Source organism: Myxococcus sp. CA056, assembly GCF_013336715.1.
Lineage (GTDB): Bacteria > Myxococcota > Myxococcia > Myxococcales > Myxococcaceae > Myxococcus > Myxococcus llanfairpwllgwyngyllgogerychwyrndrobwllllantysiliogogogochensis.
Genome location: NZ_JABUMT010000016.1, coordinates 172535 through 230205 on the forward strand (window position 1 = coordinate 172535; position 57671 = coordinate 230205).

Annotated in this window: 41 protein-coding genes (1 of these 41 cut by a window edge); 17 read left to right on the forward strand and 24 right to left on the reverse strand. The window is 69.7% G+C overall.

Features of this window, described 5'->3' with window-relative positions; all coding sequences use genetic code 11:
- Positions 1–41: 41 nt before the first annotated feature.
- Positions 42–905 (forward strand): hypothetical protein, encoded by an 864-nt coding sequence (locus HUA76_RS38350; RefSeq protein ID WP_254614759.1) that lies wholly within the window; start codon positions 42–44, stop codon positions 903–905.
- A 12-nt stretch (positions 906–917) separates the two neighbouring features.
- Here HUA76_RS38350 and HUA76_RS38355 read toward each other — a convergent pair whose 3' ends face one another.
- Complete coding sequence (locus HUA76_RS38355; protein WP_174463683.1) at positions 918–1382, reverse strand: universal stress protein; 465 nt, start codon at positions 1380–1382, stop codon at positions 918–920.
- Between the two features lie 191 nt (positions 1383–1573).
- Here HUA76_RS38355 and HUA76_RS38360 point away from each other — a divergent pair, with 191 nt between their 5' ends.
- Positions 1574–2443, forward strand: coding sequence for an SDR family oxidoreductase (locus tag HUA76_RS38360; RefSeq protein ID WP_174459275.1), 870 nt, complete (start codon positions 1574–1576; stop codon positions 2441–2443).
- 9 nt (positions 2444–2452) lie between these two features.
- On the opposite strand, the gene HUA76_RS38365 is transcribed toward HUA76_RS38360, so the two are convergent.
- From HUA76_RS38365 to truD, 7 genes are all read right to left on the reverse strand, one after another.
- A complete protein-coding gene (locus HUA76_RS38365; RefSeq protein WP_141645162.1) occupies positions 2453–3247 on the reverse strand; it encodes a serine protease in 795 nt (264 codons plus the stop codon).
- Between the two features lie 354 nt (positions 3248–3601).
- The gene (locus HUA76_RS38370) at positions 3602–5089 is read right to left on the reverse strand and encodes an FAD-dependent oxidoreductase (protein WP_141645163.1); all 1488 of its coding nucleotides are present in this window, start codon (positions 5087–5089) and stop codon (positions 3602–3604) included.
- Entirely contained in the window at positions 5086–6432 is a 1347-nt protein-coding gene (locus HUA76_RS38375) for a 2Fe-2S iron-sulfur cluster-binding protein (protein WP_174459276.1), read from the reverse strand. Before HUA76_RS38375 ends, HUA76_RS38370 begins: the two co-directional genes overlap by 4 nt.
- Positions 6433–6687: 255 nt before the next feature.
- Positions 6688–8205, reverse strand: a complete 1518-nt coding sequence (locus HUA76_RS38380; RefSeq protein WP_174463684.1) for a polymer-forming cytoskeletal protein — start codon at positions 8203–8205, stop codon at positions 6688–6690.
- A 7-nt stretch (positions 8206–8212) separates the two neighbouring features.
- Positions 8213–8716, reverse strand: a complete 504-nt coding sequence (locus HUA76_RS38385; protein WP_174463685.1) for a hypothetical protein — start codon at positions 8714–8716, stop codon at positions 8213–8215.
- Positions 8713–9282 carry an RNA polymerase sigma factor gene (locus tag HUA76_RS38390; RefSeq protein ID WP_174459296.1) on the reverse strand — a complete coding sequence of 190 codons (570 nt, stop codon included), beginning with the start codon at positions 9280–9282 and terminating at the stop codon, positions 8713–8715. The genes HUA76_RS38385 and HUA76_RS38390 overlap by 4 nt, the downstream gene beginning before the upstream one ends.
- Before the next feature lie 122 nt (positions 9283–9404).
- Complete coding sequence (gene truD, locus HUA76_RS38395; protein WP_174463686.1) at positions 9405–11267, reverse strand: tRNA pseudouridine(13) synthase TruD; 1863 nt, start codon at positions 11265–11267, stop codon at positions 9405–9407.
- 208 nt (positions 11268–11475) lie between these two features.
- On the opposite strand from truD, the gene HUA76_RS38400 reads away from it, so the two are divergent.
- The 3 genes from HUA76_RS38400 (at position 11476) to HUA76_RS38410 (ending at position 16732) form a co-directional block, all read left to right on the forward strand.
- The gene (locus HUA76_RS38400) at positions 11476–13137 is read left to right on the forward strand and encodes an adenylate/guanylate cyclase domain-containing protein (protein WP_141646233.1); all 1662 of its coding nucleotides are present in this window, start codon (positions 11476–11478) and stop codon (positions 13135–13137) included.
- Positions 13134–15551 (forward strand): serine/threonine-protein kinase, encoded by a 2418-nt coding sequence (locus HUA76_RS38405; RefSeq protein WP_174463687.1) that lies wholly within the window; start codon positions 13134–13136, stop codon positions 15549–15551. The genes HUA76_RS38400 and HUA76_RS38405 overlap by 4 nt, the downstream gene beginning before the upstream one ends.
- 230 nt (positions 15552–15781) lie before the next feature.
- Positions 15782–16732, forward strand: a complete 951-nt coding sequence (locus tag HUA76_RS38410) for a hypothetical protein (RefSeq protein WP_174463688.1) — start codon at positions 15782–15784, stop codon at positions 16730–16732.
- Positions 16733–16738: 6 nt separating this feature from the next.
- Here HUA76_RS38410 and HUA76_RS38415 read toward each other — a convergent pair whose 3' ends face one another.
- From HUA76_RS38415 to HUA76_RS38425, 3 genes are all read right to left on the reverse strand, one after another.
- A complete protein-coding gene (locus tag HUA76_RS38415) occupies positions 16739–19066 on the reverse strand; it encodes a hypothetical protein (protein WP_174463689.1) in 2328 nt (775 codons plus the stop codon).
- Positions 19067–19213: 147 nt separating this feature from the next.
- The gene (locus tag HUA76_RS38420) at positions 19214–20809 is read right to left on the reverse strand and encodes a sigma 54-interacting transcriptional regulator (RefSeq protein WP_174459282.1); all 1596 of its coding nucleotides are present in this window, start codon (positions 20807–20809) and stop codon (positions 19214–19216) included.
- 15 nt (positions 20810–20824) lie between these two features.
- Positions 20825–21658 carry an MBL fold metallo-hydrolase gene (locus HUA76_RS38425; protein WP_141646228.1) on the reverse strand — a complete coding sequence of 278 codons (834 nt, stop codon included), beginning with the start codon at positions 21656–21658 and terminating at the stop codon, positions 20825–20827.
- 266 nt (positions 21659–21924) lie between these two features.
- Between HUA76_RS38425 and HUA76_RS38430 the strand changes: the two genes are divergently transcribed.
- Positions 21925–22689, forward strand: a complete 765-nt coding sequence (locus HUA76_RS38430; RefSeq protein WP_174459284.1) for a ParA family protein — start codon at positions 21925–21927, stop codon at positions 22687–22689.
- Positions 22690–22746: 57 nt separating this feature from the next.
- Here HUA76_RS38430 and rnk read toward each other — a convergent pair whose 3' ends face one another.
- Both rnk and HUA76_RS38440 read right to left on the reverse strand, forming a co-directional pair.
- On the reverse strand, positions 22747–23163 hold the full coding sequence (gene rnk, locus HUA76_RS38435; protein WP_141646227.1) for a nucleoside diphosphate kinase regulator: 417 nt from the start codon (positions 23161–23163) through the stop codon (positions 22747–22749).
- Between the two features lie 105 nt (positions 23164–23268).
- A complete protein-coding gene (locus tag HUA76_RS38440) occupies positions 23269–26076 on the reverse strand; it encodes an ELWxxDGT repeat protein (RefSeq protein WP_174463690.1) in 2808 nt (935 codons plus the stop codon).
- 383 nt (positions 26077–26459) lie between these two features.
- Between HUA76_RS38440 and HUA76_RS38445 the strand changes: the two genes are divergently transcribed.
- A complete protein-coding gene (locus tag HUA76_RS38445) occupies positions 26460–26639 on the forward strand; it encodes a hypothetical protein (protein WP_174463691.1) in 180 nt (59 codons plus the stop codon).
- A gap of 3 nt (positions 26640–26642) precedes the next feature.
- On the opposite strand, the gene HUA76_RS38450 is transcribed toward HUA76_RS38445, so the two are convergent.
- Together HUA76_RS38450 and gltB are read right to left on the reverse strand one after the other, a co-directional pair.
- Positions 26643–28103: a glutamate synthase subunit beta gene (locus HUA76_RS38450; protein ID WP_174459287.1), complete on the reverse strand. Its 1461-nt coding sequence runs from the start codon at positions 28101–28103 to the stop codon at positions 26643–26645.
- 3 nt (positions 28104–28106) lie between these two features.
- Positions 28107–32663, reverse strand: coding sequence for a glutamate synthase large subunit (gene gltB / locus HUA76_RS38455; RefSeq protein ID WP_174463692.1), 4557 nt, complete (start codon positions 32661–32663; stop codon positions 28107–28109).
- Positions 32664–32977: 314 nt separating this feature from the next.
- On the opposite strand from gltB, the gene HUA76_RS38460 reads away from it, so the two are divergent.
- From HUA76_RS38460 to HUA76_RS38480, 5 genes are all read left to right on the forward strand, one after another.
- On the forward strand, positions 32978–33466 hold the full coding sequence (locus HUA76_RS38460; protein ID WP_174463693.1) for an 8-oxo-dGTP diphosphatase: 489 nt from the start codon (positions 32978–32980) through the stop codon (positions 33464–33466).
- A 163-nt stretch (positions 33467–33629) separates the two neighbouring features.
- On the forward strand, positions 33630–34460 hold the full coding sequence (locus HUA76_RS38465) for an energy transducer TonB (protein ID WP_174463694.1): 831 nt from the start codon (positions 33630–33632) through the stop codon (positions 34458–34460).
- Positions 34461–34468: 8 nt separating this feature from the next.
- Entirely contained in the window at positions 34469–36046 is a 1578-nt protein-coding gene (locus tag HUA76_RS38470) for a PepSY domain-containing protein (protein ID WP_174463695.1), read from the forward strand.
- A 221-nt stretch (positions 36047–36267) separates the two neighbouring features.
- On the forward strand, positions 36268–38472 hold the full coding sequence (locus HUA76_RS38475; protein WP_254614760.1) for a TonB-dependent siderophore receptor: 2205 nt from the start codon (positions 36268–36270) through the stop codon (positions 38470–38472).
- Positions 38473–38489: 17 nt separating this feature from the next.
- On the forward strand, positions 38490–39170 hold the full coding sequence (locus HUA76_RS38480) for a Fe2+-dependent dioxygenase (RefSeq protein WP_174463697.1): 681 nt from the start codon (positions 38490–38492) through the stop codon (positions 39168–39170).
- 6 nt (positions 39171–39176) lie between these two features.
- Here HUA76_RS38480 and HUA76_RS38485 read toward each other — a convergent pair whose 3' ends face one another.
- Positions 39177–40895: a DEAD/DEAH box helicase gene (locus tag HUA76_RS38485; RefSeq protein ID WP_174459292.1), complete on the reverse strand. Its 1719-nt coding sequence runs from the start codon at positions 40893–40895 to the stop codon at positions 39177–39179.
- A gap of 128 nt (positions 40896–41023) precedes the next feature.
- Positions 41024–41872 carry a metallophosphoesterase gene (locus HUA76_RS38490; RefSeq protein ID WP_174463698.1) on the reverse strand — a complete coding sequence of 283 codons (849 nt, stop codon included), beginning with the start codon at positions 41870–41872 and terminating at the stop codon, positions 41024–41026.
- Positions 41873–42068: 196 nt separating this feature from the next.
- On the opposite strand from HUA76_RS38490, the gene HUA76_RS38495 reads away from it, so the two are divergent.
- A complete protein-coding gene (locus tag HUA76_RS38495; protein WP_174463699.1) occupies positions 42069–43523 on the forward strand; it encodes a hypothetical protein in 1455 nt (484 codons plus the stop codon).
- A 15-nt stretch (positions 43524–43538) separates the two neighbouring features.
- On the opposite strand, the gene HUA76_RS38500 is transcribed toward HUA76_RS38495, so the two are convergent.
- A complete protein-coding gene (locus tag HUA76_RS38500) occupies positions 43539–46295 on the reverse strand; it encodes a phosphatidylserine/phosphatidylglycerophosphate/cardiolipin synthase family protein (protein ID WP_174463700.1) in 2757 nt (918 codons plus the stop codon).
- A gap of 265 nt (positions 46296–46560) precedes the next feature.
- Here HUA76_RS38500 and HUA76_RS38505 point away from each other — a divergent pair, with 265 nt between their 5' ends.
- The 3 genes from HUA76_RS38505 to HUA76_RS38515 all read left to right on the forward strand — a co-directional run bounded on the left by HUA76_RS38505 (position 46561) and on the right by HUA76_RS38515 (position 50340).
- Positions 46561–47685 carry a hypothetical protein gene (locus tag HUA76_RS38505; protein WP_174463701.1) on the forward strand — a complete coding sequence of 375 codons (1125 nt, stop codon included), beginning with the start codon at positions 46561–46563 and terminating at the stop codon, positions 47683–47685.
- Between the two features lie 84 nt (positions 47686–47769).
- A complete protein-coding gene (locus HUA76_RS38510; RefSeq protein ID WP_174463702.1) occupies positions 47770–49476 on the forward strand; it encodes a glycoside hydrolase family 71/99-like protein in 1707 nt (568 codons plus the stop codon).
- Positions 49477–49587: 111 nt separating this feature from the next.
- Positions 49588–50340 (forward strand): dienelactone hydrolase family protein, encoded by a 753-nt coding sequence (locus HUA76_RS38515; protein WP_174463703.1) that lies wholly within the window; start codon positions 49588–49590, stop codon positions 50338–50340.
- A gap of 31 nt (positions 50341–50371) precedes the next feature.
- On the opposite strand, the gene HUA76_RS38520 is transcribed toward HUA76_RS38515, so the two are convergent.
- The 6 genes from HUA76_RS38520 to HUA76_RS38545 are packed head-to-tail and all read right to left on the reverse strand — an operon-like array spanning position 50372 to position 56417.
- A complete protein-coding gene (locus HUA76_RS38520; RefSeq protein ID WP_174458275.1) occupies positions 50372–51382 on the reverse strand; it encodes an MCE family protein in 1011 nt (336 codons plus the stop codon).
- Positions 51375–52133 carry an ATP-binding cassette domain-containing protein gene (locus HUA76_RS38525; protein ID WP_141646128.1) on the reverse strand — a complete coding sequence of 253 codons (759 nt, stop codon included), beginning with the start codon at positions 52131–52133 and terminating at the stop codon, positions 51375–51377. Before HUA76_RS38525 ends, HUA76_RS38520 begins: the two co-directional genes overlap by 8 nt.
- Entirely contained in the window at positions 52130–52876 is a 747-nt protein-coding gene (locus tag HUA76_RS38530) for an ABC transporter permease (RefSeq protein ID WP_141646129.1), read from the reverse strand. The genes HUA76_RS38525 and HUA76_RS38530 overlap by 4 nt, the downstream gene beginning before the upstream one ends.
- Positions 52873–53679 (reverse strand): MlaE family ABC transporter permease, encoded by an 807-nt coding sequence (locus HUA76_RS38535; RefSeq protein ID WP_371823582.1) that lies wholly within the window; start codon positions 53677–53679, stop codon positions 52873–52875. The genes HUA76_RS38530 and HUA76_RS38535 overlap by 4 nt, the downstream gene beginning before the upstream one ends.
- Positions 53676–54374 (reverse strand): ABC transporter ATP-binding protein, encoded by a 699-nt coding sequence (locus tag HUA76_RS38540; protein WP_174458276.1) that lies wholly within the window; start codon positions 54372–54374, stop codon positions 53676–53678. The genes HUA76_RS38535 and HUA76_RS38540 overlap by 4 nt, the downstream gene beginning before the upstream one ends.
- A 12-nt stretch (positions 54375–54386) precedes the next feature.
- Entirely contained in the window at positions 54387–56417 is a 2031-nt protein-coding gene (locus HUA76_RS38545; protein ID WP_174463704.1) for a putative metal-binding motif-containing protein, read from the reverse strand.
- 133 nt (positions 56418–56550) lie between these two features.
- Here HUA76_RS38545 and HUA76_RS38550 point away from each other — a divergent pair, with 133 nt between their 5' ends.
- On the forward strand, positions 56551–57671 hold the 5' portion of the coding sequence (locus HUA76_RS38550) for a TolC family protein (protein WP_174463705.1). The gene runs 337 nt beyond the window's last position; only the first 1121 of its 1458 coding nucleotides appear in the window; the start codon lies at positions 56551–56553; its stop codon lies off the right edge, out of view.

The window sequence follows — 57671 nt, forward strand, 5'->3', positions numbered from 1 at the left end:
TCACGTTGCTTCCGGTGAGCGCGGCGACGTCGATGGTGGGCATGTTCGTCTTCCTCACGCTCAAGCGCTGGTGGCGCTTCGCGGGGCACCGGAAGGTGCTGGGCCTGCGGGTGCCCTCGCCGGGGCCGTGGACCTTCCTGTCCGGGATGTGCTCGGCGGCCATCATCGGCACCACGACGCTGGCGTACACGCTGGAGGGCACCTCCATCGTCTTCATGATGCTGCTGATGCGCGGCGGCGTGCTGGTGCTGGCGCCCGTGGTGGACGTCCTGAGCCGCAGGCGTGTGCGCTGGCCCTCGTGGGTGGCGCTGGGCTTGAGCTTTTCGGCGGTGGTCGTCGCGTCGGGAACGGATGCGCGGGCCACCATGACGGTGGTGGCCATGGTGGATGTGGGCGTGTACCTGCTCAGCTACTTCATCCGGCTGCGCGCCATGAGCCGGCTGGCCAAGTCCGAGGACAAGTCGCTGTCCACGCGCTACTTCGTGGAGGAGCAGATGGTGGCCACGCCCTTCCTCGTGCTCGTGCTCGCCGGGGTGGCGCTCTGGGGTGGCTCCGCCGCGGCGCAGGACATCCGCGAGGGCTTCACCGGCATGTTCGCCCGGGGGCGGCTGCTGGAGGAGGTGCTGGTGGGCCTGCTGTCCCAGGGGACCGGCATCTTCGGCGGGCTCATCCTCCTGGACGCGAGGGAGAATGCCTTCTCCGTGCCGGTGAATCGCGCGTCCAGCGTGCTCTCTGGCGTGGTGGCCACGGTGGGGCTGTCGCTGTTCCTGGGACTGCCCGGCGTGGGGACGCGCGAATTGCTCGGCGCCGCGCTCGTCATGGTGGCCATGTCGGTGCTCGCGGTGCCCACGGTGCTCGCGGCCCGACGGCGGGAGGCCGCCACGCGGGCGGCGCTCGGGCGCTAGAGGCGGTGCTCGCTACTTCTTGTCCGGCGCGACGTGCAGCGTGAGCACCGGACAGGGCGCGCGGGAGACGATCTTCTGCGCCACGCTGCCCAGCAGGAGTCGGGGGAGCCCCCGGCGGCCGTGGGTGCCCATGATGATGAGGTCGAAGCGCTCCTGCTCCGCGAGTTCGAGGATGGTGGAGGCCGCCTCGCCCACCAGCACCCGGTGCTTCAGCGTCACCTGTGGGGGCTCCATCTGCTGGAGGAGGGTCGCCAGTTCCTTGCGCGCCGTGTCCATGGCGACCTGCTCCAGCGAGAGGGCATTCCAGCCCGGCGCGGCCACCAGCAGGTCCGGCGCGACGTATTGAGGGGGCTCCCAGGCGTGGACCACCTCCACGGAGGCGTTGAAGGGCCGCGCCAGGTGCAGGGCGTAGTCGATGATGGTGCGAGAGCCCTCGCTCAAATCGATGGGAACGAGAATGCGGGACGGTGCGGCCATCGGCGGCTCCTCGGTGGTTGGAAAGGCCCCTGCTAGGGGAATGGGGCCGGAAGACGCTCAGTGGAAGTTCCATGCCAGGGCTTGCCCGCCTGCTCGTACCCGTGCGCGCGCAGAGCTTGCGGGGAGGCGAGCGCGCTCCGCGATTCGTGCGCAGGATGGGCACCTGAACGAAGACGAGGTGCCTCTCTCCCATGCGTCCTCCCATTGACCAGGGCACGGTCCTCATCACCGGAGCGTCCGAGGGCATCGGCCGGGAGCTTGCCCGGCTGCTGTCGCGGCGCGTTCGCACGTTGGTCCTCGTGGACCGAGACGTGGCGCGGCTGAAGCCGCTGCGCGAGGAGCTGCTGTCCCTCTATCCCACCCTGGGCGTGCTGCTCGAGCAGTGCGACGTCTGCGAGTCGCGCGACATCGACGCGCTCGTCGCCTCGCTGGAGTCGCACTTCGTCCGGGTGGATGTGCTGGTGAACACCGCCGCCCTGGGGCGCCAGGGCTTGTACGCCGAAGCGCGCTGGGGTGGGCTCGAGGAGCTGCTGCGCGCGAATGTCTGGGTGCCCGCGCTGCTGACCCACCGGCTGCTCGCCCCCATGCTGGAGCGGGGGAGGGGCGGGGTGCTGAACATCGGCTCGGGCGCCGCGCAGCTCTTCCTGCCCGGCTCGACGATGTTCGCCGCCACGCAGCGCTTCCTCGACGGCTTCACGGAGTCGCTGCGGTTGGAGGTGGAGGGGCGCGGCGTGGTCATCACCCGCGTGGCGCCGGGGCCGCTGGGAGACGCGGGCGCCCAGGCCGTGGGCGCGGGCGTGGCGCCCTTCTTCCAGATTTCGCTGGAGCACTGCGCGCGCGTCGCGCTGGCGGCCTTCGAGCGGGGTGAGGCCCTGGTGTATCCAGGCTGGGGCCACCGGTGGGTGATGCGGTTGTTGCCCCTGCTGCCGCGCATGGTGAAGCGGGCCCTGGGTCGGCTGGCGCTGCGGGGCGTGCGGCGCGAGGCGTTGGCCGCGCCCGAGGCGCTGCCGGTGGGGCTCGCGTCACCGGTGCTGCTGGCGCGCGAGCCCACTCCGGCATGACGTGACGGACTAGAGGCCGATCTCCGTCAGGCGCGCCTTCACGCGGGTGGCCTTCACGCCGGTGTTGGCCGTGCCGCGGCCGGACGAGTTGCCGCCCAGGCCGATGTGGTGCAGGCCGACCACCTGGTGCGTGGAGGACGAGAACACCGGCGAGCCCGAGGAGCCGCCCAGCGTGTCCGCGTCATAGGACAGGTCCGTGGTGGAGTAGTTCGCGTTCTTCACCACGCCCGGCGAGGACTTCTTCGTCGGGGCGCAGCCGGACGTCGTGTAGTAGTCGCAGTTCTGGTGCACGACGTAGACGCTCGCGTTGGTGGCGGCGTTGGTGGTGGACACCGTCAGCCAGCCGTACACGTTGCCGGGCAGCTGGCCGTTCGTGGCCGAGCAACGCACCGCCGTCATGTCATCACCGGACCACGTCTTGATGAACGTGGCGCAGTTGTACCAGATGCGATCCGCCGAGGCGACGCCGTCCTCGTAGTTGAAGGACACGCGCGCGCCCACGGCCTGGGACGCGCTGCCGATGCAGTGGTTGTTGGTGATGATGACGTCGGCGGAGACGAGCCACGCCGTGCAGCGGCTGCCCACCGCGGGGATGGACAGGTAGCCCACCGCCTTCGAGCGCGTGCGCTGCGTGCCCGTCAGCGTGGTGGCGCCCACCCAGTTCACCGAGCCGACGATGACCGTGGACTCCTGGGACTGGAGCGGCTCGTTCGCCTCCACATCGGGAACGTCGGGAGCCTGCTCGGTACCGCATGCCGACAGGGCACCCACCAGGAACAACGCACGCATGCTCTTCGCGATCATCGGGGGACTCCTCCACCACGCGCGGGATTGCGCGCCGCGTGGGCCCTGGCACACCCCGTGCCACCGTCATCCACGGGACACGCTCACTCGGGAGTCACTCACCCGCGCGCGCCCAGGTGGTGCGCGCGTGCTCCGGTTTGACGAGAGGCCATGTAAAGGCCCTTCGCGCCCCTCGGGACAAACCTCAGTGATTGTCGTGATTTACTTGTTTTTCTGGAAGTGTCGTTTTTGTGGGCAGTCGCGGGGCCCGGTGTCCCGTGCCAGGACAGCGACGGAAAAATCCACGGGCCGCGCTCCGCTCCACGCAGGAGGGGACGCGGCCCGTCGACGAAGCAAGGCGGAGGCCTGGGGCGCTCAGCCGATGATCATGTCCTCTCGCTCCAGGCTGCCTTCGGCGAAGCGGCGCAGGTTGAAGCGGGTGAAGAGTTCGTCGGACTCACCGGTGACCATCCACTTCGCCATCCGCTCGGCGACGGCGGGGGCCATCATGAAGCCGTGGCCGACGAAGCCGGACATCTGGAGGAGGTTGTCCAGGCCGGGGGTGCGGCCGAGGATGGGGTTGTTGTCCGGCGTCACGTCGTAGCAGCCGGCCCACTGGCGCAGCACCTTGACGTGGCCCACGTGGGGCATCTGCTCCATCAGCGCGCGGGCGAAGCGGGACACGAAGCGCAGGGTGCTGCCCATGTTGAGCCCCGCGGGCTCCTTCGGGTCTCCCATTCCGCCCACGATTTCGCCGCGCATGGACTGGCTGAAGTACAGGCCCGAGTCGAGCACGGACACCAGCGGCCCCAGGAAGGGCTTGAGGGGCTCGGTGCTGAGGATTTCGTGGCGGTGCGGCTCGTTGGGGAGCTGCACGTCGACGAGCTTCGCGACCTCGGGGCTCCACGCACCCGACGCGAGGACGACGGTGTCACAGGCGATGTCGCCCCGGTCCGTCTTCACCTTGCGCACCTGTCCCCCGCTGACCTCGAAGCCGGTGACGTCCGTGTACGTCTCCACGCGGACGCCCTTCTTCTTGCAGCCCTGCGCGTAGCCCCACAGGAAGGGCCAGGGGAAGATGACGCCGTCCTCGGGATTGAAGGAGGCCGCCACGCAGCCCTTCATCGTCAGGCCGGGGACGATGTCACGCGCCGCGTCCGGGGTGACGAGCCGCGTGGGCACGCCGTAGCGATTGTGCAGCGTGACGTTGCGCTCCAGCCGCTTGGCCACCGCGTCCGTCCGGGCCAGGAACAGGTAGCCGCCCTGGCGCAGCCAGACGTTGATGCCCAGATCCCGGGCGAAGCCCTTCATCAGGTCGATGGAGCGCTTGGCCAACTCCACCAGCGCCGGAGTGCCCCACTGCATGCGCACGCCGCCGCCGTTGCGGCCGGACGCGCCCGCGCACAGGTAGCCGCGCTCCAGCACGACGACGTCCGTCTCACCCTCGCGCGCCAGGTTGTACGCGAGCGCGAGCCCCATGATGCCGCCGCCGATGATGACCACCTTGGCCTTGGCGGGCAGGGGCCCCTCGGGCCGCAGCGCGCTGGCGAAGGCGTCCACGTCCTGGGGCAGGCCGCCCACGGGAGGTTGGGACTCGTCCACCGGAGCGGAAGCCAAGAGGCGCAGCTCGGTGGGGAACAGGGGAGGGCGCGGCGTGAAGGGCACCACCGCGTCGGGCTTGAGGGCCTTCTCCTTCTCCAGCAGCGCGGCCACCGCCGACAGGCAACTCTTGCCCTGGCAGATGCCGGTGCCAAAGCCGGTGTAGCGCTTCACCGACTCCACGTCGCAATAGCCGCGCGAGACAGCGTGCCGCACGTCATCCGCGGTGACGTCCTCGCACGAGCAGATCATCGACTTGCTCATGACAGTCCTCCCACCAGCGTCTGTGCCGCGCGGCGTCCCGCGGCAGCGGCGTCCTTCGCGCTGCCTCCACCGGTGAGGTCGCCCGCCGCGAAGATGTCCGGGGCCTCGGTGCGTCCATCCGCGTCCGCCTCCACCCGGAACAGCCCGCGTCCGGCGTCGAACGACACCTTCGCGCCGCCCTGTCGCGCCAGCTCGAAGCTGGGGCTCACCGGCACGGACACCAGCACCGCGTCACAGTGCACCTTGCGCCTGCGGCCATCGCGAGGCGTGAAGCTGAACGCGCTCACGGAGCGCATACCGTGGGCCTTGGGCTCGGAGCCTTCCACCGCCAGCGCGTGGGCCCCCGAGGGCGGCGGGCCCTTCAGGTCCACCACCGCGGAGAGCTTCACGCCGCGCTCCTCCAGGAGCCTGGCCAGGCCGTACAGCTCGTCACCCCAGCCCACCAGCGCGGCGACCTTGGGCGCCACGTCGTGTCGGCGCAGCAACAGACTGGCCGCGCGCCCCGCGTAGACGCCGGGCAGGTCGTTGTTCTCGAAAGGCACCATGGGCGGGTGGCCGCCGGGCGTCAGCAGGAAGCGCTCCGCGTAGACCTTCAGGAGCCGCGTGCCCGTGGGCTCCCAGACGCCCACCGCGAGGAAGCGCCCCGCCTCGTCGTCATACAGGCCCAGCACGGTGGCGCGCGTGGTGAGGCTTGCCGGCGCGAGCGTGGCCACGTCCGTGATTTCGGGCGCGTCCCGCTCGGGCGCGCCGTGCGCGAGCCGTCCACCCACGTGGTCTTCGCGCTCGAAGAGGAGGAAGGGGATGCCACGCTCGGTCAGCTCCCGAGCGGCGGCGAGGCCCGCGGCGCCAGCGCCCACTATGGCCACGCGGGTGCGCACCGTGCGCGACTCGGGCGGCGTGGGGGCGGCCTCCTTGGGCAACAGGCCCAGGCCGGCGAGCTGGCGGGCGACCTTGGCCATCACCTGCTCGGCGACGGGCACGCCGGCGAACATCTCGTGGTGGTCCAGGCCCTTGGGAAAGAACCAGTCGATGGTCTCGAACACGTCCACCTTCGCGGAGGGGTACGCGTTCTGCCGCTCCAGCTTCATGCCCTCCCTGGCGGGCGTGCGGCACGTGTAGACGTTGGGCAGGCCATCCACGCGCATCAGGCAGTGCGAGCACGCGGCGGCGAAGCAGTAGGGCCCGCGAGGGCGGTGGTACTTCACGGAGCGGGCAAGCATGGGCTCGCCGGCGGCGACCAGGGAGCACGCCACCGGCTCGCCTTCGATGGCGGGGATGCTCTCGCCCTCGAGGTCCACGGTGATGGCCCTGCCGCGCAACGAGGCGTCTGGGAGGCGTCGCATGGGTGCCGCGCAAAATGGCGTACCCGGACCGGGTGGTCAAAGCCTGTCGAGGCATGACGCACCCCGGTCATGGGGGCCATCCGACAGTCGCGGTGATGGCGCGATGGAACTTCTCTAAGACTGCCGCTGAAACGACACCGGGGACCGTCACGGGCCGTCTGGGCTCGTGGCGATCCCCGGTGGGTGCTCTCGGGAGAGCGGACGGTGCGCTGTCCGCCTCCTTTGACGCGCCGGGCAATCCCCGGCGGCGGTGCGTTAGACCGGCTGCTCGGTGTGCGGGTGGATGGGCTCCGGCATCCCACTGCCACGCGGCCGGTAGCCGAAGCGGGTGCGGATGACCGCGCCCAGGGCGACCAGGACGACCAGGGTGGAGACGATGGCCCCGAGCACCGGGATTGCGCCCACCACCATCAACACCAACAACCCCAGCGCCAGCACCACCGCCTGCGTCTTGCGACCGCGCATCACCGGCAGCCGCGTGCCCAGCTCGCTCGCCACCGCCGCGAAGCCGAGCGCCGCGGCCAGCGGGGCCGCCATCCAGAGCACCAGCGCGGCGGGGATTCCGATGATGGTGATGGCCAGCACCACCGTGAGGGGAATCATCGCCACGACTCCGAAGAGGCCGGTGAGTCCGCTCTGCACCGGACGGGCGCGAATCTCGTCACCCACCTGCTTCATCCGCGCCGGGAAGAACATCTGTCCCAGGAAGCCCAGTCCGAAGAGCACCGCGAAGGTCAGGATGAAGGTGGCCAGCCCGCCCTCGTTGTTGTTGTCGTCGTCGGAGTCTCGCTCCTCGTGCTCGTGGCGCGGGTTGCGCGACTCCTTGAGGCCTTCCTTGAGCTCGCCGGCGACGATGCGGCCGATGTTCGCGCCGCCGAAGGTGTTGATGCTTCCCTCCACGTCCGCGCCGTCCTCGCGCTCCACGTTGCCGCCGAAGGAGGACACGTCGCCTTCCACCTTGGCGCCGGGCTTGAGGACGACGTTGCCGCCGAAGGCGTGCGCGTCTCCCTCCACGTGGCCGTGGATGACCAGGTTGCCGCCGAAGGCGACCGCGTCGTTCTCCACGTGGCCCTTCACGACGAGGTTGCCGCCGTACACCACCGCGCTCTGGACGTTCTGGGCTTCCTTCACCTCGAGCGACTGTCCGCGCGCCACGACATTGCGGCCCCCGGAGCGGCGCGAGCGCTTCAGCTCGTCCCGCGTGCGGTGGATCTGCTCGCGGATCTGATCCCGCACCTCTTCCATCCCCTCCGCGTCGGAGCCGATGCCCTCCTCGGAGTGTCCCGACTCCGTGTCCATCTCCGGAGCCGGGGGCGCCGGAGGAGTCGCGGGCGTCGCCGCCACGGCGGGCGCGGGAGGCGCGGCGGGGACGGGAGGCGCGGCGGAGACGGGCGGCGCGGGGACGGCGGGCAGCGCGTGGCCCTGCGCGGCGGCCTCCTTCTCATGCGGCGTCATGGGCCGCAGGGTGATGATGGAGCCGTCCTGCTCCATGCGCAGTGAGTAGGCGCGAGAGACGGTGCGCAGCGCCTGGTCGGCGGTGACGTGGCGCAGGTGCACCTCGGCGGGGACATCCAGGTCGCCGGTGACGACCAGGTTGAGGCCGCCCTTGTCGGCGATGGTCTTCAGCGCGTCGCGCAGGCTGCCACGGAAGCTGACGTCGATGCTCCTGGCGGCCGGCGCGGACGCCGCGCTGGGGGCCGGGGCGGACTCGGCGAGCGCGAGGGGGGCGCCCATGAGCAACGCGGGGAGAAGGAATCGAGGGGAGATCTTCATGGGTCGCTCAGGCTTCCGAGGGGGTGGGGGCGCTGCCTGCGAGCCGCTTGAGGCCTGCCAGGGACGTGAGGAGGAGGAAGGCGAGGATGGCCGCCACGGCCAGACCCTCGGTGGACCACAGCGCGCGGGCGCCACTCAGCACGCCCTCGGCGAACAGCCGTCCCTCCACGAGGAAGGACGCGACGCCCGTTCCCAGCCGACCGAGCGCCTGGTCGCTCATCACCAGGTAACCCAGCCCACCGAGCAGCGAGGTCATGAGGATGGCGAGCCCGGACCACACCTCGCGACGCTGCGGCACGGGCTCGGCCGCGACCCTCGCCATGACACTGGCGACCAGGGTGGGTGGCGGAAGGGGGTCCGCCAGTCGGTACAGGTCCTGCTCCATCAGCCGGTGTTCTTCGAGGACGGCGGAGCACGCTTCACAGTCGGAGGCGTGGTCCAGCGCGGGGCCTTCTCCTTCTTCCAGCTCCGCGAAGAGGACCTCGAGGTCGGGACAAAGGTGCGCGCTCATCGGGTGGCCTCCTCGGTGGTCATCTTCTTGCGCAGCTTCTCTCGGGCCCTGAAGAGGCGGGCCATGATGGTGCCAGGGGCGCACCCGAGGATCTGCGCGATCTCCTTCGTCGTGCGCTTCTGGACGTAGTAGAGCGCGAGGACTTCACGGTCGTCGACGGAGAGGGTGGCCATGGCGTCCTCAAGCGACTGACGCTCCTCGCGGGCGATGGCGCCTTCCTCCTGCGACGCCTCGCCGCTGGGGAGGACCTCCTTCATGGGCTCCAGCTCCTCGGTGCGCACCTTGGTGCGGCGCCGGAGCAGGTCCAGGCAGAGGTTGCGGGTGATGGCCAGCACCCACAAATCGAAGGGGCGCGCGTCGTCGTACCGGTGAAGGTTCTGGTACGCGCGCAGCAAGGCCTCCTGGGACACCTCGGCGGCCTCCGCCTCGCTCTGCAGGAGCCGGAGGGCCAGGCCGTACACCTGGCGCTGGACGCTGCGCACCAGGGACTCGAAGGCGGACGGATCTCCCCGGCGGGCCGCCTGCACGTCGGCCTTCCAGGGGAGCGGGACGGCGTCGTCAGCCATCAGCATCCCGATGGCGTGGGCGAGCGTCCCGGGGGCGTCGTCGAGGGCAAGAGCGTTCACGTCCTGGTCTACGACGTGCGCGCTCCCCCATTGCGTTCAAACGGTTCATCCCCGTTGAAGTCTTATTTCTTTCGTGATTTCGGGCGCTTGGCCGCCGTCTCGGCGCGCGCGATTTCCTTGTTCGCCTTGCGCTGGCGCGCCTTCTCGCGGAATCCGAGCGGGGCAGGGGGCGCTTCCTTGGGGGCCTTCGGGGCGTTTGCCTGGTCGGCGAGCGACCGGCCCCTGGAGGGGGACGCCGAGACGTCATCCTCGCTCGAAGCGGACCGGCTCCGGGCGGGGGCCGCCGCCCATTCAGACGGGGAGCGACGGGTCGAGGGCCCTTCATCGCGGGATGACCCACGGCGGGCGGGAGCCTCGCTCCGGGAAGAGGAGGCGCGGCGGGTGGACGAAGGCTCGTCCTCGCGAGCGGCCCCGGCTCCACGGCGAGCGGGAGCCTCGCTCCGGGAGGAGGCGCGGCGGGTGGACGAAGCCTCGTCCTCGCGAGCAGCCCCGGCTCCACGGCGAGCGGGAGCCTCGCTCCGGGAGGAGGACGCACGGCGGCTGGAGGGGAACTCCGTCCGCGGGGAGCGGGCTCGCTCCTCGTCACGGGTCTGCGGGCGGCGTGAAGACGTGGCGCCAGGCCGCTCCGAGCCTCGCTCACCGTCGCGGACGGGAGGACCGCGGCGGCTGGACGGCGCGCCCTCGGCTTGACTCTCCTCGATGATGCGCGCGGTGCGCTCGCGCTGGGCGCGAATGTCGTCGGCGGTCTCTTCAGTGTACGCGAAGTGGAACAGGCGCTTGACGACGAGGGTGGCGTACGCGCCCGGCGGCAGGGTGAAGGCGACGTTGACCTTGATGTCCCCGCGGTTGATCTCATCCGGCTGGGTGCGGCCGACGACGAGCTTGTGCGGGAAGGAGAGCAGGGGCCGCTCCTCGTGCTTGAAGTAAAGCAGGCGCTCGGCGTCGGGGATGCGCAGGTCCGCCAGCGTCAGCTTCTCCCGGCTCAGCACCCAGTTGACGGCCTCTTCCACCTTGGGGTCCTTGAAGGTGGTGTCGGGGGCGAGCAGGGGGAAGGTGGCCTCGCGCAGCACGCGCAGCGTGTTCGCGTCCGCGTCGCGGTGGAACAGCAGCGTGCCGGCCTGGTAGCGCATGGGGAACAGCGACTCGCGCGGCAGCATCAACTGGAGGTAGCGCCGCACGCCCTCGTTCCAGAGGAAGCTCTGGAAGGTGAAGAGCTGCATCGCCCGGTAGTCCGAGTCGATCTGCAGGAAGGCCTTCATGAAGTCCTTGGGGTGGTCCCTCAAGGAGCGCAGCACGCGGTGGTACTTCCGGGTGCCCTCGAAGGGGACACGCGCGTCCCACTGGCCCCAATTGTCGCGCCAGAAGGCCTTCACCTTGGCGTCCTCGGTGAAATCCAGCTCCGAGGGTTTGGCCAGGAAGTTGTGCAGCGCGGCCTCGAAGTCGCCCCGGATGAGGTCCTTGGCGATGAAGCCCTGGCCGTGCTTGAGCGAGCCGAAGCGCTGGCTGTCGAAGTAGTTGACCACGCCCAGGCGGTTGACCTCGGCGGCGGCCGAGTTGAGGGGGCCCACGGACTCCGGGCCCAGCGCTCGCACCGTGACGGAGAAGCGGTTGGAGGTGATGTTGGCCGAGGACAGGGCCTTGTTCGTCCGGCCCAGGAACTTCAGGCGCAGGTCGGGCTCCTGCATGTCCACGTCGGCGCCGTCCACCGCGATGATCTGCTCGGTGCGCCCCTGCTTGTCCTTCAGACCGCAATAGCTGATGGCGCCCGGCTTCAGGCCGAACGCGTCCCGCAGGCGGGTGACGGCGTCGAACGTGGACAGCTTCTGCTTGTCCATCAGGTAGACGCGGAAACGCCCTCCATCGACTTCATCGAAGCGGTATGATTCCTTGACGCTGAAGTCTTCGGGCTTCTGTTTGATTCTCACGGGCCCCCCTTACCAGTGTGGGACCCAGGAGAGAAGCGGGGCGGAGGGGCGGCTGGGGGGTGGACTCCCCCGGGTGACGCGCCGTCCCAGGAACTGGACGCTGACCAGCCGTGCAGCCCTTCGGAGGCCCTTCGGGTCGGACAGCCGCACCAGACGTTCCCTGTGAGGGAGAGGCTCTGGTAGTGTCCGCGCCGGTGAGGATTCGCGCGTGAGCCAGGTTCCCGCCCCATTCGCTCCGAAATCCGGGCAGCTTCGCGGCCCCCGGCTGACCGGGCGCTTCGCGGACGGCACTCTGGGGGAATTTCCCCTGGGGCCGCTGACGTCGCTCGGCCGTCATCCGTCCAACACGTTGCGCCTGGTCGACCGGGAGGTCTCCAAGGAGCACGCGACGATTGAGCGGCAGGGCAAGGACTTCGTCCTGAAGGACCTGGGGTCCTCGAACGGGACGTTCGTCAACGGCAAGCGGGTGAAGGAGCTGCGGCTGAAGGACGGGGACGAGATAGCCCTGGGCTCCTCGCGCCTCATCTTCCACAGCGGCGAGCCGGCGGTGAACCACACCGCGCCCACCGCGCCGGGCGTGACGGTGGTGGCCCAGTCGGTGTCCATGCCCGCCTTCCTGGCGCAGATGGACCAGGTGCCTCAGAACTTCCGTCCCGTGGAGCTGATGACGGACGTGGAGGCGCTGCGCCGCGACTACGAGAAGCTGCGCATCGCCCACGAGTTCCACCGGCAGGTGGGCCTGCAGGGCAGCCAGACGGCCCTGTTCGAGCAGATCCTCAAGGTCGCCTTCCAGCTCCTCGCGGCGGACCACGGCGTCATCCTGAAGGTCGCCGGGGACGGGGAGTTCATCCCGGCGGCGGTGCACCACCGCACGGGCAAGCCCGTCAACGTGATGCTCTCCGACACCGTGCTGAAGCGCGTGGTGGAGACGGGCAAGGCGGTGCTGACGGCGGACGCCATCATCGACGAGCGCTTCTCCGCGGCCGAGAGCATCGTCGCGCAGGGCATCCGTTCAGCCATGGCGGTGCCGCTGATGGTGAACACGAAGATCCAGGCGGTGCTCTTCCTGGACAGCCGGCAGCAGATCAACGCCTTCTCGGAGAAGGACCTGAACATCCTCTCCGGCATCGCCTCGCAGGCGAGCATCGCGCTGGAGAACTCGGCGCTGGGCGAGCAGATCCGCGCGGAGGCGGTGACACGCGCGGAGCTCAGTCGCTTCCTGTCCAAGGCGGTGGCCGACGCGGTGATCTCCGGCGAGACGGAGGACTTGAGACAGAGCCGGCTGGCGGAAGTCAGCTGCCTGTTCGCGGACATCCGGGGCTTCACCACCATCTCCGAGAACGAGTCGCCCCAGGAAGTGGTGTCGATGCTGAACAGTTTCTTCTCGGCGATGGCGGACGTGGTGTTCCGCTACGAGGGGAACCTGGACAAGTTCATTGGCGACTGCGTCATGGCGGTGTGGGGTCCGCCGCTCTCGCATCCGGACGATGCGGCGCGAGCGCTGCGGGCGGCGCTGGAGATGCAGGACGCGGTGGAGGAGATCAACCGTCAGCGCGTCGCGATGGGGAAGGCGCCCATCGAGGTGGGCATCGGCATCAACACCGGTCAGGCCGTCGTGGGCTACATGGGCAGCGCGGAGCGGCATGAGTTCACTGCCATCGGGGACACGGTGAACACGGCTTCTCGACTGTGCGGCATGGCGAAGAGTGGCGAGGTGCTCGCGTCGGAGTCGACGGTCCGCAAGTCCGGGCCTGGCTTCGACGTGGAGGAGCTGAAGGCGCTGCAGGTGAAGGGCAAGGAGAAGGCCGTTCCCACGTATCGTGTCCACGGCGTGGAACACACGACCGCTGCTTCCCCGCGCCGCGCATGACGACGACCCAGGAGTGTCCCAACTGCGGGATCCAGCACGATACCCGGGTCTATGTCAGTGGGCAGAAGGTGGCGTGCCGCTGCGGCATCCGCTTCGAGGTGCGGCGTCAGGACGCGAGCGGCGCTCGCGCGACGTCCCACATCACCGTTGCCCCGCACCGCGCGCAGGGGGCTCCGGAAAACACCCGCGACACCGTGGTGCCGGGGCTTGGCCCCGACGAGCGCGCCCCCCGGAGCACGACGAGCTACGCGAACGGCGGGGCCCTCCGGGACGCCTCGCTGCTGGAGGAGCGCGAGCCCCCGCGTGACGAGCCCGGCTCGGTCCATGGGCGCGTGACGCTGGTGGGCGGGACGGCGGCGAGCAGGGGCCCGCTGGCGAGTGGCATCGAGGTGCTGGGCGTGAATGCCGGCGCGGCGCCCTCGTCGAGCACGGGTGCTTCTCCGAGCGACATGGCGCTTCCCGGGGTCCCACTTCCGGGCGCGGACGTGGCCCCTCCCCTCAATGCCAGCATCGGGCCGAGCGGTGTGGCCATGCCGTCCGCCACACCGGGCCTGGAGGTTCCCGTGGGCGCGACGGTGGTTCGCTCGTCGACGCCGACGGGCCGTGGCAACGCGGACTCCGACTTGAACGTCCACGAGGTGGACACCTTCGTGGCGGCGTCGCGGGTGGCTCTGCCGGGGTTCGAGCTGCTGGAGTTGCTCGGTCGCGGCGGCATGGGCGAGGTGTGGCTCGCGCGGCAGACGTCGCTGGGGCGCACGGTGGCGGTGAAGCTGTTGCCGCCGAAGCTGGCGAAGGACCCGGAGTTCGTGGCGCGGTTCGAGAAGGAGGCCACCGCGCTGGCCGCCCTCAACCACCCGAACATCGTGCAGATCATCGACCGGGGCGTCGCGGGCGAGCACTACTACTTCGTCATGGAGTTCGTGGAGGGGCGCTCGCTGAGAGAGGCCATCTCCGCTGGCGCGTTGTCGCCGCAGCAGAGCCTGAGGCTGATGCTCCAGGTGGCGCGCGCCGTCGAGTGCGCGCACGACAAGGACATCATCCACCGCGACCTCAAGCCGGAGAACATCCTGCTGGACGGGCGGGGCAACGTGAAGGTGGCGGACTTCGGGCTGGCGGGCATCCGTCAGTCGGAGTCCCGGTTGCAGCTCACCGCGACGGCGGTGGCCATGGGCACGCTGAACTACATGGCCCCGGAGCAGCGGCGCGACGCGAAGAACGTGGACGGTCGCGCCGACCTGTTCTCGCTGGGCGTGGTCCTCTACGAACTGCTCACCGGGGACGTGCCCCTGGGGCGCTTCAAGCTGCCGTCCCAGCGCGTGGCGGGGTTGGATTCGCGCGTGGACCTGGTGGTGGAGCGCCTGCTGGAGACGGACCCGGAAGCCCGCTACGAAAAGGCGGGGGAGTTGTGCGCGGCGCTGGAGACGATGATCTCCACCTCGTCCGCGCCGGGCCTGATGACGGGCATCCAGCCGGCACGCCAACTGGCGACCGCGCGCGCCCCGACGACGAGCCAGATTACCCGTCGCCTGCGCATGGGCTGGCGCCAGGTGCGCAGCGGGCTGTCCATCGTGGGCGGGCTCGCGGTGATTGGCCTGGCGGCACGGGTGTTCATGGACGCGTCGGGCCAGAACGGTTCCGAGCGGACCTCCTCCGAGCAGGGCAGGAAGGTGCGCACGCCCACCCGGCCGTTTCCGCCGAACACGTACGGCGAGGCCTTCACCTCGTCGAGCGTGGCGTTGGCCCAGAAGCCCGGCGGGGAGACCCGGTTCGGCGTCACCTTCGAGGGCCAGGGCACCGAGGAACTCAACCTCCACAGCGGGCGGTGGGTGATCGAGGAGGGTGAGCTCAGGGCGTGGCAGGGCGGCCTGGATGCCTCGGGACGGAGGCTGGTGCCGCGCGCGTACGTGGCGCACCGCTACTTCGCGGCCGACGACTTCGACGCCCAGGTGTTGATGGACGTCAAGCCGCTCGGGGACGAGTACCCCGAGGAGCCGGACGCCCAGCACTACGGCGAGCTGTCCTTCCGCATCAAGGACCTCCAGGTGTCGGCCTTCGCCATTCCGGGCGTGGGGATGCGCCTGGCGTGGCGCTACTTCACCGAGGATGGCCACGAGGTGGTGGGCAACAGCGCGCAGGACACGGATGGGCTCGTCGAGGACGAGATGCCGCTGCCCGCGACAGGGCCCTACTTCGTGCGGCTGAAGCTGAGCCCGAAGGCGGAAGGCGTCGTGCTCGCGGAGGGCTTTCTCGGCAAGCAGCGCTTCGCCCGGAAGCTGCTTCCGGGCCTGAAGAACCGCGTCGGCAAGGTGGCGGTGGGGTGCCGCAACCTGGCCTGCACCTTCGACGACCTGTCGGTGAAGGGACAGTTGAAGGAGCGTCCTCCCCGCCAGGCGGTCGCGGGCCAGGAGCAGTAGTCCCCCGGGGCCAGCTCCGCCCCGCGCGCCGGTCTCCTGTTTCCGACACTCCTCGCGCATCGCGCCTCGCCTTGGGGACTGGCGAAGCCGGGCAAGTGTTCTCCTGACGAGGGCTGTCCTCGGGGAGACGGGTTCTCGCCCTGGACGACCTTGCGCGAGCTTCGCGGGCGTCCCACTTTCTTCCGGTGTTCGGGGCCCTGGGGGCTCCGGTCGAGCTGCCGGGGGACGGGATGGAATTCTGGCGCGTCGTGTTGGCGCCCATCTATGCGGCGTTCCTGGCGGCGCTCGTCGTCGCGGCGTTCACGTTTGGACGGCGAGGCGCGCGAGCCCGCATCCCGCGACTTCCGCTGGTCTGGTTCGGAATGCTGGCCCTGGGCGCGCTCGCGCTGGTGTTGCGCTTGGGGGAAGGCGGTGGGCCGACGCTCCTGTCGGACGAGGCCGTTGGCAAGTCCCTGGCGCTCGCGCTGCTGGTGGTGGCGGCCCTCCTGGCGGTGCGTGGCACGCGGGTGCGCTCGGGCGCGGACCTGCTGCGCGGCACGGTGCCCCAATCGCTGGATGAGGCCGTGGCGACGCTGCGCTCCGGTGAGGCGCCGCGCTGGGGCGTCTACCAGGGCACGCTCGATGCCGAGGAGGTGCTCACGTCACCGGGCGGCGTTCCCTGCGCCTTCTTCGAAGCCGAACTGCGCGAGGTGGCGGCGGACGGTCGGAAGGGCGCGCTCCTGTCGCGAGAGCGGGCCTATTCGCCCGCGCTGACGTTGCGAGGCGCACAGGTCCGAGCTCACGTGAGGTTCTCTCCCGCGTCGTTGATGGCGCCGATGCGGCCTCGTCGCTGTCGGACGCTGTCGGTGACGCCGCCCTCGTCCTGGTACGAAGAGGTGCCCGTGAGTCCGGAGGGGCGCGGGCTGTCGGGCGCGAGCGAGGCCGACGATGAGGCTCGGGCACTGTCCTGGGAGCGCGTGGGGAGCGCGGGCGACACCTGCTTCGTGGTGGGCGAGCTGCGGCGCGGCGCTCGCGAGGGCACCTACGAGCTGAGGGGCCGGCGGGGCGGGGCGGCGATGGTGGTGCTGGGCTCGGACGCCGACGTCACGAGGGGCACCCTGGCACGCCTGGCCTGGAGGCACTTCGCGGCGGCCGGAGCGATGTCCATGGCCGCCGCGTTCATGCTGTCGCGCTCGATGTGAGCCGCGCTACGGCGTGGACGGACCCCACGCCGTGGAGAACACGAGCTGCTCCTGGCTGTCGGCGAGCCGCACGGTGAAGGTCCGCTCGATTCCGCCCAGCCCCCGAGGCGTGCTCTTCGCCAGCTCCGCCAGCACCGCGCCGGCCGTGCGCAGGTGGAAGCCCGTGTTCCACAAGCCCTCCAGGTCGCCGTGCACCGTGCGCAGCTCCTCGCCGCTGCGGCGCTCCTCGATGGAGCGGCGCAGGCGCACCAGGCCGTCCACGAAGCGGCGGCACTTGGCCAGCGTGTTGCGGTTCTTGTCCGTGACTTCGGCGAAGCTGAAGTTGCCACCGGGCGGCTGCCACGTCTTCTCGCGCAGGAGCAGGCCCGAGGCGAGCTGCTTCACCGTGGAGTCCCGCTCGATGAACCACGCGGCGATTTGCGCGGCGCGGGTGGGGGAGAGGTCTCCGGACAGGAAGCTGCCCTTGTTCATCACCTCGGTGAGGTACGACTCCCAGATGGGCGCGTAGACGAGCTTGCGGAACTCCGAGGACACGCGGGCCGTCTGCTCGCTCCACGGCATGGCGCGGGCGAGGGCGCGTGAGAACAGCTTGAGGTCGAACGTCTGGAGCCGGGGCACCAGCTCGCGCAGCATGTCGTCGGACACCTTCAGCTCGACCTGCGTCTGCACGTCCGTCTTGCCCAGGTGGGCCTCGAGCTTCGTCGTGACGCTGGACGCATCATTGGCGTCCAGCACACCCCAGACGACGGCGTCGTCCACCGCCTGCTGCAGCTCCTGCTTCGTCAGCTTCTTCTTCTGCCCCCACAGCAGCATGTGAAGGCCGTAGCGGAAGTCGGACGCGGCCGGGGCCTGGGCGAAGGACTCCATGTCCGCGCGGAAGTCCACCGCCCAGCGGTTGCGGTGGCCCATCAGCGCGTCCTCGTACGTGCGCTGTCCCAGGAACGCCTGCCGCCGCGCGCCCTGCGTGTTCTCCTGCGACACCCAGGTCTGCTTGAGCGAGCCGCGCGCCTTGAACACCTCGAAGGTGCCCAGGCTCAGCGAGAAGCCCACGGTCTGCTGGAGCGTGAAGGACGCGGTGTTGAGGTAGTTCTTCAGGGTGAACCTGCCCGCGTTCTCCGGCGCGCGCAGCCACGACATCAGGTCCACCAGGTTGCCGAGCACCAGCTGGCCGTGGAAGTTCAGCGCGGTGGCCTCGTCCAGCTCGACTTCGAGCAGCGTGGAGGACTCGGAGATGCGCAGGTATTCGTACTGGAAGGCGGCGCCGATTCGCGCCTTCACCACCTTCTCCAGCGCGCCCTCCACCTTCTGCTTCAGCTCCTCCCACTCCTGCCGCAGGTGGTCCAGGTTGACGAGCTGCGGGTCCAACCCCAGCCGCTCCAGCACGGTGCGCAGCAGCGCCAGGTCCTCCGAGGAGGCCACCTTCTGGAGGGCCTTGTCGATGAGCTCCTCGACCTTGGCCTCGGCCTGTCCCGCGAGCGCGGACAGCACTTCCTTGAGTCGGGCCTGCACCGCCTCGGGGTCCGCGAAGGCCACCTGGATGCCCAGGCCTGCGCCCTGCGTGGCCTCGTGGGACTTCGCCTTGCGCACCGCGAGCTGGAGGCGGCCCGGGCTCGGGCGGGAGAAGCTGAGCTGGTAGTCGTCGGTGAGCGAGACGCGCGCGCGCACCAGCGCGACGATGGACGTTTTCAGCTCGATGAGCTCGCTGTTCCGGACGAAGGACAGGTCTCCCAGGTTGGTGGTGAAGAGGTCCGCCCAGCCCAGGTCCAGCCCCGTCTCCAGCATGCCGCGCACCCGCCACGACAGCGCGTCACCCGTCCCCAGCTTCGTCAGGTCCGTCGAATTCACCAGCAGGCGCGGCGAGGCCAGGTCTTCTTTCGCGGCCTCGCGCATGTTGCGCGCCAGCGGATGCGCGCGGTAGTCGCTGAGCGTCGCGGACAGCTCCGTCTTCCCATTGGCGGAGACGAATGAGTAGCGGCCGGACGCCCCCGCCTTCACGAGGCCGGTGGCCTGATAACGCATCCACCCCTTGTCGCCGCCCAGGAGGAGCTGCGGACGCGGCGAGTCCGAGGGCGGGGCGTTCGCCGCTGCCGCCTCACCGACGATGCCGTTCTCGTCCACGTCGCCGGAGGAGTTGAAGTTGCGGACGGTGGCCTCGGCGCTGGCCTCGAAGGAGAGCGCGAAGTCCCCCAGGTTCAACTTCGGCGGGAGGATGCCCTCGCGCGTGAGGCCCTCCTGCGCCAGCGTCACCCGGATGTCCTGGTCCTGGAGCTTCACGTCCGGAATCTTCTCGGCCAGCTCCGCCGGCAGGTTTGCCAGCGTCTCAATCACCTTCATGTGAAGCCCCCTCGACCTGCATGGAAGTGCCGTCCCAGCATGCTCCAGGTTATCCCGGGAGGCACGTGCTGTCGGCTTCGAGGTGGAGTCCAGGGCTGGCCCGGCTGGCTGCCTGGGCGCGAGGGGGGGGGCCCGCGGGGAGGAAGGTCACACCTCGTCGCCGAGGCCGTATTCCTTGAGCTTCCGGGCCAGGGTGTTGCGGCCAATCTCCAGCACCTTCGCGGCGGCCGTGCGGTTGCCCTTCACCGAGTCCAGGACGCGCAGGATGTGGAGGCGCTCCACCTCCGCGAGTGGCAGCAGGCCGGCCTCGGCCGATGAGGGACTGGCCGTCGCGCGAGCGGGGTCCGCCATCGACTGGGGCGCCGTGCTGGCGGGAGGCAACCGGTCCATGTCGGGCAGGGGCAGGTGCTCCTCGAGGATTTCGCCCTCGCACAGCACCACCGCGCTCTCGATGCAGTTCTCCAGCTCGCGCACGTTGCCGGGCCAGCGGTAGCGCTTGAGTCGCTCCAGCGCGAGCGGGCTGAGTCGGGGCGGAGGCAGCCGGTGACGTCGCGCCACGGCGGCGACGAAGTGCCGGGCCAGTCGCTCGATGTCCTCCGCGCCGCGCTCGCGCAGCGGGGGCAGGACGACCTCGACGACCTTGATGCGGTAGTAGAGGTCCTCGCGGAAGCGCCCCTCCGCCACCATGCGCGCGAGGTCCCTGTGCGTGGCCGCGACGATGCGCACGTCCACCTTGATGGCCTGGGTGCCGCCCACGCGCTCGAACTCGCGGTCCTGGATGACGCGCAGGAGCTTGCCCTGCACGGGGAGGGGCAATTCGCCAATCTCGTCGATGAACACCGTGCCGTTGTCCGCCGCCTCGAACTTGCCGGGCATGCGGTGGTCCGCGCCGGTGTAGGCGCCGCGCTCATGGCCGAACAGCTCGTTCTCGATGAGCGTCGCGGGCAGCGCGGCGCAGTCCACCTTGACGAAGGGCTTGTCGCGGCGCGGCCCGTTGACGTGGACGGCGCGCGCGAAGAGCTCCTTGCCACTGCCGCTCTCTCCGCGCAGCAGCACGGTGGCGTCGGTGGGCGCGGCCTTGCGCACCAGCCGGTAGATGGCCTGGAGCTGCGGGGACTCGCCGATGATTCGGTTGAAGAAGTAGCCCACCGGGGCGTGCGGCTGGTCCTTCGCGCGCTGGAGCTCCTGGTACAGGCTGGTGCTCTGCAGGGCGGTGCTCACCTGCGAGGCAATCGCGTCGAGCCGCTCGGTGTCCTCCGGGGTGAAGCGATCTCCCCCGCGACGGTTGAGCACCTGGAGCACGCCGTACAGCGCGCCGTCCGCGTCGCGCAGGGGCACCGCCAGCAGACTGGTGGTGCGGTAGCCCGTCATCCGGTCGATGTCCGCGAAGAAGCGCTGCTCTCCGCGCGGGTCCGGGACGTTGATGGAATGGCCCTCCTGGGCCACGGTGCCCGCGACGCCCTGGCCCAGCTTCACGCGAATCTGCGACACCTCCGGCAGGTGCGCCGCGCGGCTGAACAGCTCCCGGCGCGCGGGGTCCAACAGCCACAAGGTTCCCCGGTCCGCCTGCATGGTGGCGGCGATGCGGTCCATCAACGTCTGGAGGAATGCATCCAGGTCCACCTCTCTGCCGACGAGCGCTCCGAAGGGGAGGAGGACCTGGGTGATGTCCGCGGCAGGGGGCATGGTGGGCAGTGGCGGGAGGATGAAGGCCGACGCGTCACCATAGCATTCGAGTGGCATCGTTCCGCCCGCCTCTCAGGCCGCGCGGCCCAGGATCAGTCGCTGCCCCTCGCGGGCCGGCTCGCACACGGGGAAGAGGGTGCGCGCCTGCTCGGCCATGTCCTCCAGCGTCTCGTCGGTGTGCGCCGGGTCATGGTGGAACAGGCACAGCCGCCGCGCGCCCACCGTCTTCGCCACGTCCGCCGCGTCCATCATCGTCGAGTGGCCCCAGCCCTTCTTCGGGATGCCCTTGCGGCCGTCGTACTCCTCGGGCGTGTACTGCGCGTCCAGGCACAACACGTCCGCGCCCTCGAACAGCCGCGCCACCTCCGGCGTCAGGTCCTCGCGGCACAGCTCCACGTCCGTGGCGTAGATGAACGAGTGCCCATCCGCCTCCACCCGGTACGCCAGGCACCCCTGCGGGTGCGGCACGTCGATGGGCGTCACCTTGAAGGGCCCCACCTCCACCGTCTTGCCGTGCAGCGCGGACAGGAAGTCCATCCGCGAGCGCATGATGCTCAGCGGCACCGGGAAGTGCGGCGGCTGCATCTGCGCCGCCAGCTCCGACTGGAGCGCCTGCGCGCCATTCGCGCCGGGACCGTACATCGTCAGCTCCGTCGTGGGCAGGTACGCGGGCGTGAAGAAGGGGAAGCCCTGCACGTGGTCCCAGTGCAGGTGCGAGAAGAACATCGCGACCTTGTGCGGCGGGCCCTCGCGCATCATCACCTCACCCAACGCCCGGATGCCCGTGCCCGCGTCGAGGATCAGCCGGTGGCCCTGGCTCGTCACCTCCACGCATGCCGTGTTGCCGCCGATGCGCGAACCCGAGACAGCGATGCTCCCCCGAACGCCGTAGAACCGGATATCCATGACGACCTCCTCATTCAATGGAGGGCCTCCGTGAGGACGCCCTGATGCCCCGTGCTTGAGCACGTGGGATGCCATGTCCAAGTGGCTGGAATTATTGACGAGAGGTCTGACGTTGCGGGGCACCGCACCATTCTGGAGCGCCCCTGGATGGTGCGGCCGTACCATTCCGGGGCATCGAGAATTACGGGGAGTTCCGGCTGATGGCCGGGCTGCTGGGGGCCCTGGCGTTCATCGCCCGCGTGGGAGATCCGGTATAGGACGGAGCCATGGCGTTGATTGCGTTCTGCACCATCAAGGGCGGCGTGGGGAAGACGACGCTCTGCGCGCACGTGGCCTCCGCGCTGGCGGACATGGGCAAGCGCGTGCTGCTGTTGGACCTGGATCCCCAGGCGCACGCGTCGCTCGTGCTGGGGCTGGAGAGTCGCGAGGGGCCGTGTGTCGGGGAGGCCCTGGGCGCGCGGCCCAAGTACCGGTTGGACCAGGTGGTGGTGGCGTCACCGAAGCGGCCCACGCTCTTCATCGCGCCGGCGGCGCCTCGCATGGCGGCGATGGAGCGCGAGCTGTTCCAATGGGGACACCGCCTGCAGGCGATTCCGCGCGCACTGAAGACGCTGAGCTGGACACCGGACGTCATCCTCGCGGACACGCCGCCGAGCATCGGCGCGTACACGGAGGCGGTGCTGGGCTTCTCCGACCTCGTCGTGGCGCCGGTGCCCACGGGGGCCTTCGCGCTCCAGGGCCTGGGCGAAATCGAAGCGGCGTGGCGCGACGTGCGTGAGCAGCAGAGCGGCGAACTGGTGGCGGTGGTGAACCTGTGGGACCGGCGCACCACGGCGACCAACGAGGCGATGGAAGAGGCGCTGAAGGACTCGACGGTGCCGGTGCTGCGCGCGCGGATTCCGCGCTCGGAGTCCATCAATCAAGCGGGGCTGGGCTACGAGGTGGTGTTCGACACGAGCCCCGCGGCGCCGGGTGTCGAGGAGCTGCGGGCCCTGGCGCAGGAGCTGGCGAAGCGCGTGGGCCTGCGCTGACTTACGGCGTGGGCACCCGCCCCGGGAGCACGGGACGGGCGCCTTCGCGCGAATCAATCAGAGGTGGTAGTGGCCGGCGGCCTCGGGCTGGTAGGGCACGGCGACGATGCGCAGTCGCTTGGTGCGCCCGCTCGGCAGCGGCCAGGCAATGGACTGCCCCACGGACAGGCCGATGAGGGCGCTGCCGATGGGGGCGAGCACGGAGATGCGACCCTCGTCGCTCTTCGCGTCCCTCGGGTAGACGAGCGTGACCTGCCGCTGCTCGCCGGTCTGCTCATCCTCGAACAGCACGGTGCTGTTCATCGTCACGACGCTGGGAGGAACCGTCTCCGAGGACACCACCTGGGCCCGGGACAGCTCCGAATCAAGCATCTCCACGAGCTCGGCCGTACGGCCCCCTCCATGGTGGTCGATGACCTGGCGCAGACGCTCCAGGTCGGTCTCAGTCACGATGAGGGACTGCTCGCTGGTCATGTCGATGGCTCCCGTGAAAAGTAAAGAATGAGGATAGGGTCAACACCGCGCCAACGGCTGGGCGAAATATCTATTCCCGGCGAGCCCGGAGAGCCATGCGGGGCCTCAGCCGCCGTCGTCCGGGAGCTTCAGCACCCACCACTCGATTCCCTGGGCGCCGTCGTCCGCGAGGAAGAAGACCTGGGGCCCCGCGTGCGTGAAGAAGTAGGGGAGCGCGCCGAGCGGTCCGGGTACCAGTTCCTGTCGTAACCGCGTCCCCGACTCCATGCCGTGGGTCTCCCAGAGCTCCGCGCCATTGACGCCATCGTCCGCATGGAAGAGGGCCGTCGTGCCCACGCCTGTCATCCAGCGGGGCTCCGAGTGGGCGGGGCCCGGGTGGATGTCCTTCACGAGGAAGGCGCTGCCGGGCGTGCCGTCGGTGCGCCACAGTTCGATGCCGTGGGTGCCGTCATCGGCGCTGAAGAGGACGCTCGGGCCGAGCGCGCCGAACCACAGGGGATAGGAGCCCTCCGGGCCGGGATACACGTCGAAGGCCAGGGTGGTGCCGCTCTCGGTGCCGTCGCTGAGCCAGGGCTCGCGGCCCGCCAGGGGGTCCGCCGCCGCGAAGAAGACGCGGTCTCCCGCGACGGTGAAGGTGTCCGCGAATGAACCGCTCGGGCCCGGCCAGATGTCGCGCAGGAGCCGGGTGCCGCTCTCGGTGCCATCACTGACCCAGGGCTCCTCGCCGTGTTCGCCATCGTTGGCGGCGAAGATGAGCCGCGAGCCGAGGGCGGTGAGGGTGTTGGGGAATGAGCCGGTGGGGCCTGGCAGGAGGTCTTTCACCAGATGTGTCCCGGCCTCGGTGCCGTCGCTGATGCCGAGCTCCCATCCGGCGTCAGGGAAGTTCGCGAGGAAGAAGATTCGCGAGCCCACGACGGTGAGGTAGCGCGGCGAGCCGTCCTCGGCGCCAGGGGCCAGGTCCTTGACGAGCGTGGTGCCCGCGGGAGTTCCGTCCGTGCGCCACAGCTCCTCGCCGTGGCTCGCGTCGCGCGCGTTGAAGTACGCGATGCCATCCAGCACGACCGGGGTTCCATCGCCCTGGCTGCTCCCCGAGCCGGGCCGGATATCCCTCACCATCACCGTGCCCTCGGTGGTGCCGTCCGTGCGCCACAGCTCCCGGCCGTGGACGCCATTGTCGGCGAAGAAGAGGGCCCATGGGCCGACGACGAAGAAGTCGGAGGGCTCGGAGGATAGGGGGCCCGGGCGCAGGTCCTTGATGAGCACGGTGCCCGCCGGGGTTCCGTCGGTGCGCCACAGCTCCTGGCCGATGCTGCCGTCGTCCGCGTCGAAGTAGAGCGTGTTGCCTCGCGTCGTCCACGCGCGGGTGTTGGCGCTGCCTGGGCCCGGGAAGATGTCCTGGATGAGGCGCGCGGGCGAGGGGCTCGAGTGCAGCGTGTCCTCGTCGTCGCCCGTCCACAGCAGGTGCTTCGCGGCGACTCGGAAGTCGTAGCCCACGTCCCGGGCCCACAGCTCGGCGCCGGTCCCGCGCTCGTTCGCGGTGAAGAACACCCTACGGCCGCTGACCGTGAAGTCGCGCGCGGCGGATGAGAACGCACCGGGGGACAGGTCCTCCAGTCGAGAGGTTCCGCGTCCGGAGCCATTGCTGCTCCAGGGCTCGTGGCCCTTCCCTGGCTCGCGCGCGGAGAAGTACAGCCGTCCCCTCGCTTCACGGAGGAAGGCGAGGGCGGAGCCCTGGGGGCCGGGCACGAGGTCCTTGACGAGCACGGTGCCGTCGGGTGTGCCGTCGCTGCGCCACAACTCGTCACCGTGCTGGGGAGACCAGGCGGAGAAGTAGAGGCGCCCGTCCATCGCGGTGAGTTCGCGGGGGTTGGAGCTGGCGGAGCCCGCGGCGATGTCGCGCACGGGGAAGGTTCCGAGCACGGAGCCATCGCTGCGCCACAGCTCGTCGCCATGGTCGGGGAAGCTGGTGACGAAGAAGAAGAGGTTGCCCGCGGCGCGAGCGCGCAAGGGCCCTTCGAGCGTGGGGAACGGGAGGTCCATGAGCCTCACCGTGCCATTCGGGTTGCCGTTGCTCGTCCAGAGCGCGAGCGCGGGGAGTTCACCGGGAAGGACGTCGTCGTCCTCGTAGCTCACGAAGAAGAAGAGTCGGCCGTCCACCTGGGTGAGCGCCCTGGGGCGGACGATGACGCCAGGTGGGGCGTCGACTTCCTTCACGGCGACGGTGCCGCTGGTCGTGCCGTCGCTGCGCCAGAGGACCCGGTCGACGAAGAAGTAGAGCCGGCCTTGCGCTGCGACGAGTTGGGAAGGGAATGCGCCGGATGGACCTTCCGCGATGTCCTTCACCAGCGCGGTGCCTCCCGCGGTGCCATCCGTCCGCCACAGCTCGACGCCGGACTGGCCGTCATGGGCGAAGAAGAAGAGGTGCTCGCCGAGCTGGACGAGGCTCTCGGGGTGGGAGCCCAGGGGGCCTGGACGCAAGTCCACGACGAGGCGGGTGTTCGAACTCCGTCCTTCACTGCGCCACAGCTCCTCGCCGTGCTCGCCGTCATGGGCGATGAAGTAGAGCGTGTCTCCCACCGCGGTGAGCTCACGCGGCTCCGAGCCGAGGGGCCCAGCGCGGACGTCCTTGACGAGGAAGGTGCCTCGGTCCGAGCCATCGCTCTTGAAGAGTTCGGTGCCTCGGGAGCGGTCGGTGGCGACGAAGTAGAGGGTGCCGTTGACGTCGGTCAGTTCATGCGGGCCGGAGCTGAGGCGGCCTCCCGCGATGTCGTCCACGGGGTAGGGGGAGTCCAGCACGTCCGGGGTGCCCCCCAGCTTTCCCATCGACAGGGTGTCCGCATCTCCTCCGCCACAGCAGAGCGCGGAGACCAGCAACGTGAGGAGCAGTGACAAAGGCAGGAGCGGCAACGCCATGAGGGACACCGTTCTTCGCGCGACATTTCTCGCGCGAGTGGGCGCCAAAGGTGGCTTGCTCCCGCCTCGTGAAAACCCACCCTCCAGGGACGGGGAATTGAGCGCCCGGGCACATCGCCACGGTCGGTTCGAGGCGACTCAGCGGCCGAAGCCGCGTCGAGAAGTGCGCCACGGTGGATGGAACAGTGTCAGCCTGGGGACCACTGTCTGGTCCGGAGGGCCAACATGTTCACGTTCATCGACGGCCTGTCGTCCTTCCTGACGCCGTTCGTTCCTTGTGACTCCGGCTCCTGGCGCTGCGTGAATGGGCCTCGGGAGTGCTGGAGGGCCACCCGTTCCAGCTCTCCGTCAGACATCGAAAGATGCCGACTGAACTGCGTCCCATGGCAGAGGACGTGGCCAACGCGCTGGCCGCGCACGCCACGTCCGCGACAGCACTCGCACGAAAGCTGGACCGCTCCATCATCGCGCTCTGGGGCTGCCCCCTCGAACGGCTCGACCAACGCGTCACCGTGGCCGAGCTTGTCGCCGAGGGACTTCAGCTCCAGACGTTCGAGCCCTGACGCTCAGAACGGACTGTCCGCGCCGCGTGTCGGCAACACCGACACGCCGCCGGACAAGTACGCGTCGATGGACTTCGCCGCCTCGCGGCCATCAGACAGGGCCCAGACGATGAGGCTCGCGCCCCGGCTGGCATCCCCCGCGCTGTAGACACCATCCGCCGAGGTGGCGAAGCGCTTGTCCACCTGCACCGTGCCGCGAGGCGAGAGCGCCACGCCCAGGTCGTCCACGAGTCCCGTTGTCTCCGGGCCGGTGAAGCCCATCGCCAGGATCAGCAGGTCCACCTCGAGCGTCGTCTCGGAGTCGGGAACCTCCACCAGCCTCGGGCCGCCGCCGACCGCGCGCTGCACCTCCACCTTCACGGCGTGCAGGGCCTCCAGCTTCCCGTCCGTGCCGACCAGTCGCTTCGTCTGCATCGCGAAGCCTCGCTCGCCGCCTTCCTCCTGGCTCGACGACGTGCGGAAGACCACCGGCCACCGGGGCCACGGGTTGTCCAGCGCGCGCACGGAGGGAGGCGAGGGGAACAGCTCGATTTGCTGCACGCTCTTCGCGCCCTGCCGCAGCGCCGTGCCCAGGCAGTCCGAGCCCGTGTCACCACCTCCAAGGATGACCACGCGCTTGCCCGCAGCGTTCAGTCGCTCCTGCTGTTCACCGTGCCCATCCACGAGCCGGTTCTGGTGCTCCAGGTACTCCATGGCCTGCACCACGCCGCTCAGCTCGCGCCCGGGCACCTCCAGCTCACGCGCCCGTCGCGCGCCCATTGCGAGCAAGAGCGCGTCATGTCGCCCGCGCAGTTCACGGAAGCTCACCGAGCCGCCCACGTCCACGCCGGTGCGGAACACCACGCCCTCCGCCTCCATCAGCGCGAGGCGACGGTCCACCACGGACTTCTCCAGCTTGAAGTCCGGAATCCCGTAGCGCAGCAGCCCTCCGGCCTTCGGGTCGCGCTCGTACACGGTGACGCTGTGCCCGGCCGCATTGAGCTGCGCCGCCGCCGCGAGCCCCGCGGGTCCCGAGCCCACCACGCCGACAGTTCGTCCCGTGCGCCGGGTGGGAGGCCGGGGCTTCACCCAGCCCTCCGTGAAGGCGCGCTCGGCGATCTCCTTCTCCATCTGCTCGATGGTCACCGCGTCGCGGTCGATGGCCAGCACGCACGCCGCCTCGCACGGCGCGGGGCACAGCCGGCCCGTCATCTCCGGGAAGCCGTTGGTGCGGGTGAGGATGTCGTACGCCTCGCGCCAGCGGCCCCGGTACACGGCCTCGTTGAAGTCCGGGATGAGGTTCCCGAGCGGACAGCCCTGGTGACAGAAGGGGACGCCACAGTCCATGCAGCGCCCTGCTTGTCGCTTGGCTTCCTCGGGAGCCAGCGGCAGCGCGAACTCCCGATAGTCGCCCAGCCGCTCCTGCTTCTCGCGCTTGTGCGGGTGGACGCGGGCCCACTCCATGAATCCGGTCGGCTTGCCCATGGTTCAGCCCCTCCCGCCGACGACGTGTTGGAGCTGCGCCCCCACCGAGGTCTCCGGTGGCTTCTTCGCCGCGCGTCGCGCCTGCAACACGCGCTTGTAGTCCGTCGGCATCACCTTCACGAACCGGGGCACCATCAACTCCCAGTTGTCGAGCACCCGCCGCGCCAGCGCGCTGTGCGTATGCCGCAGGTGTCGCTCGACCATGCCGTGCACGAGCCAGATCTCCGACTCGTCCACCAGCGACTCCAGCTCCACCATTTCTAGGTTGCACCGCTGTCGGAACGTCGACTCCTTGTCCAACACGTACGCGGTACCGCCGCTCATGCCCGCCGCGAAGTTGCGGCCCGTGGGGCCCAGCACCACCACCACGCCGCCCGTCATGTACTCGCAGCCGTGGTCGCCCACGCCTTCCACCACCGCCTGCGCGCCGCTGTTGCGCACCGCGAAGCGCTCACCCGCGAGTCCTCGCAGGTACACCTCGCCCGCCGTGGCGCCGTAGAGGGCCGTGTTGCCCACCAGCACGTTCTCCTCCGCCACGAAGCGGCTGGACTGGTGCGGGTAGACGATGATGCGTCCGCCCGAGAGGCCCTTGCCCACGTAGTCGTTGGCGTCTCCCTCCAGCTCCAGCGTGACGCCGGAGACCAGGAACGCGCCGAAGCTCTGACCCGCCGAGCCCTTCATCCGCACGTGCAGCCGCCCGTCCGGGAGCCCTCGCGCCCCATACTTCTTGGCGATCTCCCCGGACAGCATGGCGCCCACCGCGCGATGCGTGTTGCTCACCGGCCGCGTCAACAGCATGGCGGGCCCACCGTCGATCACCGCCTTCGCGTCGCGAAGCAGCTCGTGGTCCAGGTGGTCCGACACATCCTTGGAGCGGGGCACCGTGCAGTGACGGGGCTCGCTCTCCGGAGCGGCGGGCGCGGCCAGCAGCGCGGAGAGGTCCACGCGTCGCGCCTTCCAGTGGTCCACCGCCGCGCGCTGGCGCAGCAGGTCCACCCGGCCCACCAGCTCCTCCATGGTCCGAGCCCCCAGCGCCGCCATCTTGCGCCGCAGGTCCTCCGCGATGAGCAGGAAGAAGTTCACCACGTCCTCGGGCTTGCCCTGGAAGCGCTCTCGCAGCGCTCCGTCCTGCGTGGCGATGCCGGCCGAGCACGTGTTGAGGTGGCACTTGCGCAGCATGATGCAGCCCACGGCCACGAGGCTCGCGGTGGCCATGCCGAACTCCTCGGCGCCCAGCAGCGCGGCCACCAGCACGTCGCGCGCGGTGCGCAGGCCGCCGTCCGCCTGCACGCGGATGCGCGAGCGCAGCCCGTTGTGCACCAGCACCTGCTGCGTCTCCGCGAGGCCCAGCTCCCACGGCAGGCCCGCGTGGTGGATGCTCGAAATCGGCGAGGCGCCGGTGCCGCCCTCGTATCCGGAGATGACGACGCAGCCCGCGCCCGCCTTCGCCACGCCCGCGGCGATGGTGCCCACGCCCACCTCGCTCACCAGCTTCACGCTCACCCGTGCCTTCGGGTTGGTGGACTGGAGGTCGTAGATGAGCTGCGCCAGGTCCTCGATGGAATAGATGTCGTGGTGCGGAGGAGGGGAGATGAGCGTCACGCCAGGCGTGGACCAGCGGACCTTGGCGATGCGCTCGTCCACCTTGTGGCCCGGAAGCTGGCCGCCCTCGCCGGGCTTGGCGCCCTGGGCGACCTTGATCTGCAGCTCGTCCGCGTTGACCAGATACTCGGTGGTGACACCGAAGCGCGCGCTCGCCACCTGCTTGATGGCGCTGCGGCGCAGGTCGCCGTGCTCGTCCGGCAGGTAGCGCCGAGACTCCTCGCCACCCTCGCCGCTGTTGGACCTGCCACCCAGCCGGTTCATCGCGATGGCCAGCGTCTCGTGGGCCTCCGCGCTGATGGAGCCGAAGGACATGGCGCCCGTGACGAAGCGACGCGCCAGCGACAGGGCCGGCTCTACTTCTTCCAGGGGGACGGGACGACAACCCTCGGTCACGACCTCCAGGAGACCGCGCAGGTTACAGTGCTCGTGCGTCTCGTCGTCCGCCAGCCGCGAGTACTCCGCGAACTGCGCCGCGTCGTTGCCGCGCACCGCCGCCTGGAGCTTGGCGATTGTCGCCGGATTCCACTTGTGTCGCTCGCCCTGTCGGCGCCAGCGGTACTGGCCGCCCACGGGGACCTGGCCCTCCGCTGTCTCGAAGCCGCGCGCGTGGCGCTCCGCGACCTCTCGTCCCAGCTCGGGCAGACCCACGCCTTCCACTCGGGAGGGCGTACCGGTGAAGTGGCGTTCAATCAGGCCGCGCTGAAGTCCCACCGCTTCGAACAACTGAGAGCCTCGGTAGGACTGGAGCGTGGAGATGCCCATCTTGGACATCACCTTCATCAGTCCTTCCTCCACGGCGTGGATGAAGCGCTCCTGCGCCTTCTCCGCGTCCACCCCCAGCTCGCCCCCGTCCGCCATCGCCCGCACCGTGTCCAGCGCCAGGTACGGATTCACCGCCGCCGCGCCGTAGCTGAAGAGGCAGGCGAAGTGATGCACCTCGCGCGCCTCCGCCGTCTCCAGCAGGAGGCCCGTGTACATGCGGATGCCGTCACGGACCAGGCGCTGGTGCACCGCGGACATGGCCAGCAGGGCGGGGATGGCCGCGTGCGTGACGTCCACGCCCCGGTCGCTCAGGAGCAGGATGCTCGCGCCCGCGTCCACCGCGTCGACCGCCGCCGCGCACAGCTTCTCCACCGCCGCTTCCAGCGCGCCCTCTCCGCCGTCCAGGGGATAGAGCAGCGACAGGCGCTTCGTCTCGAACAGGCCCTCGCCGTGGATGGAGGCCAGCCGCGCGAGCTGCCCGTTGGTGAGGATGGGGCCGGGCAGCGAGAGCCGGTGGCACTGCTCGGGCGTCTCCTCGAAGGTGTTGCTCTCCGGGCCCAGCGCCGTCGCCAGCGTCATCACCAGCGACTCGCGCAGCGGGTCGATGGGCGGGTTCGTCACCTGCGCGAAGAGCTGGTGGAAGTACGAGAAGAGGCTGGGGGCCTGGTCGCTGAGCACCGCCAGCGGCGTGTCCGTGCCCATGGAGCCCACCGGCTCCTTGCCCGTCTCCGCCATGGGGGTGATGACCGAGCGGATGTCCTCCACCGTGTAGCCGAACGCGCCCTGGAGCCGCGTCAGTTCGTCGCCGCGCAGCCGCTCCGGCGCGGCGATGGTGGGCAGGTCGTCGAAGGTGAAGACGTTGCGTTGGAGCCAGCGACGGTAGGGCCAGCGCGTGCTGATGTCGCGCTTCACCTCCTCGTCCTCCAGGATGCGGCCCTCGGTGGTGTCCACCAGCAACATGCGGCCCGGCGTCAGGCGCCCCTTGCGCCGCACCTGCGAGGGAGGCACGTCGATGACGCCTGTCTCCGAGGCGAGGATGATGCGGTCATCCTCGGTGACGAGGTAGCGCGCTGGCCGCAGCCCGTTGCGGTCCAACGTCGCGCCGATGAGCTGCCCGTCCGTGAAGGCGATGGCCGCGGGCCCGTCCCACGGCTCCAAGAGCGCGGAGGAGTACTCGTAGAACGCGCGCTTCTCGTCCGACATCAGCGCGTCGCCCTCCCACGCCTCCGGAATCATCATCATCATCGCGTGGGGCAGGGTGCGGCCGCCCAGGTAGAGCAGCTCCACCATGTTGTCGAACTGCGCGGAGTCGCTCTTGCCCGGGACGATGATGGGCCACAGCGGCTCCAGGCTCCCGCCCAGCCGCGCCGTCTGGAGCAGTCCGCGTCGCGCCGTCATCCAGTTGCGATTGCCACGCAGGGTATTGATTTCGCCGTTGTGCGCGATGAAGCGGAACGGCTGCGCCAGCTCCCACGTGGGGAACGTGTTGGTGGAGAAGCGCGAGTGCACCAGCCCCAGCGCGCTGACGAACTCCGTGTGCTGGAGGTCCGGGTAGAAGCGCGGCAGGTCTGCGGGAAGCAGCAGCCCCTTGTAGACGAGCGTCTCCGAGGAGAGGCTGGCCAGATGGAAGCGGCCCATCGGGTCCACGCCGCGCGCCAGCACGCGGTTCTCCGTCAGCTTGCGGATGCGGTACAGCTTGCGCTCGAACGCGCTGGGCACCACGCGGCGCCGGGCGATGAAGAGCTGGCGGATGACGGGCGCGGCCTCGCGAGCCACCGGCCCCAGGTGCTCCGGCGCCACCGGGACGTCGCGCCAGCCGAGCACGCGCTGCCCCTCCTCGGCGACGACCTCCTCCAGCACCGCCTCGCACGCGGCCCGGGCTTCGACCTCCTGCGGCAGGAACACCTGCGCCACGCCGTACTGTCGACGCGGAGGCAGCTCGAAGCCCAGCTCCGGCGCCTCATGCTCGAAGAAGCGGTGCGGCAACTGGACGAGGATGCCGGCGCCGTCTCCCGTTCGAGGATCCTTCCCCGCGGCCGCCCGGTGACTCAGGCGGTTGAGCAGTTCCAGGGCGTCCTCGACAATGCCTCGAGAGCGCTCACCTCGCAGGTGAGCCACGAAGCCCACTCCGCAGGCATCGTGTTCGGTCTCGGGCTCGTAGAGGCCGTACCGGCCGGGGAGGATCGCGGTCATCAACTTCCCCTTTCCCGCCTGACGCGGGAGGTCATCGCTGTGTCGCTACACGCTAACGCGACGCGTCGACTCCCGTAAAGAAGCCACGAGCGAGAGGCCGGTGGTCGGGCAGTGGGCCAAGGGGCCTTGCCGGCCACCCCCAAGACGGAGGCCCTCGTCAATGGGTGGCCAGTCGATTGCCCTCGGGGGAGGGGCGGCCTCGTCACGCCGTGGGAGGGACCCACCGTGGTGGGTGGACCGGGGGCGCCCGGGATTCGCTATGAAGCGGCGCGTCCGCGCGAGCTCTTCTCGCACGGCGTCATGAGGACCGCGCCATGCCCTACACCCCCATCATCGGCACCCTGGGCTACGTGATGTCGCCGGACGGGCAACGGGTGCTGCTGATCCACCGCAACGCCAGGCCCGACGACGCGCACCTGGGCAAGTACAACGGGCTCGGCGGGAAGATGGAGCGCGACGAGGACGTGGGCGCGTGCATGCGCCGCGAGATTCGCGAAGAGGCGGGCATCGAGTGCACGCGCATGGTCCTTCGCGGCACGCTGTCCTGGCCCGGCTTCGGCAAGCACGGTGAGGACTGGCTCGGCTTCGTCTTCCGCATCGACGCCTTCGAGGGCACGCCGCTGGAGCGCAACGCGGAGGGCACGCTGTCCTGGGTGCCCCTCGACGAGCTTCCTCGCCTGCCCATGTGGGACGGAGACCGGCACTTCCTGCCGCTCGTGTTCGACGAGGACCCTCGGCCGTTTCACGGCGTCATGCCGTATTCCGAGGGACGCGCGTTGAGCTGGAGTTTCACGCGGCTGTGAGACGCACCCTGTCTGGGTTTGCCACGCGCGGGGTGCGTGTATCGGCCACTGTGATGAAACAAATACGCCCAAGTCGAGCTTGCGCGTTGACGAGCCCTGGCTCGTGGGCGTAGTTCTATGGAATCTGAATATGAGAATGGTTCTCAATTTCAATATCCCCTCCATGGAGGGCGTCCCGCCGGCCGAGCGGAGCGTGTCGTCCGGGCAGTTGTTCCGCCTGGGCGAGACGTTGGAACGAGAAGGCGTCTGGGCCCGGTGGGGCTGGGCGCTCGTCATGGCGGTGGTGGCTCACTTGGGGGTGTTGGGGGTGGGAATGGCGCTGCCCGCGCCCGCCCAGGTGGCGCCCGTGGCGGACGAGCCGGAGTTGGTGTTCCTCTCCTTCGCGCCCCCTCCGCCCGCATCGGGAGGTGCTCCGCGTCCCGCTTCGGTCGAGCGTGCGTCGCGGCAGGCCCGCCCTCGCGCGCCGCGTCCGGTGGTGGTGCCTCGGGCCGTGGTGCCGCAGCAGAGGCCCGAGGTCGTCGAGCCCACGCCGCCCGAGGAGGCTCCGGCCGTTGAAGAGGCGGAGACGAGCGCGCCCGAGGCCACCGCGGAGGCTCGTCCCGAAGACACGTCGAAGCCGAGCGTGGTGGGGGGCGTCGCGGGTGGGGTGGCTGGCGGCACGCAGGGCGGCATCGTCGGCGCTCCGGGGGGGACGGGCGAGGCGGTGGGGTTGGGGCAGGTGCTGCGACCTCCGTCCGTCTTGAAGCAGCTCACGCCGGAGTACCCCCGTCGGGCTCGCGTCGATGGCGTCCAGGGGCTCGTCCTGGTGCGCATCATCGTCGGCACGGACGGTGAGGTTGAGACCGAGCACACGCGGGTCATCCGCTCCATTCCCATGCTCGATTCGGCGGCCATCGCGGCCGTCAATCGGTGGCGCTTCACGCCGGCCATCGGACGCCAGGGCAAGCCCGTGCGCGTCATCCTCGAGCTTCCCGTCCAGTTCTCCTTGAATTGAAGCAGGTCATGGCCCTCCCGCTCCGCAAGCCGCTGTTCTGGATTCATCTTGTCGTCGGTGTCGTCGTTGGCATCGTCGTCGCCATCATGTCGGTGACGGGGGTGGCCATCGCGTTCGAGTCCCAGGTGCTCGAGTGGGCGGAGGCCGAGGCTCGCGCCGTGCCGGCTCCCGAGGCGGAGGTCCGGCGGCTGCCCATCGAGGCGCTGGTGGCGAAGGTTCGCGAGGCGAAGCCCGAGGCCCAGGTGTCGGGTGTCACGGTGTATCCGTCCGCGACGGCGGCCGCGCAGGTGGCCCTGGGGCGCGCTGGCGTCGTGTTCGTCAATCCGTACACGGGCGAGGTGCGGGAGGGTGGGGCGAAGGGTTGGCGGGACTTCTTCCATGTGATGGAGGACTGGCACCGGTGGCTCGCGACGGGCGGCGACAATCGCGCCATCGGCAAGGCGATCACCGGCGCGTCCAACGCGGGCTTCCTGTTCCTGGCGTTGTCGGGGCTCTACCTGTGGTGGCCGCGCAAGTGGACGCTGAAGACGGTGCGCCCGGTGCTCTGGTTCAAGCGGGGATTGAAGGGCAAGCCTCGCGACTTCAACTGGCACAACGTCATCGGGCTCTGGTCGATGCCGGTGCTGGTGGTGCTCACGGCGTCCGGCATGGTCATCTCGTACAAGTGGGCGTCGGACTTCGTCTACTCGGTGACGGGCAACCCGGCGCCAGCGACGCAGGGGCCTCCGGGGTCGGCGGGCGTGAAGGTGACACCGCCGGAGGGTGGAGCGCCGCGCAAGGAACTGGGTGCGCTCCTCGCGACGGTCCAGGAGCAGGTTCCCGCCTGGTCGAGCATCACGTATCGGCTGCCGTCGCCGCCCCGAGGGGCGGGTGGGCAGGACAAGCCGTCCGCTCCCCCAGGGCAGGCACCGTCCGCGCCGCCACGGGCAGGGCAGGGTGAGCCTGGCGCTCGCGCCGAGGCTCCGGTCGTGGCGGGTGAGCGTCGCGCTGAGTCCCCCGTCACCAACAGTGAGCGTCGAACAGAGACACCAGCCGGTGAGGGTGCGCCTCGCGCCGAGCCGCGAGGTGGCGCGCCCGTCGCGGAAGGTGAGCGCCGTGTTGAGGCACCGGCCGCTGAGGGCGAGCGTCGCGCCGAGTCGCGGGGTGGCGCGCCCGTCGCGGAAGGTGAGCGCCGAGCCGAAGGCAAGTCGCGCGGTGAGTCGCGCGGCCCGAAGGGTGACAGCGACGGCAAGGTCGACGCCGTCACCTTCAACGTGAAGGAACAGGATGGATGGCCGCTGTTCGCCTCCACGCAGTTCTCGGTGGACCCGTTCTCGGGCGTCATCGCGAAACGTGAGGGCTTCGCGGACTTCAACAGCGGACGCAAGCTGAGGACCTGGCTGCGCTTCCTCCACACTGGCGAGGCGCTCGGGTGGGTGGGCCAGCTCATCGCCGCGATGGCCTCGCTCGGTGGTGTCTTCCTCGTGTGGACCGGCTTCGCCCTGTCGTGGCGACGCTTCTTCCCGAAGCGAAACCCGCGCACTTCGACGCCCGTGCCGGCGTCGTCCGAGCCCACGCCCGTGAGCTCGCCGGAGACCCCCGCCTAGGACACCTCGAAACGGGCGGGCGAGGTTCCCGCGACGCCTTCGGGCGCCCTTTGGTTGATTCTGAAAATCGCAGTCATTCTCAATTTAACTGGAACGGCCCCTCGATGGGCCTGGGAGTGGGGAGAGTCATGTCGTTCATCAAGTCACGCAGCCCTGGAATCCGGACGAGCGCGGGTCACACGGGAGGAATTCGTTCCGCGCTGAGGCCGTGGGGTCCCGCGATGGGGCTCGCATCGGCGCTGGCGGCCGGTGGGGCGGTGGCGCAGGAGCAGGAAGCACAGCAGGTGCCGGTGGCGGCGGAGGCCCCGGTGGAGGCCGCGCCCGTGGAGCCCCAGGCCACGACGCCCGTGCCGGAAACCCAGGGCACCGAGGGTCACTTCACGCTGCCCACCGTGCAGGTGCAGGGCGACGCGGAGGGCTATCAGGTCAAGGAGAGCTCTCTGCCCCGCATCCAGCGCGCGCTCGTGAATACGCCGCAGTCCGTGACGGTGGTGCCGGAGGAGGTGCTCGAGGAGCAGCAGGCGACCACGGTGCGGGACGCGCTGCGCAACGTCTCCGGCATCACCATGAGCGCCGGCGAAGGGGGACGTCAGGGTGACGCCTTCATCCTGCGTGGTTTCTCCGCGCAGAACGACGTGTCTCGCGACGGCGCGCGAGACTTGGGCTGGTTCACCCGCGACACGTTCAACCTGGAGGGCGTGGAGGCGTACTTCGGTCCGTCCTCGGTGCTCTTCGGCCGTGGCTCCACGGGCGGCGCCATCAACCTGGTGACGAAGAAGCCCAAGCGCACGTCCTTCCAGGAGGTCGCGCTGAGCGGCGGCACCGCGCCGTCGGGCCGCGTCGAGGCGGACCTCAACGAGGCGGTGTCGGAGAACTTCCAGGCGCGCCTCAACCTCATGGGCCAGCTGGCCTCCACGGCGGGCCGCGATGTCGTCCAGGACAACCGGCTGGGCCTGGCGCCCTCGCTGCGCTTCAAGGTGGCGGAGCAGACCACGCTGGAGCTCGACTACCTCTTCCAGCGCGAGGACGGCCTTCCCGACTACGGCGTGCCCTACTTCAACGGCAAGCCCGTCACGGAGACGCTGGATGTCCCACGCGGGAACTTCTACGGCGTGAAGGCGGACACCGAGCGCGTCGATGCCCACGTCGCCACGGCGCGCCTCACCCAGGGACTGGGCGAGCAGTTCCAGTTCACCAACACGCTGCGCTTCGGTCGCGTGGACCGCTTCGCCAGCCCCACCGCGCCGCGCGGCCTCACCCCCGCGGGCGCGCCGACCACCATCGGCCGGCAGCGCTTCCAGACGGAGACGGACAACTCCGTCATCTCCAACCAGGCCACCGTGGGCGGTGAAGTCGAGACGGGCTTCATCAAGCACACCGCGAACGCGGGCGTGGAGCTGTCGTGGGAGAAGCGCGGCCAGTCCCGCGACAACCTCAACGCCGTGGGCCTGCCCACCGGCCCCAACATCCCGGCGGACCTGTTCGAGCCGGACGCGGAGCCGGACCTGTCCGCGGTGTCGCCGGTGTTCTCCGGCTCCAACGTAAGCATCCAGCGGACGCTCGGCCTCTTCGCCGCGGACCAGGTGCAGGTGGGTCAGTACCTGGAGCTGGTGGGCTCGCTGCGCTGGGACGTCTTCAACACCGACTACTCCACCACGGGCAACACCGGCGCCAAGAGCCGGCTGCGCAAGAGCGACCACCTCTTCAACTGGCGTGCGGGCGTCGTCCTGCACCCGGCGGAGAAGGTGAGCGTCTACGGCATGTACGGCACGTCCTCCAGCCCCTCCGCGGAGCTGGGCTCGGTGTCCGCGGACACCGTGAGCCTGGACCCGGAGAAGAACGCCATCCTGGAGGCGGGCGCCAAGGCGGACCTGCTCGACGGCCGGCTCGGGCTGACGGGCGCGGTGTTCCGAATCACGAAGACGGACGCGCGCGTGCCCAACACGGACCCGGAGGGGCCGCCGCAGGTGCTCGAGGGTGAGCAGCGCGTGCAGGGCTTCAACGTGGGCATCGCCGGCACCATCGTCGAGCGCTGGAAGGTGCTCGCCAACTACACGCTGATGGACTCCGCCATCGTGGAGCACACGAACGCGTTCCTCGTGGGCCAGCGGCTGCCCAACACGCCGCGCCACAGCATCTCCCTGTGGACGACGTACTCGCCGCTGAAGGACTTCACCGTGGGCGGCGGCGCCGTCTACCAGGACGTGACGAGCGTCAGCAATCCCGCGGCGCCCACCACGGCGACCAGTTACGTGCCGAACTTCTGGCGCTTCGATGCGTTCGCCAGCTACGCGTTCGGCAAGGCGCAGGTCCAGCTCAACGTCTACAACCTCACCGACACGCTGTATTACGACCAGTACTACGGCGGCCACGCGGTGCCCGCCGATGGCGTGTCCGCGCTGCTGACGGCGCGTTACCGCTTCTAACCAAGAGGGTCGCGGTCATGATGTTGCACATTCCCAATGTCCTGACCGCGCCCGAGGTGGCCCGTTGCCGCGCGGTGATGGAGCAGGCGGACTGGACGGACGGCAAAGTCACGGCCGGCCACCAGTCCGCCCAGGTGAAGAAGAACCTCCAGCTCCCCGAAGGCGGCGCCGCCGCGCGGGAGCTGGGGGAACTCGTCCTGGCGGGGCTGGAGCGCAGTCCGCTCTTCATCTCCGCCGTGCTTCCGCAGCGCGTGTTTCCCCCGCTGTTCAACCGCTACGACACGAGCATGTCCTTCGGCTCGCACGTGGACGGCGCCATCCGCCCTGTTCCGGGGACGGGGCAGCGCGTGCGCACCGACGTATCCGCGACGCTCTTCCTCTCCGAGCCGGACCGCTATGACGGTGGAGAGTTGGTGGTGGAAGACACGTACGGCCACCACGCGGTGAAGCTGCCCGCGGGGGACCTCATCATCTACCCGTCGACGAGCCTGCACCACGTCACCCCGGTGACGAGGGGGGCGCGGCTCGCTTCGTTCTTCTGGGTGCAGAGCATGGTGCGCGACGTGTCCCGGCGCGCCCTGCTGTTCGATATGGACACCGCCATCATGCAGCTCCACCAGGAGGTGCCCAAGAGCCCCTCACTGGTCATGCTGACGGGCGTGTACCACAACCTGCTCCGCCAGTGGGCGGAGCCCTGAGTCACCTCAGGTCCGGTCCTTGCGGACCACGACCTTGCGACCGCGGATGGTCGCCGCCTTCAGCGCGGCGATGACGCGGTTGGCATCCGGCTCGGGGACTTCCACGAGCGAGAAGCCGTCGGCGATCTGAATGGCGCCGATGCGCGACGAGTCCAGGCCCGCTTCACCGGCGATGGCGCCCACCAGGTCGGCGGGACGCATGCCCGCCACACGGCCCGCGCCAATCCACAGCCGGGTGGTGTCCCAGGACGGAGGGCCCGCCGGACGCTTCGGGCCGCCTCGCTCCGAGCGGACGGGACGCCCGCCCGGTCCCGACGAGGGGCCACTGGACCGAGCCGGCCGCTCCGTCGCCGGCGAGACCGCGGGAATCTCTTCCTCTTCCTTCGCGCGGCCTTCGTCCTGCGAGTCCTGGAGCAGCTTCACGGCCGCCGCGGCGATGTCGAGCGGCTCGAACTCGCCGGCCAGGTCCTCCACGATGCTCCGCAGCGACTCCAGTCCGCCGGCCACCAGCGTCTCGCGCAGCGTGGCGCGCATCAGCTCCTGGCGACGGGCCCGGAGGTCCGCCACGGTGGGGATGGTGGACACGGTGATTCGCTGACCGGTGACCTTCTCGATGTTGCGCAGCAGCCGGCTCTCGCGGGCCTCGACGAGGGTGATGGCCACGCCCTCGCGACCCGCGCGGCCCGTGCGGCCGATGCGGTGCACGTACGCCTCCGGGGCGTTGGGCACGTCGAAGTTCACCACGTGGGACAGGCGGGGGATGTCCAGGCCGCGCGCCGCGACGTCCGTGGCGACGAGCAGGTCCGTGCCGTGCGACTTCAGCTGCTTGATGACGCGATCTCGCTGCTCCTGCGTCATGCCGCCGTGGAGCGCGTGCGCGCGCCAGCCCCGGCCGTTGAGGGAGACGGTGAGGTCGTCCACCTCCGTGCGGGTGCGGCAGAAGATGATGGCGGCGGTGGGGGATTCCACGTCGAGCAGCCGGCCCAGCGCGGCGATCTTGAACGAGCGCGGGACGACGTACGCGGTCTGCCGGATGCGGGGCAGCTCACCCGGCTCCACCTTCTCCTTGGCGATGCGCACGCGCACCGGCTGGTGGAGGTGGCGCTCGGCGATGCTGGCGATGCGCGGGGGCAGGGTGGCGGAGAAGAGGGCGGTCTGCCGGTTCTCGGGCGTCCCGGAGAGGATGGCCTCCAGGTCGTCGGCGAAGCCCATGTCGAGCATCTCGTCGGCCTCGTCGAGTACGACGGTGCGGACGTTCTCGAGCTGGAGGGTGCCTCGGCGCAGGTGGTCCAGGGCGCGGCCGGGGGTGGCGACGACGACATCCACGCCGCGCTTAAGCACGCGCAGCTGCTGGCCGATGACCTGGCCGCCGTAGAGCGGCAGGACGGTGGCGCCCAGCTTCTGGCCGTAGCGGTGGATGGCCTCGGACACCTGCATGGCCAGCTCGCGCGTGGGGACGAGCACCAGGGCGGAGGTGTTGTGGGGGCCCGCCTCACCCGGGTTCAGGTGGTGGAGGAGGGGGAGGGCGAAGGCCGCCGTCTTGCCAGTGCCGGTGGCGGCGATACCGAGCAGGTCCTTCCCTGCGAGCAGCGGGGGGAGGGCGGCCTGCTGAATGGGCGTGGGCTCCTCGTATCCGAGGGCACTGAGCGCCTCCACGAGCTGGGGCTTGAGGCCCAGGGATTCGAAGGAGGCGACGGGGGGCGAAGACGGCGGTGCGGAAGTCACGCCGGGGCTTGTACCACCGGCTTCCTCCCTCGTGGCTTTAAGAATCGCCCTTCTGTCCCACATCTATCGCGTCCCTGGTGGGCGCTGGTGGGTGGACGGCCTGAGAGTCGACAGCCTCAGCGGGGGCTTCAGCCCTGCTCGGGGACCCCCAGCCCGGTGACTTCCTGGAGCCCTGTCGGGGTGGCGTGGAAGACGGCGAAGGCGTCCGCCCCCTGGTCCACGCTGGCGAGACAGCACACCTGGGAGACCCGGCCGGAGGCGTGGGCGAGGGTGCCCCGGTAGCGCTTGTGCAGATGTCCACAGAGCACGAGCGAGGGCTGGAGTGCTTCGGCCACGAGCCGCGCGTAGTCATTGCCCACGGCCTCGGCGCTGGGGCTGCGACGCTGGTGCGCGAAGTCCTCGCGGTCCTCGGTGGCGATGATTCCGGAGGGCCAGTCATGCACGAGGAGGACATCCGCCCGTTCGAGTCCCAGGGCGCGGTCGATGTCCTCTTCGTTGAAGCAGGTGAAGTCCTTGGGGGACACGCTGCCGAGCAGGGACAGGGGCGGATGCGGCTTCTGGAAGCCCCCTTCGTCATGAATGCCGGAGACGCCGACGACGCGCAGCCCCCTGGGTTCGACGACGCCCACGCGGCCCACGTACCGGCAATTGGTGGCGATCAGCGCGCCCTCGGGGGTCGCGTCCAGGTGGCCGTGCGGCTCGTGGTTGCCGCCGATGAAGTAGACGGGCCAGGGGAAGCGGCGGCGATTCTGGTGGTAGTCCCCGAAGTCGCCCAGGTGCTTGTAGCGCGCGGGGGCGGCCATGGTCGCCAGGTCCGCGTCGTCGCGGTGGGGCTCGAAGTCTCCGACCTGGAGCACGAAGGCCAGCTCCCGGTGCGCGTTCTTCGTCCAGGACTGGAGGAAGGACACCATCCGGTTCATCCGTCCGTGCACGTCGCCCACGGCTGCGAAGTAGAAGTCGTCGGGACGGGGGGCCATGGTCGCCTCTCAGCATGACGCGTCCTGGCGTCGGGTGGCGCAGCGACGGGGGCGGGCCCAGGGGTCTGACCGGGACAGAGAGTAGTTGTCCGGGCTTCGCAACTTCCCTGGGAGTGTGGAGATAATCCATACAAAGCAGTCGCGGCTGAGTTGCCCCTCGGGCCTGGCCGCAATCCAAACCCCCGGAGATCTCCCCATGACGCGCATTTCCTCCAGTGGAGGCACGCCCACCCGTGCCTCGCAAAGTGACACGTCGGTCGCCGCGGCCCAGCCGAAGCCGGAAGTCCGCAAGCCCGCGGTGACGTCGCAGGACAGCTTCTCCCGCCCGACGCAGAAGGGCGTGGAGCGTGCCGCGGTGGCCATCAACCCGGATGAGTTCGTTCCGGGGCCCACGCGTCGCGATGTCTACAACGACCTCGACGTTCAGAAGATCCGCTCGCAGTCGAACAGCCTCCGGAGCTTCAGCGAGGGTGAAGCCCAGCCCCGCACGCGCGAGGACGCGCTGGCCAACGCGGACCGCCTGCTGGGTGGCGCGAACTTCCTGAAGCTGAGCGAGACCGCGCAGGGCGCCAACATCACCCGCGACGCCAAGGACGTGAACGACGCGGCGGACACGGACCCGGCGTCGCCGCGCCATCAGGCGGCCGTGGCCGAGGTGGAGGCCAACGCGGCCCTGGAGCAGGAGGCGCTGGAGAACCTCTCTCCCGAGGAGCGCCAGCAGTATCAGGAGGTGCGCGATGGGCTGATGGCGGTGGAGCCCGCGGGCGACCCGGTGGCGACGCTCGCGCTCCAGAAGCTGCTCTTGGAGGGCAAGCTGCCGGGTGAAGAGGCGCTGGGCGGCGAAGGAGATCTGCTGGACCAGCTCCACACGCTGCAGACGCAGGAGCTGGGCGAGGGGATTGATCGCGGCGCGCTGCTGTCGGACGTGGTGCAGGAGCTGGCGACGCCCGAGTCCGTCAACCAGCGCAACAAGGGCACCTGCGCGGCCACCGCGGCGACCATCCAGCTCCTCATGGAGAACCCGGCGGAGTACGTGCGCCTCGTCGCGGGACTGGCGAGCAGCTCCGGCGAGGTGACGCTGGCGGACGGCGAGACGGTGATGAAGCGCGAGGCGCTGGGGGCCGAGGCGAAGGGCGGAGAAGACGTCCGCTCGGAGAGCCAGGAGCTGCTTGCGCCGGCGTTCATGGAAGTGGCGAACGGCGACAAGGACTACCAGGACAAGACGGACGCCCACTACGAAGACGGGAAGAAGACGCACAGCGGCCTGTACGCGGACGAGTTTGATCGGCTCGCGGAGGCGGTGTTCGACCGGAAGGTCGACACCGTGAAGGGGATTGGCGGGGCCGAGGAGGAAGCGGCGGCGTGGGAGCTCATCCAGGAGCGCACGGCCGCTGGAGAATCGGTGGCGGTGGGAATGACGTGGGGTTCAGGAGGCCACCAGGTGGTGGTGACGGGCACGGGCGTGGACCCGAAGACCGGCGAGGAGTACGTCGAGTACACCAACCCCTGGGGCCGCACCGAGCGCATGCCGAAGGACGAGTTCCTCAGCCGGCTCAACAGCATGCACACCCGCCCCGAGGAGAAGGGGAAGGAGCTGGACCGCGACCCGAGGCATCCGGACGCGCCCGACCGCATCGCGCGGACCGGGTAGTCGGGCCGGCGTGGCTCAGCCGACGAGCGAGGGCCAGTTCCGGCCGACCCAGGCGCGCTGTTCGACTTCGTCGCGCCAGCTCCGGTCCTCGCGGTCGATTCTGCGCGACGTGGCGAAGAGCCCGTTCAGGGCGGTGAGCAGGCGCTCGGCGAAGGGCGCGTCCTCCACGATGAGGAGCGCCTCGCTCTCCCAGTAGGCGGCGGTGACGTCCAGGTTGGCGCTGCCGATGGCGACGGCGCTGGTGTCGCAGACCATCAGCTTGGCGTGGACGTGGGGGAAGAGCTGCTCCAGCTCCGGCTCCCACTCCGGCATGGCGGGCAGCGCCCATTCGTAGGCGATGCCGCCCGCCTCGATGACCGCGTCCAGTCGACTGCGGACGTAGCGGTCCGCCACCTCGCGCAGCGCTCCACCCGGGAAGTACGTCCGCGCGGAGCCGTAGTGCGGCCGGACGCTGCCGAACAGCACCTCCACGCGGACGCCCCGGCGCACGGCGGCGATGAGCGCGTTCTGGAGTTCGAGCAGCAGCGGGAAGGTGTTCACCAGCACGAGCCGTGAGCGCGCGTGGCGGATGAGCGCGAGCTGTGTGTCGAGCGTGTGGGTGTCCCTGAGTCCTTCATGGAGGACGACCCGGGCCGCCATCGTCCCCACGGATTGCGTGGGGGGATAGGCGTAGGGCTCGCCGCCCGCGCGGGTCCACTCGGACAGGAACGCGCCTTCGAGGACGCTGACCAGGGGCCCTTCCAGTCGCGCGCCACAGTCGAGCCAGGGGATGTCGCGATAGTGCGAGGTCCGTCGCAGGCCCACTTCATCGAAGCCCGTGTAGTAGGGCGCGCCGAGATTCCGGCCCGAGACGAAGGCTCGCTCGGAGTCGATGACGGTGAGCTTGCGGTGGTTGCGTTGCTTGAGCTCGGAGAGGCTGGGCACGCCGACCAATGGCGCGATGGCGCGCACCTCGACGTGCGGTGTCTCGGACAGCGTCACGAGGGCGGGGTTGAGGGCGCCGAAGGAGTCATGGCCGCTGTAGAGCGCGTCCGCGAGGAACCGCACGTGGACACCGCGTGAGGCGGCTCGCTTCAGTGCATCCGTGATGCGGGCGGTGACGGCGTCGTCCTCGACGATGTAGCACTGCCAATGGATGGTGCTTCGGGCCGAGTCGATGGCCTCGAGCACGGACTCGCGAGCCAGCCCGTTGTCGAGCTCGAAGTCGATGTGGTGTCCCTCCAGGAGGGGACTGCAGCCCGCCAGTGCCAGCTCTCGTGACCAGGTGTTTGGTGCGTCGGGGATGGAGAGGGGCGCCAGGGAGGTTGCCCGGGGCAGCGCCAGACACTCCTCGGGGCTCAGCGTGCGCAGATACGGATGGAGCGGCTTGTGCGCGTCGCGAGTGACGACGGCGGAGATGGCGACGCCCGCGGCGGCGAGACGGGTGGCCACGCGCAGGAGGCGCTGTCCGTCGACCTGTTGGGGCACATCGTCCGCGCGAGCGTCGTCGAGCCATGCGCTGGCATCGAGCAGCAGGGGCCAGGGGGTGTCAGGCAGCAGCTCGCGGAGGTGCTCGCGTTGTTCGTCGAGGGAGTCGGTGTCGCGCAGTCTGACGAAGACGAGGTGGTGACGGTCCATCGCCAGGGCACGCACCGCTTCGAGCGCGTCCTCGTCGAGCTGGCTGTCCACGAGGAGCAGGGGCTTCTCGGGCCCGAGCACGTAGCAAGGGGAGAGGTTCCTGGGGGCGGAGGCGCCGGAGAAGGAGAACGCGAGCGGGTGGAGTCCGCGAACGTGGTCGAACCAGGACGCCGTGAGCGCCGCGGTGCCGCCTTCGTGTCGAGTGGTTCCCAGGGTGGTTCCGCCCTCGAACACGGACAGTGGGCCCGCTTCGGGGACGGAGATGCTCGACATGAAGCCGACGCGCTCGACGGAGAAGCGGGGCGCCAATCCAGGGACGGCCACGGAGTCGGAGACGGCGTAATGGTCCTCGAACAACACGGACGCCGTCTGCGTGCGAGGCAGGAGCAGCGTGGGGACGCGAGCCTCCTGGAGGGCCCTGGCGCCCAACATCCCAAGCACCAGGGCTTCCATGTCGGCCAATGCGTCGGCGGGGATGACCAGGAGGTCCGCGCCGGAGCGGAGCGCCGCGACGTCGAACGCCTCCACGCGGCTGTCGGCGGGGTTCTCGGTGAGGGATTCGACGTGGAGCGTCTGCGTGATGCCCAGGGCGCGCGAAAGGGCCTGGAGGTGCGAGGTCTGCTCGGGCGCCGAGCCGGTGGTGAGGGCGATGAGCTCGGAGGGCAGGGCGCAGCGGGAGAGAAAGGTCGCCACCGAGCCGAGTCCCCGTCCATCTGGAGCGATGGCCACGGCCATGCGTGACGGGGCCCTGGGCGCGGTGGCGGGGGCCTTCCCGATGTTGAGCACGGGGACGTGCTCGCGCAGCGAGAGCGTGAGCATGGCGCTGACCCGGGCACGAGGGGACGTGTCGAGGTGGGGACCGAGGACGACGAGCTCGGCGCCGTGCTTCGTGGCGGCCTCGATGAGTGAGCCGGTATCGAGGTGGGTTTCGAGTGCGCCACTGACCTGGAGTGTGGGGCTCCAAGCGTGCAGGGCGTGTCGAAGCCGGTCCAGGACGGTGAGGCTCGCGGGAGGAGGGGCCTCCAGCTCGCTGCGCTCGGGGACCAGGCCGTACAGATAGACGGCCTCGGGCGCGGCGCTCAGCCGTCGAACCGCGTGGAGCACCGCCTCGGACTCCGAGCCGGCATCGAAGACGACCACTAGACGACGGAACATGGCGCGCGCGGTTCCCAGGACAGCCTGTCGCCCGCCTTCACCGACTCACGGCTCCAGCGGTCGACCGAGGAACCATTATGCCGGGATTGAGCCGTGGTGGCGCCCTTCGATGGAGGGCGTCGAGGTTTTGGAGCGGGGCCGGGCTTCGAACTCCCGATGCCGCGCTTTCCTGGAACTCGCCGTATGAAATTGCAGGTGAATTGGAACTGATTGCCTGAGGCAACGAGTCTGTGATTTGCGTGGGGATTTGTTAGTCTTCGGGTTCATGGCCATTCCATCGCGTTGCAAGAGGCGTCAGTTGATGGCGCTCGTCGTGGCGAGTGTCATGGGCTGTGGAGACGGGGTGTTCGAGAAGGAGGTCCATGGGGAAGAGGGGACAGTCCCTCGCTCATTGGTGGACTTCGCGGTGGGCATCTCGGATTCGGATGCGGAGACGTTCACCCATCCGGCCTGGGACGGGCTCAACGTGAAGCGGGCGCGAGTCGTCGTGCCCTATGACGTGGCACAGCGGCCCGCGAACGACGCCCGGAGACTGAAGTTCGAGGCGTGGCTGCAGGCGACTGCGGCGAAGGCCGTGGAGCCCTACGTGACGCTCGGACCGAGCGATCTGCGCAAGGCGGCGAATGGGAAGTACCTGGCGCCCACGGACGTGGAGTTCCGCGCGGCCTTCGAGTCATTCCACGCGACATACCCGGCCATCACCCTGGTGGGAGCCTGGAACGAGCCGAACTTCCCGAACTCCGTCCTGCAGAGCGGAGTCCCGTTGGATCAGCCCACGTGTGCCAGTGAGGACCTGGAGAACTGTGGGCCGTTGAGGGCGGCGTTCTATTACCGGCTCGTCGTGAGCATCTGTCCGGACTGCACGGTGGCGGCGGGGGAGTTCGACGCGACGCCGAACGACCCGTACTGGGATCGCTATCGCATCTTCCTGCGGAGCCACCGGCCCAAGCTGTGGAGCATCCATCCGCACCATGATGCCAATCGCTATCAGGCGAGCGGTGCGCACTGCGTACCGGGAGACCAGGGCTGCACGACGCGGACGTTCGTGAACTGGCTCGGGGGGCTGGATGCGAGCTGGGACGTGGGGCACATCTGGCTGACGGAGGTGGGAGCGTTCTACCGGAACGCGGATGGGCAGGTGTTCGGTGACGTGTCCCAACGAGACACCACGAAGTTCATCCTGCGGCTGCCGAACCTGAGCGGGCGAATCACCCGCATCTACTATTACAACTCCGCGAACCAGTGCTCGACGGCGGCCAACTGCGCCATGCAGGACCGGGGCATCATCGCGCCAGAGCCCTGGGATGGAAGTCCCCTGGGGTATGACACCGCCGGCCGCATCCGACCGTCTTATGCCGTGCTGAGGGACAGGGACACCAACGGGCCCTGAACGCCAGAGTGACAAGGGGCTTGAAAGGCCACACAGCAAGGACAGTAGGGTGCCGCCTCCCCCGCGTCACCCCGGAGTCTGTCCATGAAGCGATGTCAGTGGTTGGGTCTTGGCGTGGCCTTGGTCGCCCTGGTCCTGGCGGGCTGCAATGATACGCAGTCAGAGGAAATCCAATCGTCAGGGATTGAGCAGTCCTCGGCCGTATCCGCCCTGGCGCCCGTGCGTGTGCCGAAGTCGGTGGGCAAGAAGGTCTACGCCCACTTGATGCCGTGGTTCGAGACCCAGGCCTCATCCGGCAATGGGTCCTGGGGCATCCACTGGACGATGGCGAACCAGAACCCCAACAACGTGGATGGCTCCGGCCGGCGGCAGATTGCCGCGCACTACTACCCGCTGATTGGCGCCTATGCCTCCGGGGACAAGGACGTCATCGAGTACCAGTTGCTGCTGATGAAGTACGCCGGTGTGGACGGCGTCCTCATCGACTGGCCCGGCACAGTGAATGCCTGGGACTATCCGAAGAACAAGCAGAACTCCGAGGCCCTCATCGCCCGCACCGCGGCGGTGGGCCTGGACTTCGCCATCGTCTATGAGGACCACAACATCCAGCTCGCGGCGAACGCGGGCATCATCACCGACAAGCTCGCTGCGGGGCGGGCGGACCTGGGCTACCTGAGGGACCACTACTTCCCCCAGGGCAACTACATCCGGGTGAACAACGCACCGCTGCTGCTCGACTTCGGTCCGCAGACATTCCAGACGCCGTCGGACTGGACGAACCTCTTCGCCTCGCTGTCACCCAAGTCGGCGTTCCTCACGCTCTGGTACGAGTCCCAGGAGGCGGGCGCCAACGCGAGCGGCGAGTACGCGTGGATCTACTCGGACTTCATGGCGGGGCTGAATCACTTCTACGCCAACCGTCCCCTGGGCCTGAAGATGGGCGTGGCCTACCCGGGCTTCCACACGTTCTACAGCTCGGGCGGCTGGGATGGCCCCACCTGGAGCATTCCCCACAACGGGCTGGGCTCGTTCCAACAGACGCTGGACGCGGCCCTCGGGAGCAGTGTCGGCCATATCCAGCTCGCGACGTGGAACGACTATGGCGAAGGCACCATGCTCGAACCAACGCGTGAATTCGGCTACGGCTTCCTCACCACGCTCCAACAGCGGCTGGGCGTGCCCTATTCGCAGCGAGAGCTGGAGCTCATTCACACGCTCTACCAGCAGCGCAAGCAGCACGCCGGCAACGCGGCGAGGCAGGCTGAACTGGACCAGGCCTTCCAGCACCTCGTCGCGCTCCAGGTCGCCCAGGCGGAGGCCATCCTCAACGGTGGCTCCACGCCCACGACGGTTCCGCTCACCAATCCCAGCTTCGAGTCGGGCATGACGGGCTGGTCCACGTGGTCTCCCAATGGCACGGAGTGGGCGGCCTTCAGCGAGACGTACAACGGGGCTCAGACCGGGGCCTATCACCTGACCCACTGGGGCACGGCGGCGTTCGAGGCGTGGACGTACCAGGTCATCACCGGCCTTCCATCCGGGAGCTACAAAGTGAGTGCGTGGGTGCGAAAGGGTGGTGACTTCGGGCTCGCGCGCCTCCAGGCGAAGACGTGTGTCTCCTGCGAGCCGGTCTTCACCTCGCTGGGGACGTATGGCTCCTGGACGCGGGTGGAGACGCCGAGCATCTCCGTTGCCGGAGGCACGCTGGAGCTGGGCTTCCACACCCAGGCCCCGGCGATGAACGGCGCCAACTTCATCCACATGGATTCCATCGAGCTGCGCAGGCAGTAGGGCGCGAAACTTGGCTTATTGGCACAGTATGCAAGTCGAGAAATAGCTGGATGTTGCGCAACTCGGTGGCTAAAGTATCGACTCCCCCAAGAAGGTTGAGGAGGAGTTGCCATGTCGATATCGCAGCGCATCTTGTTGGGCTGTGTCCTGTTCTTCGCGCAGGGCGCGTTGGCCGCGCAGGGGCAGATCCTCGCGCGACCCCAGGCGACGGTGCCGGGCATCAGCTACGGCTACTGGGAGTACCTGCCGCAGGGCTATGACGACAATGCCGGGGCGAGCTATCCGCTGGTGATCTTCCTGGGGGGCCAGGGGCAGGAGGGGGATGGAACGGCCTCGGTGGCGGGCTTGGAGAAGCTGATGGCGGTCACCGCGCCGCCTCGGCTCATCCGGAACGGCCGGCACTTCCCGTTCATCCTCATCTCGCCGCAGCGGTTCAATGCCTGGTGGGGCGACAATGAGATTGACGCCATCCTCGAGTTCGCGAAGACGCTTTATCGAGTCGACCCGAACCGCATCTATCTGACGGGGCTCTCGGCGGGGGCCATCGTCACCTGGTCCTACGCGGTGGCCTTCCCGCAGAAGCTCGCGGCGATTGTGCCCATCGCGGGGAACGGCAACGGGATTCCCATCTGCAACATGTGGAACGTGCCGGTATGGGCCTTCCATGGCACGGCGGATGGGACGGTGTCTCAGTGGGGATCCATCGACCCGGTGAACAAGCTGAACAACGTCTGCAATCCGGCGGCGAGCCCGCCCGCCCAGCTCACGCTGTATCAGGGCGTGGGACACGACTCGTGGTCCCGGACCTACAACGGTTCAGCGGGTCATGACATCTACACGTGGATGTTGAGCCACTCGCTCTGAGCGGTTGTCGGAGGCTCGTGGTTGGCGTCCGCTAATCCTTCCACAGCATCTTCCACGGATGCTTGCGCAGGTCCGTCACCAGGGTGCGCAGTTCGTTGTAGAGCGTCGGGTCCTTGAGGACGGCGCCAGCGGTGCCTTCTCCAGCCTCTATCCTCGCCAGCACGCGGTCCGCCCGGGCCGCGATGCTGTCCAATTGCCCCACGGCGGCCGTGAGCTTCTCCAAGGCCAGTTTCACGCGCTTCCCATCCTCCGGGCCCAGCTCGCCCGTGACGGCCGCCAGTCCATCCAGCGTCGTCCCCGCGGACTTCGTCAGTCCCGGCAGCTCGCTGCGCAGCACCGCCGCCGAGGCCGCCGCGTCGTCCAGCAGCCGTGCCGCCTTGCCCCCCGGCTGGAGTGACTCCCTCGCGAGCTGAGCCAGCTGCCTCAAGTCCTTCGACGCCGCCGCCAGCTCCGAGGCCAGCACCTTCACGTCGCCCTTGTTCTCCGTCAGCAGCTCATCCAGCGTCTTGGAAAGCCGCGAGATGTTGGTCACCAACCCCGTCACCGCCTCCGGGTCCTTCTCCAGCATCCCAGACATCGTCTCCACGAACTTCGAGAGATGCTCCGCCAGCAAATCCAGACGCGGTGCATCCGTTCCCCGCAAGGCCTCGCCCTCGGGCCTGCCTCCCGGCTGGGTTCCTGGATTCAATTCCAGATAGGGCTCGCCCAGCAGGCCCACCGAGGCCACCGTCACCCGCGCATCCGAGCGCAGCGCCGCCAGCGACTCCGGTGTCACCGCCAGCTCCATGCGCACGGGCAAGGGCTGTCCGCTCGAATCCCTGCGCTCCGGCTGCAGTCGAATCGCCTGCACCCGGCCCACCTGGACGCCGCCCAGCTTCACCGGCGCGCCCTCCACCACGTTGCCCGTGTGCCCGAAGTCCACCGGGAGCACCGTGGACGACCCGAGGCTGAGCTCACCCATCAACCACAGCAACACCAGCACGCCCACCACCGCCGCCAGCACCAGGGCGCCCACCTTCAATTCCAACCGTCGCTCATCCATCCGTCGCACCCTCCATGAACGGCGCCGTCAACACCCGCAGCTCGGGCGCGGAGGACTCCAGGAAGCCCTCCGGCGGCCCCAGGTACGCACACCGACCTCCCGCCACCACCAACACCTGGTCCGCCAGCCCCTTGAGCTGTCGATAGTCGTGTGTCACCACCAGCCCTCCCAGTCCCCGCGTCTTCAGCGACGCGATGACCTCTTCCACCTGCGTGGCCGCTCGCCGGTCCAACCCGGTGGTCGGCTCGTCCAGCAAGAGATAGCGCGGCTTCAACACCAGCGCCCTCGCGATGGCGGCGCGCTTCTTCGCCCCAGGCCCCAGCTCCGGCGGCAACCGGTCCGCCCACTCCAAGAGCCCCACCTGCGCCAGCGCCGACTCCACCGCGTCCTCCGGGGCCTTCGGGTCCGCCAGCCGCACGTTCTCACGGAGGGTCCGCCAGTCGAGCAGGGCAGGGCCTTGCACCAGATAGGGCGCGCGGCGCCGCAGCCGGACCAGCTCCCGCTCCGGCTGCGTGTCCACCCGCTCGCCCCACAGCTCCACGCTGCCGGAGTCCGGTTGCAACAAGCCCACCGCCATCCGACACAACACGCTCTTGCCCGAGCCGCTCGCCCCCGCGATGAACGTCAGCTCGCGCGTCGACACCTCCGCCGTCACGCCGTCCAGCACGCGCCGACCTCCCTCGAACGCGACGCGCACGTCCGTGAAGCGCAGCGTGTCCTCGGTGCGGGTGGGGGAGTCGTTCGCGCTCACAGGCGTAGCAGTTGGAATGCGAGGGAGACACCAAAGTCAATCAACAGACACCCCAGGCTCGCGGCCACCACGCCCTGCGTCGTGGCTTCTCCCACCGCCTCCGCGCCACCCCGGGCTCGCAGCCCCGCCACCGCCGCCGCCAGGGGAATGTACAGCCCACACGCCACGGCCTTCATGCCCGCCGCCAGCAAATCCCAGCCATCCACATACCGGGGGTCCATGAAGGCCCGACCGTCCACGCCGAAGACGAGGCTTGCCACCAGCGCCGCCGACAGCGTCGCGGCCACCGTCCCCAAGGTGCTCAACAGCGGAACGCCCAGGAGCCCCGCCACCACGCGCGGCGCCACCAGGTCCGCATACGGGTCCCCCGCGGACATCTCCAGCGCCTCCACCTGCTCGTTCACGCTCATGGTGGACAGCTCCGCCGCATGGCCCGCCCCCGCGCGCGACGCCGTCAGCAGCGCGGACACCACCGGCCCCAGCTCTCGAATCAGCAGCTCGAAGTACGCCGGTCCGAGCACCGCCACGTTGCCCACGAACCGCCGCGCCTGGCTGTTGGCGATGGTCACCAGCACCGCGCCGAAGAAGGCCATGCCCGACATCACCAGCCACACGCTGCGCCCCCCCAACTCGTGGAGCTGCACCGCGCACTCGCGCCAGGACACGCCCTCGCGAGCCCCAGCCCGCACCGTGCGCGCGAAGAGCACCACCGGGGCTCCGAAGAACGACAGCACCCGGTTCATGCCATCCACCCCGCGAGGACCAGTGTGAGCACGAAGTCGATGACGAAGATGGCGGCGCACCCTTGCACCACCGCGCTCGCCGCCGCGCGTCCCACCGCCTGGGCGCCCCCGCGCGCCGACAGCCCCACCGTGGTGGACACCAGCGAGATGGCCAGGCCGAAGGCGCCCGTCTTCACCACACCTCCCAGGATGTCGAGCGGACTGAGCATCTGCGCGAACGTCCCGAAGAAGATTCGCAGCGGCAGGCCCAGCGTGAAGAGCGCCGCCACGGACTCGAAGAGGATGGCGACCAGGAACGTGAAGGTGCTCATCGCGAGCATGCTCAATTCCATCGCCACCACGCGCGGAGCCACGAGGATGGCGAAGGGGTCCAGGCCGATTCCGCGCAGGCCCTCTATCTGCCCACCCACCTGCATGGTGGCCAGCTCCGCCGCGTTCCTCGCTCCAATCCGCGCGGACATGATGAGCCCCAGCAGCAGCGGACCGAACTCCCACAGCACTCCGTAGCCCGCGGCCCACCCGAGGAACGCTCGCGCGCCGAACCGCTGGATGTAGAGCCCCGACTGCAACACGACGATGACGCCCGCGAGCGCCGCCGTGGCCAGCGCGAGGGGCAGGGAGTCGTACCCGAACTGCACCAGCGCCCGTGCCAGCTCGCGCCGCTCCAGTCGCGGGAGTCCGAGCACCGTGCGCGCCGCCACCAGCGCCAGTGCTCCGGTGCCTCGCACCACTTCCAGGCCCAGGCTCCCCGCGCCGCGCACCGTCTTCAGCCCGGGGCTCTCGACGCGCGGCGGTGGGCTCACGGGAGCACCTCGTCCTGTTCGCGCTCCAGCTCCGGCGCGGGAGGCCCGTCGTACACCAACCGCCCACCTCGGAGATACAGCCAGCGGGGCAGGGGAAGGTCCAGCGGCGCCTCGGGCGCGGCGACAATCAACGTGCCGCCCCGGGAGACCTCCAACAGCACCCGCGCCACCTGCCGGGCCGTCCCCGGGTCCAGGCCCGCGAAGGGGTCATCCGCGAGCAGCACGGAGGGCCGCGCCGCCAGCGCCCGCCCGATGCCCGCGCGCTTCTTCATTCCACCGGACAGTCGCTCCGGTAGCGTGTCGGCCGCGTCCTGCAAGCCCACCGCGCGAAGCACCTCGTCCGCGCGCGCCTCGGCCTCGCGCTCCGGCACATGTCGCCGGACGAGCGGAAGCAACACGTTCTGCCGCACCGTCATCGAGTCGAACAGCGCGTCCGTCTGGAACACCATGCCGAAGGATGCCTGCCGCTCACGTCGCGCGGCGGAGGACAGCCGCGCCACGTCCTGCCCATCCCACAGCACCTGCCCGCGAAACGCGGGGACCAGGCCCGCCAGCGACTTCAGCAGCGTCGTCTTCCCCGCGCCAGAGCGCCCCAGCAGCAGCGCCTGGGTCCCCGGTGGCAGCGCACAGCGCACGTCCGAGAGGACCGTCCGCGCGCCGTGCCTCACTGTCAGGGCTTCAGCGCGCAGGTCCATGGGCTCGCTCTCTCACGGCGTCCAGCGCAGCAGGGTGCCGCGGTGCCCCGTGGCCCACACGTCCCCGGGCCCCGAGCCACCCAGCGCATTCAGCGTCGCCGGCGACTGCGTGGCGGTGCTCCAGGTCGACCCGTTGAAGAAGTGGACGTCGTTCACCTCCGAGGACACCGCGTAGAGGGCGGTGCGGCCGAAGGCCACCAGGGCCCGGAGATCAGGCGTGACCCCGCCCGTCACCGTCAGTGACGGCAGTCGCGTCCAGGTGTCTCGCGAGCGCTCCAACAGCAGCGCGCCGTCGCCCACCACATACGCCAGCCGAGGCGTCAGGACCCGGACATCGTTCAGGAAGCCGGTGGCATCCGACAAACCCAGCTCTTCCTTCGTCCACGTCGTCCCGCTCGTAGGCGCACGAAAGGCCACGGGGCGGGGCTGTCCCTCCACCGTCTCCGCGCCCACCGCGAGCAGCGTCGTTTCATCCAGGCCATGAATGGCCCTCAGGTTGGAGGCCACCTCCGTGAGGACCGTGGGCTGCTCCTGCGTCGCGCCTCCGTCGTCGTAGCGCCAGCGCAGGACGCGGCCCTGACTGGTGACGGCATACAGGGTGACGATGTTGTCCGTAGGGCTCTCGAAGCCGACCAGGCCGTTGATGGCGCCGGCATGGCCACTGGAGACGCTCTCGCACGGCTCGGCCTCTTCACCGGGCCTCAGCGTCGCGAACCGACCCGCGCGGGAGCCCAGGAAGACGCGGCCATTGCTCGCGGCCCACGCCGACTTCCACTCGCCCTCACAGTTCGTCACGGGCGTGACGGCGTCGTCTTCCACGTGAAGCACACGGCTCGCCGCTCCCGAAAGCCAGCCGTGTCCCCTCGAATACACGGCCACCGCATCGAATCGCGCGCTCGGGTCACCCAGCTCCTCCCGCACATCCCACGCCGTCGAGGCACAGCCCGTCACCCCGTCATCCGTCTGGTCATTGCAGTCGTTGTCCAGGCGGTCACACTGTTCGGTGAGGCCCTGTCGCGCCAGGGCGGAGCCCTCGTCACAGTCGGTGTCCTCCCGCGTCGCGCCCGGCTCGGGCGGCACACAGCCGGGCCCCACCCACTGTCCGGCCTCTCCATCTCCGTCGTCGTCCGCGAAGTAGGCCACCGGCTGCTCGCTGCTGGCGCACGCGGAGGCGGAGGGCCCCGCGCAGGCCAGCACCCCGGAGCAGCCCAGCGGCGTCGTGCACGCCATGCCCACGGAGAACCCATCGCTGTCCGCCACGCCGTCGCAGTTGTCGTCCCTGCCGTCGCAACGAAACTCCGCCTGCCCGGGGTGGATGTCGCCGGCCGTGTCGTCACAGTCCCCACCGCGCGTCGTGAAGCCCGTGGGTGTGATGCAGGCAAGGACCCGCGGGCCCCCGTCATCGCCATAGCCATCCGCGTCCGCGTCCGGCCAGAACGGAGTCTCGCGCGGGGCGTCGTCCTCTCCTGCAACACAGTTGTTGTCGACACCGTCGCACAGTTCGGTGGCCCCGGGGTGGATGGCCGGGTCCGTGTCGTCGCAGTCCGTGCCGGGGTAGGGCGGCTTCGCGGCGAAGGCCCCATCGCCGTCCAGGTCCTCCGCGCGCAGGTCCAGGCCCAGGTCGGTGACATCCCGGGTCGGAAACCGGGCCTCCGCGGACTGGCTCGCGATGACGGGCCCGGCACACGAGCCCTCGTGAGCCACGGCGGTCACTCGCAGGTCACGACTCCAGCCCGGATGATCCTGGATGACGCCGAGGCGCGTGTCGCTGAGGCGCTCCTCGTCTACCGGCACCGCGCCCGATGCGGTGTGCGACGCGTCGTGCACGTCCACCACCGTGAGCGTCAGGCACTTTGGCCGGAAGGTCGCATACGTGATGAAGACCCTCAGCGCGGGCGCGCTGGCGGGGGTCTCCGTCTTGCAACCCGACAACGCAAGTGTCAGCAGCAGTACACCCACCTGGAATAAACGCATCGCCCGTGCATTCCCCGCCGCGTCGCGGCGCCCGCTGTCGTGACGTACCGCCGTAGAACCCAAGGACATCCGGAACTCCCCCATAGACCGCCGCGCTGGCCATCGTCCAGAAGCCCCCGTCGCAGGGTGCATCCTTTCGCTCGTCGGGCCCCAGCGCGCGCCACCCCGTCACCCATCTGGCCCGAGCCCCGCCTCCTCGCTCATGTCCCCTGTTCGAACCGCCCTCTTCGCGCCCCTCTGTGCCTGGCTGGCCTTGTCTCCAGCCGAGTCCCAGGCGGCCCAGAGCGATGCACCCGTGGCACCCACTCCCTCGCGCGGCGCTGCGGATTCCGCACCCGAGGCTGCGAATTCCGCACGGCCCGCTGCGGAATCCGCACCCGTCGCGCCAGGCACGGCGGCGCCCGCGAGTCCTCCCGCGGACAGCGCGCCGCTGACGCTGGAGCGAGCGGTGTCGATGGCGGCCGAGCGCAACGAGTCCGCGCTCGCGGCCCAGCAGCGCGCCACCGCCGCCGACGCCCGCCTGTCGCGCGCCCGTGCGTTCTTCTTCCCCGAGCTGACGGCGACGGGCACGTATACGCGCCGCTCCAACCAGTCGACTCGCGAGGTGGGCGGGCAGCAGGTCGTCCTCCAGCGCTACAACGCCTTCGGCGCCAACATCGTCGCCCGCGTCACGGTCTTCGACGCGCGCGGCTTCCCGCTGTACCGGGCCGCGCGCCTGGACGGCGAGGCGGCGGGGCTGGAGGCCGTGGAGGCCCGACGTCAGATTTCGTTCGATGCCGCCAACGCCTTCCTCATCACCCTCCAGGAGCAGCAGGTCTTCCAGGCCGCCGAGCAGCGCATCGCCTTCGCGAAGCAGTCGCACGCGGACGCGTCGGCCCGGGCGAAGGGGGGGCTCGCGAGCACCAACGACGTAACGCGCGCCGAGGTCGAGGTCGCCACCGCGGAGGTGGAGCTCATCAGCGCTCGCAACCTGGCGCAGACGAGCCGCCTGGAGCTCGGCTATCTGCTGGTGGAGTCGGTGGAGGGCGCGCTCGTCATGCCGCAGACCCTGCTCGACGACGCGGCCCGGCCGCTCGCGACCCACGACTCCATCATCCCTGGCGCGGTGGAGCGCCGCCCGGACATCCTCGCCTCGCGTCTGCGGGTGGAGTCGCTGGAGGCGAATGCGCTGGAGCCGCTGGCGCGACTGCTGCCCTCGCTGGGCGTGGCCGCGACGTACCGGCTCACCAATGAAGGCGGCCTGACGGGCCGCACCGGTGATGGCTTCCTGTCGGCCGACCTCGTCTGGAACCTCTTCGATGGCGGTGAGCGCTACGCGGAGCG

Excerpts from the sequence above, each read along its gene's own strand:
- HUA76_RS38440 (WP_174463690.1), bottom strand. The coding sequence starts at position 26,076 with ATGGCGTTGCCGCTCCTGCCTTTGTCACTGCTCCTCACGTTGCTGGTC.
- HUA76_RS38510 (WP_174463702.1), top strand. The coding sequence starts at position 47,770 with ATGAAGCGATGTCAGTGGTTGGGTCTTGGCGTGGCCTTGGTCGCCCTG.
- HUA76_RS38385 (WP_174463685.1), bottom strand. The coding sequence starts at position 8,716 with ATGAGCGCGCACCTTTGTCCCGACCTCGAGGTCCTCTTCGCGGAGCTG.
- HUA76_RS38490 (WP_174463698.1), bottom strand. The coding sequence starts at position 41,872 with ATGGCCCCCCGTCCCGACGACTTCTACTTCGCAGCCGTGGGCGACGTG.
- HUA76_RS38410 (WP_174463688.1), top strand. The coding sequence starts at position 15,782 with ATGGAATTCTGGCGCGTCGTGTTGGCGCCCATCTATGCGGCGTTCCTG.
- HUA76_RS38420 (WP_174459282.1), bottom strand. The coding sequence starts at position 20,809 with ATGCCACTCGAATGCTATGGTGACGCGTCGGCCTTCATCCTCCCGCCA.
- HUA76_RS38350 (WP_254614759.1), top strand. The coding sequence starts at position 42 with ATGTTCGTCTTCCTCACGCTCAAGCGCTGGTGGCGCTTCGCGGGGCAC.
- HUA76_RS38530 (WP_141646129.1), bottom strand. The coding sequence starts at position 52,876 with ATGAACCGGGTGCTGTCGTTCTTCGGAGCCCCGGTGGTGCTCTTCGCG.
- HUA76_RS38415 (WP_174463689.1), bottom strand. The coding sequence starts at position 19,066 with ATGAAGGTGATTGAGACGCTGGCAAACCTGCCGGCGGAGCTGGCCGAG.
- rnk (WP_141646227.1), bottom strand. The coding sequence starts at position 23,163 with ATGACCAGCGAGCAGTCCCTCATCGTGACTGAGACCGACCTGGAGCGT.
- HUA76_RS38480 (WP_174463697.1), top strand. The coding sequence starts at position 38,490 with ATGATGTTGCACATTCCCAATGTCCTGACCGCGCCCGAGGTGGCCCGT.
- HUA76_RS38380 (WP_174463684.1), bottom strand. The coding sequence starts at position 8,205 with ATGAAGATCTCCCCTCGATTCCTTCTCCCCGCGTTGCTCATGGGCGCC.
- HUA76_RS38515 (WP_174463703.1), top strand. The coding sequence starts at position 49,588 with ATGTCGATATCGCAGCGCATCTTGTTGGGCTGTGTCCTGTTCTTCGCG.
- HUA76_RS38375 (WP_174459276.1), bottom strand. The coding sequence starts at position 6,432 with ATGCGACGCCTCCCAGACGCCTCGTTGCGCGGCAGGGCCATCACCGTG.
- gltB (WP_174463692.1), bottom strand. The coding sequence starts at position 32,663 with ATGACCGCGATCCTCCCCGGCCGGTACGGCCTCTACGAGCCCGAGACC.
- HUA76_RS38460 (WP_174463693.1), top strand. The coding sequence starts at position 32,978 with ATGCCCTACACCCCCATCATCGGCACCCTGGGCTACGTGATGTCGCCG.
- HUA76_RS38355 (WP_174463683.1), bottom strand. The coding sequence starts at position 1,382 with ATGGCCGCACCGTCCCGCATTCTCGTTCCCATCGATTTGAGCGAGGGC.
- HUA76_RS38540 (WP_174458276.1), bottom strand. The coding sequence starts at position 54,374 with ATGGACCTGCGCGCTGAAGCCCTGACAGTGAGGCACGGCGCGCGGACG.
- HUA76_RS38425 (WP_141646228.1), bottom strand. The coding sequence starts at position 21,658 with ATGGATATCCGGTTCTACGGCGTTCGGGGGAGCATCGCTGTCTCGGGT.
- HUA76_RS38505 (WP_174463701.1), top strand. The coding sequence starts at position 46,561 with ATGGCCATTCCATCGCGTTGCAAGAGGCGTCAGTTGATGGCGCTCGTC.
- HUA76_RS38545 (WP_174463704.1), bottom strand. The coding sequence starts at position 56,417 with ATGTCCTTGGGTTCTACGGCGGTACGTCACGACAGCGGGCGCCGCGAC.
- HUA76_RS38450 (WP_174459287.1), bottom strand. The coding sequence starts at position 28,103 with ATGGGCAAGCCGACCGGATTCATGGAGTGGGCCCGCGTCCACCCGCAC.
- HUA76_RS38520 (WP_174458275.1), bottom strand. The coding sequence starts at position 51,382 with ATGGATGAGCGACGGTTGGAATTGAAGGTGGGCGCCCTGGTGCTGGCG.
- HUA76_RS38475 (WP_254614760.1), top strand. The coding sequence starts at position 36,268 with ATGGGGCTCGCATCGGCGCTGGCGGCCGGTGGGGCGGTGGCGCAGGAG.
- HUA76_RS38390 (WP_174459296.1), bottom strand. The coding sequence starts at position 9,282 with ATGGCTGACGACGCCGTCCCGCTCCCCTGGAAGGCCGACGTGCAGGCG.
- HUA76_RS38370 (WP_141645163.1), bottom strand. The coding sequence starts at position 5,089 with ATGAGCAAGTCGATGATCTGCTCGTGCGAGGACGTCACCGCGGATGAC.
- HUA76_RS38465 (WP_174463694.1), top strand. The coding sequence starts at position 33,630 with ATGGAGGGCGTCCCGCCGGCCGAGCGGAGCGTGTCGTCCGGGCAGTTG.
- HUA76_RS38500 (WP_174463700.1), bottom strand. The coding sequence starts at position 46,295 with ATGTTCCGTCGTCTAGTGGTCGTCTTCGATGCCGGCTCGGAGTCCGAG.
- HUA76_RS38365 (WP_141645162.1), bottom strand. The coding sequence starts at position 3,247 with ATGATCGCGAAGAGCATGCGTGCGTTGTTCCTGGTGGGTGCCCTGTCG.
- HUA76_RS38430 (WP_174459284.1), top strand. The coding sequence starts at position 21,925 with ATGGCGTTGATTGCGTTCTGCACCATCAAGGGCGGCGTGGGGAAGACG.
- HUA76_RS38470 (WP_174463695.1), top strand. The coding sequence starts at position 34,469 with ATGGCCCTCCCGCTCCGCAAGCCGCTGTTCTGGATTCATCTTGTCGTC.
- HUA76_RS38360 (WP_174459275.1), top strand. The coding sequence starts at position 1,574 with ATGCGTCCTCCCATTGACCAGGGCACGGTCCTCATCACCGGAGCGTCC.
- HUA76_RS38495 (WP_174463699.1), top strand. The coding sequence starts at position 42,069 with ATGACGCGCATTTCCTCCAGTGGAGGCACGCCCACCCGTGCCTCGCAA.
- HUA76_RS38445 (WP_174463691.1), top strand. The coding sequence starts at position 26,460 with ATGGCAGAGGACGTGGCCAACGCGCTGGCCGCGCACGCCACGTCCGCG.
- HUA76_RS38405 (WP_174463687.1), top strand. The coding sequence starts at position 13,134 with ATGACGACGACCCAGGAGTGTCCCAACTGCGGGATCCAGCACGATACC.